Raw genomic sequence first — 42580 nt, 5'->3', positions numbered from 1 at the left:
AATTGAAGGAGTTCTTCTTGTTCGGTCGTACGGTTTTCCCGCTCACTAAAAGACTCACCTTGTTTGGATTGACGTACCCACTTATCTAATACAGAAGGCGACATTCCGTATTCCTTCAAAATCTCTTGACGGGGTTTTCCCGAAGCTCTCAATTGAACGATTTGTTCTTTAAAAGATTGAGAGAAGTGCTGTCTTTTTTGTCTGGACATGATATCCACTCCTTTATTACCTTACTTTAATCTTAGAGCAACTTATAATATCTGTCCAAATAAGTGTAACCGGTCCACTTCCGCTTGCACAGTGACGAGGACGGAGTGCGGCGTGAAGCGATAGTAGTGCCGTGTGCCGACATCTTAGTGCAGCGTGACGGTTTTCGAGTGCGGTTTCATGAGCATTACCTGCCGTGTCACCGCCAATGTGTGCGGCGTCGCAAACGAAAGCATCTAGTTTTCATATTTTCATAGGATGACTAAAGGGGCTGCCCTTTTGTTTGGGACAGCCCCTTTTGCGGGGTGAGGGTGAAATTGAGAGGTGTTACTTAGAACGCTTACGAGCAAGTAAGCAGACTGCTCTATTGGCACCAATACCCGTGGCGATAGATGTTAAACATAATATTTTTCTGAAAGCTGAACCGGCCATGTTTCTTGCTCGTATGCCATTGTCCAAAATTGGTGTTCCAATTGGCAGCTTTTGAGAAAATGATCACGCATGCGTTCGCGTTCGCTTTCTCCTGCAAGTTCTGCAGAACGGTCAATCTTTTCTTTGAAGTTGTTTACGATGTCTTTAACTTCCTCGGTTGCATAAAATCGGATCCATTCATTAAAAGGGTGGTTCTCATCTGGCTTTACTTCTTCCATTAAGCGCAACCCAATTTCATAATACGTCCATGGGCAGGGTGCAAGTGCGGTTAGTGTCTCTCCTAAGCTGCCATTATGCGCGGCTTCTAACATATGGCGCGTATAATGATGAGCGGTTGGCGCCAGGGGAGAAGCTTGCAGGTCTTTATAGGTGACGCCGGCTACTTCGCAGAAATTATTGTGAGGGTGGACTTCATCATTTAACACAAATGCAATTTGTTCCTGGAAAAAAGCCATGTCTTCGCGCTGGTCACATTTTGAAATAGCTAGTCCGTAAATGCGGCAGAAGGTACTCAAGTATTCATAGTCTTGCTTCACATAATGAATGAGAGACTCCTTTGGCACCGTGCCTTCAGCTATGCCCTGGACAAACGGGTGGGCGAATATGGCTTCAAAGATCGGGTCGCTTTCCTTCCGCAGTTGTTCGCTAAACGTCAAAAACATCGCCTCCTCAATGTGTTTACGACCAGAAAGAGAGGACACCTACATAGAAGAATGAAAAAAGCCTGCAGCTTAAAGAGGAAGCTGCAGGCTTTAGCTTATCAATCAAGGAAACAGTTTTACTATGGATGTTTCCAAGCTAGATGCTGTTAGTGTGCCTGTGTCCACTTTCCTCCGCTGGTATGAACCAGATCAGGTTCTAAGGGTCCAAGGTAACTTGTCTCAGCCAATATGGCTCCCCTAGTGGTCGTTTATAAGAATTTACAATTTAAGTATATCGAATGCCATCCCAGTTAGCAAGCAAAAATAAAACTATTCAAAAAATTATAGCTGAAATAGCAAGTTTACTTAGTATCATCGGATGGGAAATGAATCAGTAACCAATCAAGGCATGTTCATTATAAAGGAGGTTGTACGAGATGAGTTTATCACATCAGGAGTTTTATAATGATGAAGAAGTCATTGCCAAAGTGCAAAACTTACTAGACAACGGAGTCAATGAGAAAGATGTGTACATTTTAACGCATGACAGCGACCGCACGGACCGTTTGGCTAAACAGGCGGAGTCCAATGTTGTCTCTGCAGAAGATGAAAATGTCTCTACGGCTATGAAGAATGTGTTCCGTAAACGTGGTGATGAATTACGAGCACAATTTGAAAGCTTAGGGTATGGCGAAGAAAAAGCCGAACAGCTAGAAGGTAAATTAGATGAAGGGAAAGTTATCGTAGTGCTTACAGATGAGCATGCTTCGATCGAATAGATTACTAGTCTCGTTAGAAAAAGATAAAACGGGATGTGAGTGAGCTCGAACGATGTTTATTGAGGGGTGAAAGAAGGTATTTTATTTATATCCCTGGTTCACTTCCTATAAGGAGGGGAGCGTTTATGAGTGAGAATGTAAGTTTACCTTATCAAGAGTTTTATCATGATGACGATGTGATTGCAAAAGTAAAAGAGCTTAAAGAACATGGGGTAAATGAAGAAGATATTTTTATATTATCGCATGACCCTGAACGCACTGAAGCGCTTGCCGTCAACGCTCAAGCCAACCACATGTTTGAAGGGCAGCAGCCATTTTGGACAACCTTTAAAAATATTTTTCGCAACCGACGAGATGAATTGCAAGGCAAGCTCGAAACGTTAGGTTTTGATGGCGGTGAAGCAGACCAACTTGAAGAAAAGCTGAATGAAGGCAATGTCCTGATTGTAATTAGTGACAAAGAAGCGAATGTATCAATGTCTGGAAATATTACGTAAGCTGGCCTAGTCCGGCTTACGTTTTCTGTATTGTATACGGGCTGAACTGCTCCCAACTTGTCTAGCCCTACTCTACCATCTACTTATATTATCCCCTTTATAACGAATGAGGTAGTCACTATGATCGTAGCTGAATGTGATATTCATAGGAGGTCATTTTTCCAGATAAGATGGGAGAAGAGACGATTATAAGGAGGGCGATTATGAAACGGTATGTGCTGACTGGCATCGTTCTAGCTGTGGCGGGCAGCTTAGTGGTGACGCAGGCAAAGGCTGAAGGTGGACCGACACTTGTGTATGTGAACGACCAAGAGCCGGTGATGACAAATGAGCCCCAGATTGAGGATGGACGGACACTGGTGGAATATCGGGCTGTTATGGAAGCTCTTGACGTGGAAGTGAGATGGGACCAAGAAACACAGACGATTGAAACGACCTCGCCTGAAGGGGATCAAATTGAATTAACGATTGGGGAGACAGAAGCTACGGTTAATGGTAAAACGCATGAGCTTGATATAGCGCCACGGGTGGAAAATGAACGGGCCATCATTCCGCTCCGCTTCATTAGCGAAGCAAGCGGCTATCAGGTGGACTGGGGCCAAGAGGTGAACATGATTCACGTCAATGACGGCACAGCCTCTTCTCATGACTTTGCGCTTCCCCCGCTAGGTGAAGAAACGTTACAGGATGCGGAAGCTGGGCAAGTGGGACCGTTTCCGTATGACCTTGAAGAATGGAGCGTAGCCGAGGTAATTAATGAGTACGGTCTTCCGGACGGGAGATCAGATGGAACGCCGGATAGTGGAGATGTACCTTATCTAACCTATGGCGATTATGCGGTCACCTTTTTAGGGGCAGATAACGGTGAAAGTGCTCAGGAAGAGTGGTATGAACGAGACATTGTCTCTCAAGGAGAAGTGACGGAGATTCAAGCCCTTTTGGATGGCAATACAGTGCAGGATGTCGTGGATGCGTTCGGAGAGCCTGATTATACAGAAGAAGGCATGTATACGACACTTGCCTATGACACAGGAGACTATCGGTTGGCGGTGCGGACAGAAGCAGATCGTTCTACGGCTGCTGCTTATTACTATAATGTCTTACCTCGCTAGATAGATGATTGTTATAAAAAATGAGGCCGGGACAAACGTTTAGAAGGCGGTTTAATAGTCGAACCATAAAGTTGGTTTACTAAGTAGGGAGGCAAAATGCTACGACCCTGTGGTAACAGCACGAGCTGAAAATCACCTAAAACGAACGAGAGTGAGTTGAAGGAATTTGAAACCGTGGCTGCAGAAAGAAAAACTTTATGACTGGGCATAGTACACACCCCGTCCTATGATTTTAAAAATGGTAATCATAGGACGGGGTTTACTTATTTTAAAAGGTTATGTCCCAGCCTCTATCCTTTGGTTTCTCACTAGCATTGCAAATGTACCCCCAAGACAAAGTACTGGGGACCATGCGCGGTTGCTTAGCGGCTTGGTGGACTTATCCACCTCTTCGTACAGCTTACAGTATAGCAACCTAAACAAGTTAATTCCCCCACTGCACACGGATGGTAAGGGTACAGCAATGTAATGAATGGGGAGCATCCGCCACTAGTTTGAACGTGACAGAACTAGGGTTGTAGGTAGTTTCCACATCGGTTGGTATGCCAATGGATTCAATGATTTCGTTTACTTCCTCTTTATCATCAGCCTGGGCGGCAGTCATCAAATCGTCCATCAATTCTGGAGATGCTTCTAAGCTTTGGATCAACTGACTTGCTTCGTTAAGTAGCTGCTGTGATGCGGAAAGGGATTGTTCAAAATAGGTAATATCCACGGGTCCATAAGGATTGCGCTGACGTACAACCGGAGCTTTAGGAACGTGTTGGTACCGCAACGATTTCACCCTCCTTGTTCAGCTTTTATCCTATACTATGCCCTTTCACCTAAAACGGTGACATAGCACCTATTTGCCTCGGTTCATTTCTAGTCTCTGGGTACGCTAAAGCGATTTCTAGGTCAGCTTTCCTTTCAATATGTTATTGTTTAATGGAAGAAAAGCTCTACAACAGTAAGGAAAAGAGGTCCTCGTTTTGTCTGCACGTCATTTTCCTGTTATCGAAAAAGATAAGCTTGTTCTTACCATGTTGTTTATGAATTTCGTCATTATGGTCATGAACACCTCCATGTTTACGGTTGCTATTCCTGAGATTGCATTGGATTTCAATTTGTCGCCTGCACTGGCTGCCTGGATGGTAACTAGTTATTCGGTTTTCTTTGCGCTTGGCACCTTGCTGTACGGAAGATTGACAGCTTTTATAACCATGCCCGTACTACTTAGTGTGGGGCTTAGTCTTTTGGGGATGGGTTCATTACTCGGTTTTCTTGCAGATAATTATTTGCTTCTCGTCTTAGCACGGGTCGTTCAAGCAGCAGGGACTTCTGTTTGTGCCGCGCTTGGGGTCGTAATGATATCCAGGTATTTTCCACCAGCCTCAAAAAGCAAGGCCCTGGCCATGATTGCAGCAGCTTCGGCGCTAGGTTTTGGCCTTGGGCCGCTCGCAGGCGGATTGTTAAGTGAATACTTAGGCTGGCGCTATTTGTTTGCCATTAGCCTTTTAGGGGTAGCTACCATCCCCATCTATGTGAAATGGGTACCGCGCGCAAAAACGGGTACGAAGAGTTTTGATGTGATTGGCTTTTTGTTATTTAGCACATCGATTTTATCTGTTTTAATCGCGGTTTCGACAGGGATTCTTTCATTTTTAATTGGCTTGGTATGTCTTCCTGTTTTTCTTTATTATATTCAACGAGTGCAAGAGCCGTTTCTTGCTCCCGCTTTACTTAAAGATTCTTTTTATCAAAAAGCACTCTTTTTAGTGTTTGCGGTCTTTTTTATCCATTTTACGATTTTATTTGTAACTCCTTTGCTTTTATCAGAACTATATGGGCTGGGCGTGGCTGCCATTGGCTGGTTGATTTTTATAGGTGCTTTAGCGTCGACTGTGGTGATGCGTGTGCTGGGCCGATATGTTGAACAGGTAGGGATTATTCGGATTGCTGGTATCAGTATTTCGTGCATGATTTTGGCCAGTTTCTTCTATGCCGGATTTGCTGATCGCAGCATTTATTGGATTTCGTTGTTTTTCTTTTTATCTAGCGTAGGTTTTTCCACAATATCAATGAGCATGTCAAACTTAATGACTAGGTACCTGCCGGCTGATGGCTTTACAGCTGGTTATGGTGCACTGCAGCTGATTCAATTTTTTGGTGGAGCGCTAGGGGTAGCTTTGGCTGGGGCTATTCTTGAAGTGAGCAGCCAGGGAGCGTTTCATCCTCTCTGGCTGGCAGAGGCCGGAGCTTACAGTAATGCTTATAGTGTAGGTTTCTGCCTTTCATTGCTTGCTTGTTTCATATATCTATTCTTTTTCCGCCAAGCCAAACAACATGTGTCAGACTAGTAGCTGCTAGCTTCTTTCCTAAAATGAGGAACCCCCCACCTGCAGGTAAAACATGGTGGGGGGTTATAATTATGAATGGTTTTTTTCTTCGGGTTCTGGCGCAGGAACCTTCTCGTTGTTGGGCTTGCCGGTTGCTTTTATAACAATAAAGGAAATACCAGCGCTAAACAGAAAAGCAAGAGCCATCGCAGCTAAGGTCTCAAGCAAGTTGAAATTGTTTAGTAAAGAGAAAACGAGGCCAAATAGAGCCCAGGTCGTTGCCAGCATAAGCACGTGTTTTCGATTGGACATTCATGCAACATCCTTTTTACGTATAGTAAGTATATTTCTCTTAAACCGTACGAGATGGAAGCGAAGAAGTCAACCTCATGATGCGGCCGAGGAGTAAACGTTGAAGCAAAGATGAGTGCAGTGAACTTATTGAGTAAATATTCCTTTTTTTGGTGATGATTGAAATGTACACATTATCACTAGGAGGGGTAGAATGGGGAACAACGATGAACATAATGAATCAACGGGCACAAACGCAACGGGCGCGGGTGATTCACTGGACGGACGTATGAGCACGCAAGAAAACGAAGAAACATTAACCAATCGTCAAGGTCACCCGGTAACTGATAACCAAAATGTGCGCACGGTTGGAAATCGCGGGGCTACAACGCTTGAGAATTATGATTTTCTCGAAAAGATCAGCCACTTTGATCGCGAACGAATTCCGGAACGGGTCGTTCACGCGCGTGGAGCAGGGGCACACGGTTATTTCGAGTCGTATGGTACGTATGGAGACGAGCCGATTTCAAAATACACCCGTGCAAAAGTATTTCAAGAAAAAGGGAAACAGACACCGGTTTTTGTCCGATTTTCCTCGGTTATTCATGGCAATCATTCGCCGGAGACGCTTAGGGACCCGCGGGGCTTTGCGATTAAGTTTTACACAGAAGACGGGAATTGGGACCTGGTCGGCAACAACTTGAAAATTTTTTTTATTCGTGATCCATTAAAGTTCCCGGATCTCATTCATGCGTTTAAGCCTGACCCGGTAACAAACGTCCAAGACAGTGAGCGTATTTTTGACTTCGTATCTCAATCACCGGAAGCGACTCATATGGTGACCTTTTTGTTTTCTCCGTGGGGAATTCCAGCTAATTATCGGATGATGCAGGGTTCGGGAGTAAACACGTATAAGTGGGTGAATGCCGACGGAGAGTCGTTTTTGGTGAAGTATCACTGGGAGCCACTGCAGGGCATACGCAATTTAACCCAGGCGGAAGCGGATGAAATACAAGCGAAAAACTTTAATCACGCGACGCAGGATTTATATGAAGCGATTGAGCGGGAAGAGTATCCAGAATGGGAACTGTACGTGCAAATTTTAAGCGATGATCCTCATCCGGCGCTGGATTACGACCCGTTAGATCCAACTAAACTGTGGTATAAAGAAGATGTTCCGTGGCAGCCAGTCGGCAAAATGGTACTTAACAAAAACCCTGACAATTATTTTGCCGAAGTTGAACAAGCGGCCTTTGGAACCGGGGTGCTTGTAGATGGGCTGGATTTTTCCGATGATAAACTGCTTCAAGGTCGTACTTTTTCTTATTCTGACACGCAGCGCTACCGCGTCGGCTCCAATTACTTACAGCTGCCAATCAACGCGCCAAAAAAGCGGATGGCGACCAATCAGGAAGGCGGACAGATGCAATATCAGGTGGACCGAGGGGTAAGGCAAAACCCTCACATTAACTATGAACCTTCGCTGAGGGGCGGCTTACATGAAGCAGAGCAAGAAGGAAAAGAACATACCCCTTATGCGGAGGGTGAAATTAAACGAGAAGCAATCGAGCGGCAAAACAACTTTAAACAAGCAGGCGAAACATATCGTCGCTTTACTGAATTTGAACAAAACGAGCTCATTGCCAATCTGGTCGACAATTTAAAATCATGCCGTCAAGACATTCAAAACCAAATGATTGAAAACTTCACTGCGGCTGACCCAGATTACGGGCGCCGGGTCGAAGAAGGGCTTAAAAAAGCTAATACTGAAGGTGCTGGTAAGGAAGCAGAAAAAGAACAAGCGGTACAAAAAGCGACAGAAGAAAGTCACCCGTCTGATCCGTATTAATTCGGTGCAAGAAGCGGCCGACGCAAACAGCTGAGAAAGTGGGAGTGGATGAGCCACTCCTTTTTTGTTTGTCTGTTGCTCGTAAATGCTATCGTAGCTAGAAAGCTTTGCGGCGGTAGAGATGAAGGTCTTTGCTGTTTGTCAATATCGAACAGAACAATCCATAAACGAAAAGACTCTACCTTACTCTAACCCTTTAAATTTCACACACCGTATTAAAGTTAATTTTCCAATTGATGTTAAATATATGCCTCAAATAGGGAAAGACAATATTAAAACAATCGAAAGGAGAAGCGACAAATGGATGTCACATTTGAATATATTAAAACAAATGGCGTAACGCTTCATACAGCATTAGCTGGATCGCAAGACGGCGAACTAGTTGTCTTATTGCATGGATTTCCCGAGTTTTGGTACGGGTGGAAACACCAAATCGAGGCGTTAGCTGCTGAAGGGTATTGGGTAGTAGCTCCAGACCAACGGGGCTACCATTTAAGTTCGAAACCAGAGGGTGTGGCAGCTTATGAGATGAACGAGCTGCGCGATGATATTTTAGGACTCATTACGCAACTCGGCCGCAAGCAAGCGGTGATCATCGGTCATGATTGGGGCGGAGCTATCGGTTGGCATCTCGCCGCCACTAGACCCGAAGTGGTGAGATATTTTATTCCGATTAATATCCCCCATCCTGGTGTGATGCCAAAAGTGATGGGCACTCACCCCGTTCAAATTCTACAAAGCTCGTACATGCTATTCTTTCAATTGCCTACGTTTCCAGAAAGAACGATGCAAGCGAAACAATTTGATAGTTTAAAACAGGCTCTTTTAAAAACAAGTAAAAATGAGACATTTTCCGAGACAGACTTACAATGGTATGAAAAAGCTTGGTCCCAGCCTGGTGCGTTAACAGGCATGCTTAATTGGTACAGAGCTATGAATGCTGAGACAATCACTGAACTTATGCGTAGAAACGTTCACGTTCCCGTGCACATGCTATGGGGAATAGGTGACCAATTTTTATCTACTGCGTTGGCCAAAGAAAGCATGACACGCTGCACAAATGGAGAGTTAACATTTATCGGGGAAGCTACTCACTGGGTCCAGCACGAACAACCAGAGGTGATAAATCATTTAATTAAAAAATCTTTGCAAGCAGCAAATCAAACGAACGTCTAAGCTGCTGCCTGTAATCATTCTCGTGTAAGGTGAGTTTCAATGTTGATATACTAGGTTCTGTTTCACTCATTCCTAGAAAAGAACATGATTTCTTAATCAATAACTGAAGGCTAGATTAAGGAGATAAAAACAAGGGTTCGATGGACTTCCACTTATATGGGGGTCCATTTTTGTTTATTGCAGTAAAAGATATGACATTCTAGCGTGAATAAAGAGTACTGCAACTTCAACACGTGGGGGTTCCCTAGAATGAATGCTGTGCCCGCAGCGAAGCCAACAACGAGGAGAGCAGACGATGTGAAGAGAAAGCCGATGTCGCACACGTGCCTGTGGTGAAGTGGTGAGAGCGCCCGCCTGGAGAGAAGGATTGAATCCATACATAACGAGCGCAAAACATGTGGGCAGTTTTGTGCGGCTAGGGTGGGCTGTATCCGCACTCATAACTTGGGAAAAGTGGAGGGTTGGCGGTAGGAAATGAAAAATTTAATTATTGTGCTAATCGTTTATTTGCAAATTCAGAAATTATTTTTGGTTTTGGAATCAAAAATAAAATCTTTTATTCAAAAACAAAATCCAATATGGTACGATTATTTTATAAATAATCAAAAGTGTTTACAACATACATGGAGGTATTAAATGGTTACTAATCTATGGGATAACAGCACGGCAACAACAAAGTCTACCGGTATTGAGCAGCTTGTTTATCGTTCAAATCTGTTAGGGTCAGACCGCTCAGTCGCTAACTTTGGCGGAGGCAACACATCTGTGAAAACCACGGAAACCGACTTTAGAGGACGCGAAGTTGAAGTGATGTGGGTGAAGGGCAGCGGCTCAGACCTTGCCACGATGGGAGCACAGCATTTTACCAGCCTCAAACTTGATGACATCTACCCGCTTATGGAGCGCGAAGATATGAGCGATGAAGAAATGGTAGAATACTTGGGGCATTGCATGATGGACAGCAAACAGCCGCGCTCTTCGATTGAAACGTTGCTGCATGCGTTTTTACCTTTTGCACACGTTGACCATACGCATCCTGATTCTATTATCAGCATCTGTTGTGCAGATAATGGCTATGAAATTGCTAAAGAGATATTTGGCGACCGTTTTGTCTGGGTTCCATACGTACGCCCCGGTTTCAAGCTTTCCAAGATGATTGCTGAAGGGGTAAAAGACAACCCGAACGCTGAACTTGTTTTAATGGAAAAACACGGTCTGGTGACGTGGGGGGAGACGTCTCATGAAACGTATGAGCGTACCATCTCGGTGATTCAGGAAGCTTCGAATTACATTGAAAGTAAACAAACTGACCAGCCGTTTGGCGGCTCAAAATATGAAGCGCTTTCACCTGAGAAAAGACGTGAAGTACTTGGACAAATTTTGCCGCTCTTGCGTGGTGAAGTGAGTGACGAGAAAAAAATGATTCTGACGGTAAATGATGACGATCATGTTCTAAACTTTGTCAACAGTCAGGATGCCCGCGAACTGTCACAAGTAGGGGCGGCCTGCCCGGATCATTTGGTGCACACGAAACGCACGCCTTTATTTATTGACTGGGATCCGCAAACTGAAGACGTAGAAGCTTTGAAACAAAAAATCAGCGAGGAAGTCCCTGCTTACAAAGAAGAATACAAACAATATTTTGAACGAAACAACAATGAAGACGATGAAATGTTTGAGCCTGCTCCGCGCGTGATTTTAATTCCCGGGCTTGGCATGGTAAATACCGGAAAAAATATTAAAATGGCCAACGTAAGCGGCGACCTTTATTACCGGGCGATTGCGGTTATGAAAGGGAGTACTGCGCTAGGAAACTTTGTATCTCTCAATGAAAATGAATCATACAACATTGAATATTGGCCGCTCGAACTCTATAAACTTTCCCTGGCTCCGCCTGAAGCTGAACTTTCCCGTGAAGTAGCGTTGGTAACCGGCGGCGCCGGCGGCATTGGCGGTGAAGCCGGCAGAGATATGCTTGAAAAAGGAGCTCATGTCGTCCTCGCAGATTTAAACGTGGAAGGCGCTGAAGCCAAGGCAGCATCATTAAATGAAGAATTCGGGGCAGGCCGGGCGACAGCTGTCGGCATGAATGTAACCTCTGAAGAGCAGGTGAAAGAGGCTTATGTAGACGCTGCCCTGCGCTATGGTGGTGTTGATATTATTGTAAACAACGCTGGTCTTGCCACTTCAAGTCCGCTTGAAGAAACCACCTTAAAAGAATGGCAGACGAATATGGACGTGCTTGGAACCGGTTACTTTCTCGTGGCCAGAGAAGCTTTCAAACAGATGAAAGAGCAAAATCTGGGCGGCAGCATGATTTTCGTCGGCTCGAAAAATTCAGTCTATGCTGGGAAAAATGCTTCAGCTTATAGTTCAGCAAAAGCGCTGGAAACCCATTTAGCGCGCTGTGTTGCAGCTGAAGGCGGCGAATACGGCATACGTGTTAATGCCGTACTTCCAGATGCGGTCCTGCAAGGTTCGCAGATTTGGAATTCCGAGTGGCGCAATGAACGCGCGGCAGCGTACGGTATCGACCCGGATGAGCTCGAAGAACATTACCGCCAGCGCACCACCTTAAAAGTGAATGTCTTGCCAAAAGACATAGCCGAAGCGATCTCCTTTTTCGCCTCAGAGCGTTCAGCCAAAACCACAGGCTGCATGCTGACAGTAGATGGCGGAGTACCAGCGGCGTTTACACGATAACGAAGGAGGCCATCGAGATGACGACAAAATACAAAGGAGAAACGCAGTGGATTATTCCTGATGGTTATATCCCCCCGAAAAGCCGGGGGAAGCTGACCAGTCATGAAGCCATCTGTGCTTTAAACCTAACCGATAAGAAAGCAACATTAACGATTACGGCATATTTTGAAGACCGTGACCCTCTAACGAATATTCAAGTTGATGTAGGAGGGAAACGCACCAATCACATCCAAACAAATACGCTCAAAAATGAAAACGGCAGCATTCCTGCCGGGGTCCCATATGCTCTGGAAGTGGAAAGCGACGTGCCGATATTTGTTCAATACAGCAGACTTGACGCCACCCAGCCGGAGCTCGCTCTCATGAGCACGATGGCCGTGTCTCCTGCGGCTAAATAGATGAAAGGAGAGACATATATGACTGATAAACATTACGCCTTATTTGAAGAACAGCAAAAAGACAGAGGGATTGACCTGGAAGCTGTAAAACAACAGCTTAAAGCATTAACTATTGAAACACCATCCTGGGGATTTGGCGACTCAGGGACCCGCTTTAAAGTGTTTGAGCAGGAAGGCGTGCCGAGAGATCCATTTGAAAAAATTGAAGATGCTGCCAAAGTCCATGAAATGACAGGCATCAGCGGTTCGGTCGCCATTCACATTCCTTGGGATAAAGTCGACGATTACGGCCAATTAAAACAACATGCCGCAGACCACGGCGTCCGGATTGGCGCGGTTAACCCGAATCTCTTTCAAGATGATGATTATAAGTTTGGCAGCGTAACAAACGTCGATCCGGCCGTACGCAAAAAAGCGACCGAGCATTTGCTGGAGTGCGTCGATATTGCCAGGGAAGTGGATTCAAAGGTTCTTAGCCTATGGTTTGCCGATGGAACCAACTACCCGGGGCAGGCGGACTTTAGAAAGCGCAAGCAATGGATGCGGGAATGCTTGGCCGAAATGTACAACGCATTAGATGAGGATATGCGGATGCTGATTGAGTACAAGTTTTTTGAGCCAGCTTTTTATCACACCGACCTGGCCGACTGGGGCATGGCTTACAATTTAGCTAACAAACTCGGGCCAAAAGCTGAAGTCTTAGTAGATACCGGGCATCATCCGCAAGCGGCAAACATTGAACATATCGTCGCTTATTTATTAGATGAACGGCGCCTGGGCGGCTTCCATTTTAATAGCCGCAAATACGCAGACGATGATTTGATTGTGGCCGCTCACAACCCGTATGAAATCTATTTAATTTTGCAGCAAATTGTGGCAGCCAAATACGACTCAGATTCCGGCGTCGCGCTGAATGCAGAAAACATCTCTTATATGTTGGACCAATGCCACAATATTGAACCGAAAATACCAGCAATGATCCGTTCGATTACAAATGTACAAAGCTTGTACGCAAAGTCGTTGTTGGTAAATCATGAAGTGTTGCAGAAAGCGCAAGAAGAAAACGACGTGCTGGCCGCAGAAGAAGCGATTCGCGAAGGTTACGAATTTGATGTTACGCCTCTTCTCCACGTGGTCCGGGAAGAAATGGGCGTGCCGGTACAGCCTCTAAAGGCCTATAAAGAAAGCGGTTACGGAGAAGAGATCCTAAAACGCGGAAAAGGCGGTGCCAGCTGGTGAGTGTCTTAGCGTTTGATATTGGGGCAGGCAGCGGACGTGCTGTAATAGGCGATACCTCTGATAATAAAATGGCTATAAAAGAAGTCCATCGTTTTTCCAATGATCCGGTCCAAGCAAACGGTCATTTGCATTGGGATATTCTGCGGCTTTTCTTTGAAATCAAAGAAGGGATCCGCAAAGCTCATCACGGCGGTCATCAGATTGAAGCGGTCTCCATTGATACGTGGGCGGTGGATTTCGGGTTGTTAAGTAAAAATGGTGAACTCTTGGGCAACCCATATCATTACAGAGACCATCACACGGACGGAGTTATGGAACACGTGCATGAGAGCATCATCAGCCGCGAAGATATTTTCTACCGTACCGGCATTCAGTTTCTGCCATTTAACACGATCTATCAGCTGCGGGCGTTAAAAGAAGCCGATTCGATTTTGCTGCAAGAAGCAGACACCCTGCTTTTAATCCCCGATCTCATCCGGTATTTTTTAACCGGGAACAAAGTAAGTGAATTCACGAATGCCACCACCACCCAACTCTTTAATCCGAAAACAATGACTTGGGATGAGGAATTATTGAATAAAATTGGCGTCTCCATAGACCTGTTCCCTGAAGTCGTGCAGCCAGGCACAAAGGTAGGAACGCTGACGGATGAAATATGTGAAGAGCTCGATGTGCCGCCGCTGCCAGTAATGACAACAGGTGAACATGATACGGCTTCTGCCGTGGCCGGCGTGCCGGCGCTTGACCCTCAGTTTGCTTATTTAAGCTGCGGCACCTGGTCGTTAATTGGTACTGAAACGAAAGAAGCGGTCATTAATGAAGCAACGCTTGCGCAAAACTTTACCAACGAAGGCGGCGTGGAAAACACCTTTCGTTTGTTAAAAAACATTATGGGCCTCTGGATTTTGGAAGAGTGCCGAAGTGAGTGGAAAACGGAAGAAGACGTTAGCCACAACATATTACTGGCTGAAGCTGCACAGGCAGAAGCTTTTCGGTCGCTAATCGACCCAGACGATCGGGTATTTTTGAATCCAGTTTCGATGCTGGAGCAAATTAAAGAATTTTGTCAAGAGACGGGGCAGCCTGTACCCCGAACCAAAGGAGAATTTGTGCGCTGTATTTTGGAAAGCTTAGCGCTTAAATACCGCTTCGTCTTCGAGCGGACGGAAGAATTAGCGCAGCACGAAATGCACGGCCTTCATATGGTCGGAGGCGGCATCAAAAATGAAATGCTGTGCCAATTTACCGCAAATGCTTTAGGAAAGCCGGTATGGGCAGGCCCGACTGAAGGAAGCGCACTTGGCAATTTGTCAGTTTCCTTGATGGGGATGGGGAAAATTGAAAGTCTATCGGAAGCGAGGCTGCGCATTTTAAAATCGACCGACATGAAGTATTATTTTCCGGAAGATGAAAAGAGCTGGCAAAAAGCATATGAATGGTTTTGCTACGATGCACCATTTGCCTTATTAAGCACCACCCCAAAATAGTTTCCCCCTTACACTTTTATATAAAGGAGCCGCGATCGCTAAGGTCGCGGCTCGATTTATGCTGAGTATACATCGAGGAGACATTTGTATTCCAATGTAGTTCTAGAGTAATTTGTAAAATTAAGGGTAATGTAAACACCCTATCAATAATAGATTTTTTATCCTATAATGGCAAAAAAATAATGCAAAGGGGATGCACAATGAAGGACTTAACAATGTATATAACTTGCATTTTCTTATTATTAGGGTGTTCTCCAGCTTCACCAGAAAGTGAGCCTGATGTATCAGGTGAAGTTTTGGAAATTGATGTTGAAGAATCTAAGTTCTTGGTTGAAGGGCATGGCCCATTAGTCGGGCAGGGAGAGGAGACTTTTCAAGTATGGTTCTCAGTTGGAAATTATAGTGAGCAAAATCCTAAGTATAATCTTATGTATGATGAAGATGGAAATGAGATTAATATTGAAAAACTGAGAGAGGGTTATAACGTAAATGTTTGGGCACAAAATGGAATTACATTAGATTCAGCCCCGCCACAATCGATCGTGGAACATTTGAGAGTTCTTAATAAAAACTAGAGCTGCTAAAGAACTTTAAGGTTTAATTAAAGAGAAGGCTGTATCCGAAGAGAATAAGCACAAACAGTGTTGCGTTTAGTTAGTCAATAAATGTCGGCAAAAAAGTCATGAATGAGGCTGATTTTTTCTCGGGATTTGTCGACTTGGACAGCTGCTTGGGTTCGTGGGGGGTTCTGCTTGGCGGCTGAAAAAAAGCTTGGTAATGTAAGCAGCCATAAGCTCAGGTTCCAACGAACCCATCGCTTCTCTCAGGATCCGGGCGGTGGGGCCCCGTCCCCATCCACCGGATCCCGGATTTACGCTGTAGCGGTGCATTCCCCGGCGCACATTTGATAGAACTAACCGAACGGCAAGATCAGAATAGGTAACTACATTTTACAACCGTTTTATAATCAATAAATAAAACCACCAGCTGTGCTGTTTGAGCGGCATGGCTGGTGGTTTTTTACACCGTAAGAATGTATAAATCGTTGCAGGAAACGGTATATGCGCAACTAAGGCCAAGCCTACGCCGTAGGCTTGGCCTTACCAAGTTTACTGTATGGATCGCTCATGAAAGGTCCTATAAAAAACGTCACTATTATCCATATTTATTTTTATTCAGATGCAAGTTTGAAATTGTTCACCTGTTTTTTAAATAGTGCAGCTGCTTCTGGGTCAAGCTTATGATCGGTGATGATGGTATCAATACGATTTAAAGGCAGTAAATGAACGAGGGATTTTCGCTGAAATTTACTGTTATCGGCCAGGAGTATCAATCGATCGGAGATTTGGCTCATGCGCTTTTTAGTATTCGTTTGCATTTCGTGGCTCTCACTTAAGCCCCAGCTTGTATCTACTGCGCTGCAGGAAAGAAAAAACTTATTGATATGATAGTCATCAATGATCTTATCGGAAGAAAAACCGACGAGAGACATCGACTCTCTGCGCAAATAGCCGCCCGTTAAAATCACTTGAATGTGTGGTGATTTATTGGCCAGCTCAGCAGTGACAGAAATTGAATTTGTAATGACTGTAAGAGTTTCATGAGTTAAAGCTTTAGCTAAATGGGTACAGGTGGTGCTTGCGTCAAGCGCAATGATGTCACCTTCTTCAATCATGGCCGCCGCTTCTTGAGCAATCATTTCTTTCTCTTTAAAGTTCTTTTCTTCCCGTTCCATCATCGGTAATTCAAAACCTTCTTGTTGCGGTTTCATAGCCCCGCCATGAACGCGTATTAACAAGTTGTTTTGTTCCAATGTTTCAAGGTCTCGTCGAATTGTTTCATCTGTTACGTTAAACTGTTTGCTTAATTCAGTGACTTTTACTTTATGTTGTTGATCCAAATATTCCAAAATAGATCGCTGTCGATCATTTCGAATATGAATTGTCGGGCTGTTACCATTACGAAGCATGGGCATCCTCCTGTAGTACAGTTCTTTATAGCTTTATCCTACCGTATTTTTTCATAAACAACAATTAGATTAGTGAAATTGTTGAGATAAATATATTTGAAACAAAGAAAAACATTTTGTTTATTTTTGAATAATTGATTGAAATCAACATATAAATCCAATATAATGTACCTAACACACGATACTTCATGGTCATTTGAAAGCGGATACAACATGCGTTCAATGAATCTATGAAGCTCTTGTACTATTAATTTTTTCAGGGGGTTGTCAGATGAAACGTAAACATTCACTGATTTCGACAACAGTTGGATTGTTGTTTGTCGCCGGGTTAACAGCTTGTGGCGCTGAACAAGATGCAGGGGGAGATCCAGAAGATGTAGACACCGGGGGAGAGACAGAGGAAGCCGAAGGAGAAACAGAAGAGGTAGGAGATGCTGACGCCGACATCCGAATCGGAATGAGTGTGTTGGATTTAGGAAATCCATTTTTTGTTTCCCTAACGGAAGATGTGGAAGCCATTGCTGAAGAAGATGGGTATGAAGTGATTATTAATGACCCGCAGGATGATGTGAATCAACAAATTGACGCGATTCAAAATTTTGTTTCCCAAGGCGTTGACGCAATTATTGTAACTGCTACTGACCAAAACGCCATTGATGATGCAGTGACCGAAGCGACAGAAGCAGACATACCAGTAATTGCCCATACCACCATGCTTGAGAACGCAGATGCATGGGTTGGAGCAGATGAATATGACATGGGCACAGCTCTCGGTGAACAGGCTGGAGACTGGATTAATGAAGTACATGATGGAGCTGGCGAAGTCGGCATTATTAATTTTGATCAAATTGAACAAGTAATTGACCGTAAAGAAGGTATCATTGATGGGATAAAAGAGCAAGCAGATGGTGCTGAAGTAGTAGGGGACCAGCAGGCCGGTGACCCGAACGCAGCTTATGAAGTATCTGAAGGCTTTATCCAGGCTAATCCTGATCTTGTCGGGATTTTCAGCTTTAATGATGCGGGTGCACTTGGAGCGGCAAACGCTGCCGAAGCTGCGGGCTTAGATGATGAGGAGTTCGCCGTGGGTGGAATTGATGCAGTTCCTGAAGCAATTGAAGCGATTCGCGATGGCGGCCATCTCAAATTTACTGTCGATCAGCAGCCTGACTTAACAGCTGAAACATTGATGGATGTTACAAATGCCATCTTAAATGATGAAGATTACGAAGAAGAAAATGAAATCGAAGTGCAGCCCGTTAGTGAAGATAACATTGACGATTTCTAAGTAGAGGGCTTTTTTAAGCCCTCTTTATAGGAGGTGGAACAAGGTGAATCCAATTATTGAAGTTGAAAATGTCTCCAAAATCTATCCAGGTACGAGAGCGCTTGATCAAGTAAATGTAGAGATCTACCCCGGCGAAGTTCATACTATTGCCGGTGAAAACGGAGCAGGGAAATCAACTCTTATGAAAACATTGTCGGGAGCGATCGAACCGAGTGAAGGTCATGTCAAAATTAATGGCGAATTCTTAACCGAGTTTTCCCCTAAAGTATCAGCGGAGAAAAAAATCAGCATTATTTATCAAGAATTTAATCTCGTTCCTTATTTAACTGTCTATGAAAATATCATGCTGGGCAAGGAAATTAAAAAAGGCCCGTTTGTGGATATAAAGCAAAACAAAAAAGCAGCTCAGAGTATTCTTGACCGGATGAAAGTGAACATAAAACCCGAAGATCTCGTAAAAGATTTATCCGTGGCTCAACAGCAGCTCGTGGAAATTGCAAAGGCGTTGTCGCAAGAAACCGATGTGTTGATTATGGATGAACCGACAGCCGCTTTAACAGAAGAAGAAGTGAAAATTTTATTTGAATTGATTGAATCTCTCAAGCAAGAAAATACCGCTATTATTTATATATCTCATAAATTTGAAGAGATTTTTGCGATTTCAGATTATGTAACCGTTTTAAGAGATGGGCAGTACATTGCGACTGAGCCCATTCACGAGTTAGACCATGATAAGTTAATCAAATTGATGGTTGGCCGTGAATTAAAGCTTACGGAAAGAACGTCAAAATACACGGATGAAGTCGTACTATCTCTTAAAAATGTTACGAGCTACGGAAAAGTGAAGAATGTATCACTGGACCTGAGAAAAGGAGAAATTGTCGGTTTGGCGGGACTATTGGGCTCGGGACGCACTGAGCTTGCCAAAACATTGTACGGTGTTTATCCAATCGATGAAGGCGAAGTGGAAATAGTAGGTGAAACCTTCACCGAGATTACTTCGCCGAACAAAGCGATTCAGATCGGCCTCGGACTTGTACCGGAGGATCGTAAATATGAAGGGCTCGTGTTATCACAATCTTGTGAAAACAATATTGTGTTAGCGTCATTGGACAAAATCTGCAAGAATTCTGTCGTGCAGGCTTCCAAAGAAAAAGACGTAGCCAATTATTATAAAGAACAACTGCAAATCAAGTACAACGCCGGGCAAAATGCGCAGGAGCTGAGTGGGGGGAATCAACAGAAATTAGTCATTGCTAAGACGCTTGCTACCGATGCGGACATCTTAGTGATTGACGAACCAACCCGCGGGGTCGACATAGGTGCGAAACAAGAAATCTATAAATTAATGGACGAACTTTTAGAGCGAGGGAAATCGATCTTGATGATTTCTTCGGAGATGACCGAGATTATGAATCTATCTGACCGTATTGCTGTCATGAATGAAGGAGAGCTGGCCGGCATCCTTGAGCGGGATGAAGCCAGTCAGGAGAAAATTCTTCATTATGCAACGTTAAACAAATCCAATGTAGGAGGCGTATCATGAGCAAGAACACTTCTTCACTAACACAAAAACTTCCTTTTAAGATAAACCAAGAAATCATCTTGCTTCTCGTACTGATCGCCCTTATCGCCTTCTTTGCTTTAATGTCTGACAACTTTTTAACGGGTTCCAATTTTATTAATATTATCCGTCAGGCTGCTATGCTAGGGATTATAGCGGCAGGCATGACAATGGTGTTGTTAATCGGCGGCATTGATTTGTCGGTAGCTTCCAACGTGGCATTAACCAGTGTTATAGCCGCCCTTTCCATGGCTGCCGGGATTGATCCGATTTTAGCAGTGCTGATTGGTGTCGCTGTTGGTACCACAGTTGGGATGGTAAATGGTTTAATCGTTACTAAAATCGGAATTCCAGCGTTAATCACAACGCTTGGCATGATGACGATCGTGCGCGGAGCTGCTTTCGTTTCCACAGATGGCTATCCGGTCTTCGACTTTCCGGATACGATGAGATGGATTGGTACCGGCCATGTGCTGCAAATTCCAGTACCAGCCATCATCATGGCGATCGTCTTTATTGTCGTATGGTTTATTCTCTATCGGACCAAGCTAGGACGCCATATTTACGCCTTAGGCGGCAACCAAGAAGCGGCCCATTTGTCCGGGATCAACATTTTTAAAGTGAAGATGTTTGTATATATGACCTCTGGTTTCTGTAGTGGTATTGCTGGAATAATTTTGTTGGGACGCTTAAACTCCGGCCAGCCCAACGCGCTGCAGGCGTTTGAACTAGAAGTTGTAACCGCAGTTGTATTAGGCGGTGTCAGCATCTTTGGTGGCCAGGGTAAACTGCTTGGTGTCTTTCTAGGAGTCCTTATTTTAGGGGTGCTTGCCAACGGTCTTGTCATTCTAAATGTCGGCGAGTTCTATCAAATGGTGATTACAGGTCTCGTACTTTTAATTGCTGTCGGGATGGACCGGATTTACAATAAGAAGAAAGATTAATGGGTCCAATTCAATTCATTTAAGAAGTAAGGGAAATGCAAGGGCTGGATCAGCTCTTGCTTTTGTTTAAAGAGAGAAAGGATGAAATTTCTGCCATAGAACAATGTTCTGTGGTATTTTTTTATTTCGTGCTTGGAAAATTATTAGCTTAGAGTTTAGAAACGTCCAAATATATGGCGAAACGTAACAGAAATTTGTCGAAGTGTAACAAAGTTTTGTCGAAACGTCCAAATTGAAGCTCATTTCGTCCATTTTTTCGAAAAAACGTCCAAATTGCCTCCCATGCCCCCTCCTTAGAACTATAAATTCGACATCGAAGGTTTGTGCTCCGTGTTCGCTCAACACCATCATATCGACATTAATGTTTTGCGACCAGCGCGTTAAACTCCTCTGCAAAGACGTGCGTATCATTTTGAAGGGCAAGGCGTTCGATTTTACTTACATTATCATCATAAGCCGCGCCGCTGATGACCATTGTTTGTTTATGAAAGCAGGCTAAGCGGAGGATTCCATCATCGTTTTACTTCACGGAGGTAATGCCAGCATGTTACGCTCCTAGCGACAAGCCGTTTTGCACAATATGAAACTTGGTTAAGGGAGCAAGGTATGAATAGGAAGTTTAATAGTGTTGTTATTGTTATATTGCTGTTGTTGTTAGGTACTGCATTTATTGGAACGGATGACCTGGCTGGATTTTTGTTTACGGCTGTTGTCCTACTGGCTGCCGCTGTTACGGTGATCTTGCTGCGCCAATTTGTTGTCAAACAGAAAGTGAAGCGTGCTGATATTACAACGATTGATCAGATGAGTCATGATCAATTTGTGCAGCACTTAGAATTGGTTTATATAAAAGAAGGATACCGCGTGACCCGGCCCAAAGAAAAAGAGGATTTCGGGGCTGATTTAATTTTGTATGAACGCGGCCATAAAATCGTCGTGTTAGCTGAAAAAGCCGAAGAAGAAGTGGACTTGCGTCCGCTGCAGGAAGTGTATGCAGCCAAGGCGTATTACGAAGCAGAAGAAGCCTGCGTCATCACAAATCAAGGCTTCACAACAGCTGCAAATAAATTAAGTCAAGCGACCGAGGTTGAATTGGTCGACCGCGAGCAATTGATCGAATGGTTAGCAGAAGTTCATTTAGCCTAAGGAGCTGTTCCAACATTGGAGCAGCTTCTATTTATGTAGAACAGCCTGTTTTCCGGTGGCTAAACTTTGCTTCTTTTTTCTTATCTTGGTCTGGTAAACTGTAGATAGATGGAAATAACGGGGTGAAACAGATGAAGCGCGAGGATGAGCTGTTTTTAACGAAGCGGATTGCGGAGTTATTAAACCGTGAAACTCATATGGAGTCCATGCTACAAAAAGTATTGGAAGCGATGCTAGAATTAACGGATTTACAAACAGGCTGGATGTTTCTTCTCGGTGAAAACAAAGCCTATACATTAGCGGCTCATGCTCGTTTGCCTGAAGCGCTGGCCTATGATCATTGCTATCATATGTGCGAAGGAGGATGTCGCTGTCTTGACTTGTGCGGGGAAGGGCGCTTAAAGAAAGCCATAAATATCATTGAGTGCCAGCGGATTGATGAAGCGATTCAACAGGGACGCGGGGATACAGAAGGAATCATTTATCATGCCTCCGTGCCTTTAAAAACAGGGGATCATTTATTTGGGCTGTTAAATGTGGCCTCGCCGCATAAACGCAAATTTTCCAAAGATGAGCTTCACTTGTTAGAAGCGATGGCACTGCAGATCGGCACTGCTTATGAACGGATCCGTTTGGCTGAGCGCGAGAGAGCGATGGAGATTATGGAAGAGCGGAACCGGCTCGCACGTGATTTGCATGATTCGGTCAATCAACACTTATTTTCCATTATGTACACGGCAAATGGAACAAAAGGTCTGACAGCCGAAGATAAGGTAAAGGCGCAGTTAGACCGTATCCACGAACTCTCCCGAGAGGCGCTTACGGAAATGAAAGCGCTAATCTGGCAGTTGCGTACGGAACATATAAGCGAAGGCCTGGAAGCACGGTTCAACTGGTATGCCCATAAACTGGAGCTTAGAGTGAGCTGTGCTATTACGAAAGAGCCACTTGGTGAATCAGTAGAAGCTGTGCTATGGAAAATTGCCCAGGAAGCGATGAATAATATAAAAAAACATGCCAGCTCCACTCAGACTACGATCATCGTTGAGAAAAAAGAGAAGAACATCATCTTAGAGGTTATTGATAATGGCACAGGCTTCTCCGTCGAAGAAGTTGACCAAACCGGGTTTGGTCTTACCAGTATGAAAGAAAGAGCCCGCCTGCTTGATGGAAGCTTTGCTATCGTAAGCGCACCTGGTGTTGGTACCCAAGTGAAAGTGACTGTTCCAGTGAAAGGAGAAGAATAAGGTTGGATGTGATTACCCTCATGGTTGTAGATGACCATCATATCGTTCGAAAAGGGTTGGTCTTTTATTTTGAACATGAAGAGCAGTATGATGTCAAAGCTGAAGCTAGTAATGGAAAAGAAGCGTTAACATTATTAGAATCGTATCAAGTGGACGTAATCTTGCTTGATTTATCAATGCCTGAGTTGGACGGGGTGGAAACGACCAAACACATTAAAGCGCGTAATGCGGACCAGAAGATTCTCGTGCTCACCAGCTTTGAAGACCAGGACCATGTTATTGCTGCAATTCAAGCTGGAGCTGATGGCTATTGTTTAAAAGATACGGAGCCGGATGATTTACTGGAGGCGATTCGGCAAGTAGCGCACGGACATAAAAACATTGATCCAAAAGTGGCTCCGCACTTACTTCAGCACGTTCATCAGGAAAAGAGCGAGGAGACGCTCAGGCTGCAGTCGCTGACGAAGCGAGAACGCGAGGTGTTGCGCGAAATTACAAAAGGAAACAATAATGGGGAAATTGCGCTTGCTCTCCACATTACTGAAAAGACCGTGAAAACCCATATTACCAACCTCTTCTCCAAGCTTGATGTATGCGACCGCACCCAGGCAGCCCTTCTAGCTGTAAAGCATAAACTTTAGCCAGGCTCAGTTCTTTCATTCGATAATCCCAGTTGTTCTCATGAGAGAGCAACTTTTTTTAATGGATGAGGAAACAGTAAGCTAAGACTGAGGTCTTACGTTTTTTCTGCATAATTGTGTAGAGATAGTTCGTCTTCTTGCTGGAGGCGTAGCAGGCCGCTTCTTCCTATACTAACCGTAAGAAACATCAAAGCATAAGTGAAACAAACGGTAGAATGAAAGGAGCGGTTTCCTATGTACATTCATTTCTTCCTATTTACAATTCTAGTTACGAAGCGTGAATACGAGGCTGAAGATATCGTGAAAGCGTATCAAAACCAGCAAGCAGAACATGCATATGAACAGGCAAAAGAATCAATTTGGAAAGCGTATCCACCTTTTTAAATTTAAGATATGCTTAAAGAAAGGTCCAGAGTGGAAGGGGGTTTGCAAGGTGAATCGGTATTTTTATTGGTTTGTGTTCTCTAGAAGTACGCTTGTTTTAGGAAATATTATGTATGTGATGGTGTTTACGTTTGTTATTTTCGAACAGTCCGGATCTGCTGTTTATGCAGCCTTATTTCCTTTCATACGTACGATGGGTAACGTGATGGCCAGCTTTTTTTCACCATATCTTGTGGCGGTGACGAGCTTGCGCAAGGTAATGTGCACAGTTCCTTTGGTCAAAGCGGGGCTGTTAACCTTCTTTTTATTTACGTTTGAAATGAGTGGCACGTGGATTGGTGTGCTATTGCTGTTTACAGCTGGGGCGTCGTTACTTGAAGGGGTTATACAACCTTTGTATCAAGCGACCACCCCCATGTTAGTGAAGGAAAAAGAACTTGTTCAGGCTAACAGTGTGATGTCGTTTAGCTTCCAAACCTTACAAGTTGCAGGTTATACAGTAACAGGGGTTCTTGTGGCAGCTATGGGTTCATTCTTTACTTTTATCATTTGTTTAGGACTGCTCTGGTTGGGATGGCTGAGCTTGCTGATGGTTTTACCGGGGCTTTTTGATATAAGTAATACGCTGAACGAACAGGCCAAAGAAAAATGGGGCTCCGTCAAAGCGGGCTGGAGCTTGGTGTGGAAAAACAAAACGGTACGCTGGGTAACATTTATGGATGTCACTGAAAGCGCGGCTGGTGCCGTATGGGTAGGAGCTGTCACCCTCATATTTGTAACGGAAGCGCTTAACGTTTCCACGGATTGGTGGGGGTATATTAATTCAAGTTATTATAGTGGTGCTATTCTGGGCGGGCTGCTGGCATTTTTCTTGGCACGTGTGATTCGAGAACATTTATTTGTTTCGATGGCTGTCGGTTCTTTTCTGTACGGTTTGGTCGTTGTGGTGTATGGTTTTACTACGGAGCCATTATTCGCCCTTGCCCTCGTCTTATTGATCGGGCCCCTCTATCAAATACGAGACATAGCTCAGCGCACGTTGTTGCAAAAAAGCGTGAAGGTCGAAGATATATCGCAGGTGTACGCCGCACACTCTGTGCTATTATCGGCAGCTGTCGGCTTCTCTGTTCTAGTCGTAGGAGCCATTGCTGAAATTCTCGGGATTCGTGTTGTTTACGTAGCCAGCGGCGTGATTGTAACAGCGATGTCAGCTTTAGCATTAACTGTGCTTCGGTTCAACTTGCGGAAAGAAACGAATGATGTACGAATGAGAGATGACGTGATGCAAGAACGAGAAAGGAGCCATTTATGAGAATAGTGAAAGTGGTAGGATATGATGAAAACTGGCCGATCCAATTTGAGCAAGAGAAAAAGCAGCTGCAGGCGGTGCTCGGGGCAAATGTCATAGAAGTTTATCATATTGGCAGTACAGCCGTACCAGGTATGAAGGCTAAACCTATTATCGATATGATGGGCGTGGTGTTTGATATACAACAAATCGATTTACATACTGAAAAAATGAACAGGTTAGGTTATGAAGCCTTCGGGGAGCACGGAATTACGGGCAGGCGCTATTTCCAAAAAGGAGGAGAAGCCCGCAGCCACCATGCTCACATTTACGAAAGCGGCCACCCTGCGATTAAACGCCATCTTCACTTTATCAATTATTTAAAGGAACATCCTGAGGCGAGAGAAGAATATGAACGACTTAAACTGCAATTGGCTGAAAAGTATTCGACCGAGCCTCGGGCTTATAACGAGGGGAAAGCAAGGTGGATCCAAGGGATTGACCGTATCGGTGAAGACTGATTTTAGGGTACACGCCTAACCTATCTGCGGGTTTAGGAAGAAGAGCTGTTATCTGAGTTATTACTGCTTCTTGCTGCTTTCATAAAATAAGCCACAGGTAAAAGCAGTCCCAGGCCTGATTGAATGATAGAGAAAAAGCGGGCGCTCCCAACAGGCACTAAGTCGCCGTATCCGATTGAAAGCATAGTTACACCGCTAAAATAAAGAAAATTTAAAAAGGTTTCGTCCGCTTCTTCACCTAGCGGGTCGTTGATACGCAGGACCGTTTCGTAATACGAGATAAAATAATAAAGAAACGTAAAGGCTATTGTTAGCATGGTAATGATGATAAACAGTTTAAAAAAAAGCGCAAAGCTGAATTGGCTTTCTTTGTATGATTTATTAGTAAAAAAATAAATGATATTTGCGATAATAAATAATAGAGTAATGCCTACTAAAATGGCTGGTATCATCGTATTCCTCCTTGTCTTTATCAGTGTTTCCCATCTCTGTTTAGCTGAAACCTGTTTCATTTCTTCACGAGGCAGAAGAGGAGATCATCACCACCCTGTCGAAAGGCGGGTAGTGGTAAAAGCGAAAAACGTCTATAAATAAACAAAGCTATGTGAACGAATGCATTTCCCACATCAGCTGACTTTTATCAGGATCCTAAAAAGAATGGTCTTTTGCGGCTAGTTAAAACCCCCTACCCTGATTACTCCTCAATAGCCTGGGCGTAGAGTAGATAGAGAAGAAACAGGGAAAGAGGGGGGTACGAGTTATGAGTGGAAAGACGGGGGATGACTATATGCAGGCAACCGATGTGTTGATTGTAGGCGCCGGTCCGACCGGCCTGACTCTAGCAAATGAACTGAAGCGGCAAGGTATAGATGCGCTTGTGATTGAAAAAAAGCCTAGCCTTTCGTCAACGAGCAAAGCCCTCGGCATGATGGCTCGTTCCCTCGAGCTTTTTCAAAAGCTGGGCATTTCTGCTGAATTAATAACTACAGGTCTTAAGGCCAAAGGAGCTCATGCTTATAGTGAAGGGAAAAAACTTGCTCATATAACGTTTGGGGACGAACTAGAGACACCTTTTCCATATGTGTTAATGATCCCACAGCAAGATACAGAGCGTGTCTTATATCATCACTTTCAGCAACAAGCTGGCAAAGTTTGTTGGGAACATACATTACTTGCCCTTCAACAGCATGAGGGTCACGTCGATGCTGTTATCCAAAATGCAGAGGGACAAGAAGAAACATGGCAGGTTAAGTGGCTGATCGCTTGCGACGGTGCCCACAGCACGGTGAGAAAGCAGATGGACATATCGTTTGCTGGGACAGCTTTTAAGCAGACCTTTGCGTTGGCAGATGTGAAGCTGCAAGGAGAGGTCCCTCAAGATGAAATTATGGCGCATGTGAATCGAGGAAACGTTATCGCTTTTTTCCCGATGCCTACTAAAGAGCATCGCATTATGATGTCCCGGGAAGGTTTGAAGGAAGAGGGAGATGTAAGTGAAACAGAGCTTCAGCAAATGATAGAGGAGATAGGTATTCAAGCAAGACTGGCGGCAGCTCCGAGCTGGACGTCTCGTTTTCATGTGCATCAGCGGAAAGTAGACAAAAGTGTCCACCAGCGCGTGATATTAGCTGGAGATGCGGCCCATATCCATTCTCCACTCGGAGCCCAGGGGATGAACACAGGCATTCAAGATGCGTTTAACCTGGGCTGGAAGCTTAGCCTTGTGGTAAAGGGGGATGCAGAGACTGGATTACTCGATAGCTACGAAGCGGAGCGTCAGCCCATTTGGGAAGAGCTGTTGTCACTGACTGAGCGTGCAACGCAAATGGTGTTAACACGGCGCTCGGCTCTTGTTGGCTTACGTCGCGTGGCAGGGCCGATCCTCGCTAAAAATTCTCGGGTGCGCACGCGGGCGCTACGTACACTAGCGCAAATTGGGATTCATTATCCGAACAGTCCGATACATACACAGCAAACTAAACATAGCAACTCTCCAGCTTCCGGCGCACGCGCACCTGACGCCAAATTATACACTCACACGGGCGAGAAGATCCCCTTGTTTGAGCAACTGCGAGACCCCCGCCATACGTTAATCGTGTATACGAAGGATGAGGAAAGGATCGGGAAGGTCACAGAACGGCTTCGGGACTACCAGGATACCTTTTACCTTTTGCCTGTTCTGGCAGCCAATAAAGTTGGTGAAACGAATGCAGCTCTGTATGATATAGAAGAGGATTTTGCCCGTTCCTATCAAGTGAAGGGGGAAGCGCTGTTTGTAGTGAGGCCGGATGGCTATTTATCAGTACGGGAAGATTCACTTCACCCTGTTTACTTGCTTGACTATTTCCGAGGAATATACAATACGTGAGTTTGTGAACGAAAAGTGGTAACTAGGGTTAAAGACTAGCGAAGAGAGGAATGTGCCGATGGAAAAACGCTTGCAGCACCTATTTCATTTTTTAAAAGTGATTGATCGTTTCAAAACGGTGGAACGACAAACCATCAATTCTATAGATGGCCGGCACGAAAACGATGCTGAACATACATGGCATATGTGCATGTATGCGTTTATTTTGCGTGATGAAGTAGAAGAAGAACTAGATATGGAGCGCGTATTTTATTTAATTTTAACGCATGATCTTGTGGAAATTCTCGCCGGCGACACACTTGCTTATAACGAAGAAGCAAAGAAAGGACAAAAAGAACGGGAGGAAAAAGCGGCGAAAGAGTTATTTGCCAACTTGCCAGCAGACTTAGAAGCCGAGTTTCATGCATGCTTCGAAGAATTTGAAAAGAACGAAACTCCCGAAGCGCAATTTGTAAAAGCCCTCGACCGGATGCAGGCGTATGCCCAAAATGTATTCAGCGGCGGCTGGGTCTGGAAGCATCATCAGGTGGCCAAAGAAGACATTCGCGCGCGCAGTGCAGCGTGGAATGAAAACAACCAAGCTTTTCAAACTATATTTCAGATGTTATGGAACGAGGCCGAAGAAAAGAGTTTGTTTTATAACGATGAGAAAAAAAGTACGTAAGAAGGGATGATCACCGCGTCGTCATGTCGCTTTCGTTCATCGGTGCTAAAGTGCCAGGAATAGTTGGTACTGACCCAGGCTGCATCTCAAAAACATGCCCAAACTATTTTGATGTAATTAAACAAGCAGGTATGCAAGTTCAATTCACGTAAAGGCCTATCTAAGAGAAGCCAGTTCACCTAAGAAGAGTGGACTGGCTTTTTTGATATGAAGACTCCTGTCATCAAAAAATGAATAAAGCTAGAGATTGACTTAAGTTTTGACTAAAAAAAGGCCATACTACATAAAAGAAATGAAGAACGTTCTAGCAAAAGGACTACGACGAAACATTACTTCAGTAGATAGAAACGAGTGTTTGGTGAATGTTGCAAAAATGGCTTCCAGGACTTCAACCTATAGTACGTCAAAACAAGCACGGCATGAAACAAGACATTAACGCAGGTTTGATCGTAGCCATTATGCTCGTCCCCCAGGGCATGGCTTATGCTCAGCTTGCAGGAATGCCTGCCGTGACTGGGCTTTATGCAGCCACATTTCCTTTACTGGTTTACGCTATATTTGGAACATCACGGCAATTGTCAGTCGGTCCTGTAGCTATGATTGCTTTACTTACCTTTAGCGGTGTCTCCCCGCTGGCAGAAACGGGGTCAGCAACATATATCCAACTAGTATGGCTGCTTGCATTAATGATCGCTGTGCTGCAAGTGTTAATGGGCATATTAAAAATGGGGATCATCACTCGCTTTATATCGGATGCGGTTATCAGTGGTTTCACCTCTGCGGCTGCGGTGTTGATCGCTCTAAGTCAATCCAAACATCTCTTAGGCATTTCCGTGGAAACGGGCGATACAATTTATAAACTAGCAAACGGTGTGATAGAAAATGTCGAGGAGACGCATATTCCGACCCTCATCCTTGGTCTTTCGTTGATTGTCGTGCTGTTTTTAAGTAAAAAAATCCCAAAGCTTCCGGGCCAGCTAGCTGTTGTCGTTATCGGGATCATCGTTGTGGCGACAATGGATTTGGAGGGAGAGGGAGTAGCGATTGTAGGTGCCGTGCCAGAAGGCCTTCCACCATTGAGCATGCCGCCCGTGGAAGCGGAACTCCTTTGGCAGTTGCTGCCGACAGCTCTTACCATTGCAGTGATCGGCTATGCTGAATCATTTGCGATGGGAAAAATCCTTGCGATGCGTGGAGATTATCGAATTGCACCGAACCATGAATTAAAAGGGCTGGGGCTTGCGAATGGGGCTGCAGCTTTTACGTCAGGCATGCCGGTTACAGGCGCTTTTTCACGTTCAGCCGTCAATTATGAGGCTGGGGCGAAGACGAACCTTGCCTCGATTGTGACCGCACTATTGATTATGTTAACGCTGCTATTTTTTATGCCGTTATTTTACCACTTGCCGCAAGCAGCTTTAGCTGCAATTATTATCGCAGCCGTCTTTAAGTTAATTGATATTAAAAAAGTGTTGCATTTATGGAACGTGAAACGAAGCGATGCGGCTACATTGCTGTTAACTTTTGTGGCTACACTTAGCTTTGGGATTAAACTTGGATTAGTGGCAGGAATTATATTTTCGCTGGCCCTTTATATTTGGCAAAGTGCTTATCCTCATATAACGGAACTTCACTATATTAAAACAGACAATAAGAAAAACAACCATACTGGGCTTGGTGAAGGGGTTGAAGATTCCCACGTATTAATTTATCGAATTGAAGCTTCTTTATATTTTGCGAATTTAACCAGTATAGAAGAACAAATCAATAAAACGTTACAAAAAGAGCCTAATACAAAATGGCTTGTGTTCGATTTTAGCAGTGTGAACGGGATGGACGGGGTCGCAGCTGATACGCTGATGGAATGGATGGAAGAGTGGAATGACCAAGGGTTGCGAGCGATAATCGTGAGTGCAAAAAAACCTGTACGTGAGGTAATGAACCGAGCTGGATTTTATGACACCTTCAGAGCTGAAGTGACGTGGCATGATGTAGAAGAAGCGGTGGAGTGGATTGAAGCTCAACCTGTTAAAGTGATTGAGCCTGATAATGATAAGTAAAAAGGGCGGAGAAAAGGGAATGAGCGTACCTATGAAAAGAGAGAAGTTTCCCGCTAAAGTTCGTTCTTATTAAAAAAACGTCCAACTTTAACGGGAAACCGTCCGAGAAATTTGTCGAAGTGTCCAAGAATCTTGTCGAAACGTCCAAATTACCGCGACTTTAGACACCATTCCTAGCGGTCGCTCACACGTAAACGATTAGTCACAAGCCCTATGCCAGGGCCAAAGAATCATATGTTCCCCGGCCTCCTGCTTGACCTCCTGCAACCACGGAGCTTCTGCTTGAGCTCGCGCTTGTAGAACCGGAGCCGTCGTGCCCGCTTTGGTGAAGCTTTGGTTCACGAGCCACCACTTTGTCGATAGACCTGCTCGTTTTAAGTCTGCAGCTAACCGTTTGCTTTCAAATACAGGTGTTGGTTCCGGCAGGGTGACTAGCAGCACCGACGTTTCCTTTGAATTACGCAGCCGTGGTAGCAGCTGATTCACCGCCTCCGGCACGTTTCCTGTCGCCCGGGCGCTTTCCACATGATACGCTTTTGCAGCATCAAGCAGCAGCAGCGTATGGCCGGTTGGGGCGGTATCGATGATGACGAATTCGTCCTCCGCTTTCTGAACCACCTCACTAAAGGCGTGGAAGACAGCAATTTCTTCAGTGCATGGTGAAGCCAAATCTTCTTTTATATAAGCTAATCCATTTTCATCTAACGTCTCACTAACTTGTGCCAACACTTTTTCTTTATAATTTTCGGTTTCCACTTTCGGATCAATTGCTTCAACCGTCAATTGCTCGAGGCCGCTAGAGGTTGTTTCTTTAATATGAGCAGCTGGGTCCGTCGTGGTCAAATGCACCTTGTGGCCTCGTTCTGCAATTTTTTTAGCTATTTGTTCAGCCGCGGTAGTTTTGCCGACGCCTCCTTTCCCCATGGTTAGCACAACTTGCTGTTTAGTTGCGATAACCTCCTCTACATAAGCGTCAATGGCCTGGTGCAAAACCGCCTCAACAGGGGCGTCCTGTTCGTGGCCAAAGAGCTTAGCAGGTTCAAAAAACGTGAGCAGTGCTTGCGCTGAATCAATGTTTTGATATTTTAGATCAATTGCGCTGGCAGGGAGAGAGCGAAGTTTGGTTGGCATCTTCTGCAACGATTCCTGCTGAGTATCGTAAAAGTCTTGAGCCACTTGATCCAGCTCATTCTGCTGAGCGGGCTGGTAGATTCCATTAACGATCAATTGCTGATTGTTTATACCTAACCCATTTAGTTCTTCAGCTGAGCGGGCCGCTTCTTGTAAGGTCGATTCTTCAGGGCGAGCAACAAGATAGATCGTCGTCTCTTCAGGATTGGATAAGCGCACAACTGCTTGTTCATATAGCTCAGCTTTTCCTTTTAGCCCTGATAATGGCCCGAGACAAGAGGTGCCAGTTGTATTTTCTTCCAAAAACTCAGACCAGGCGGCGGGAAGCTGCAACAAACGCAGGGTATGACCGGTAGGAGCGGTATCAAAAATGACATAATCATACGGGCTGCGAGCAGATGGGCTTGCGATCCATTCTGCAAATTGGTCAAACGCCGCTACTTCTACCGTACAAGCTCCTGACAACTGTTCTTCCATCTGCTCAACAGCAGACGTTGGCAGCACACCGCGGTAAGGTCCGATTATTTTTTCTCTGTAAGACTCTGCAGCTTCTTCTGGATTCAAATTGATGGCCCAGAGGGTATCAAATCCAGGTACAGCCTGGAGAGAAGGACTAAGTGCCACCTTGAAAATGTCTTGTAAATTCGACGCGGGGTCGGTACTAATCAGTAACACCTTATAGCCTTCTTCGGCCAACACAGCAGCTGTGGCACTGGCTGTCGAGGTTTTGCCTACGCCTCCTTTGCCAGTGAAAAAGAGATGTTTCGTTAATGGTTCGTTCTGAAGCGGATGAAACGGTTCATGCATGTGGTATTCCCTCATTTCTTTCTTACCGAACCAGCCTAATTAATTGAAATATCAATAGAGCTCGTCGGCTTTGCTTTTAAATCAGCCTCTGCTAACCCTGTCCATTCAGCTAATTGGGCCCGGCTTGGGTATTGATTTTGCAGGACAATTTTGTCATTAACTACTGTGATAGGAAGAACCTCAGCGCCTTTCGTGTTTAAGGCCTGTTGAACCGCTTCATTCTCTACGAATGCTGCTGGGTCATTACCTAAATTATAACGTGTAACGGCAAATCCTTTCGTCTCTAAAAGATGCATATCCGCAGCGATGCGGGTGAGTTCTGGGTCTACATCCGGGCCACACACGCCGGTGGGGCAGCACATAGCGGGATCAAATACTTGAATGGTGATCGACATCATACGTCCTCCTTGTTTATGGTGCATGTATGCACGAAAAATGTAATTGACATATAATCATATAATTATATAATAGGTTATAGCTTTCTAATTTGCAAGTCGTCAACAAACAAGTGGGGAAAGGAACGATTTCATTGACTGTTGATGTGTTGCTCGCTGTTATCATCTTTTTATTAACGTTAACATTTGTGATTTGGCAGCCGAAAGGATTATCGATTGGCTGGTCAGCATCGGTCGGGGCGGTCCTTGCATTGCTTGCCGGTGTCGTAAGTATTGCTGATGTGTTTGAAGTAACGGGCATTGTCTGGAATGCCACCTTAACGTTTGTAGCTATTATTATTATTTCGCTTATTCTTGATGAGATTGGTTTTTTTGAATGGTCCGCTCTTCATATGGCTCGGATTGCCAAAGGTAGCGGCATTCGCATGTTTGTTTACATTTCCTTGCTCGGTTCCGTTGTGGCTGCCTTTTTTGCCAATGATGGGGCAGCGCTGATTCTTACACCGATTGTGCTGGCGATGGTTCGTGCTCTCAATTTTAAAGAGGCGATGATTCTGCCCTTTATTATGGCAAGCGGCTTTATTGCTGACAGTACCAGTTTGCCATTAATTGTGAGCAATCTGGTGAATATCGTTTCGGCTGACTTTTTTGGCATTGGGTTTATTGAATATGCCTCACGCATGATTGTGCCGAACTTCTTTTCGATTGCTGCAAGTATTCTTGTGTTGTTTGTTGTCTTCCGTAAGGACATTCCACGGACATATGATTTTAGTAATTTGAAACGACCGGTCGATGCCATTCAAGATACGCGCATGTTTCGACTTTCTTGGATTGTGCTGGCCGTTTTGCTTATTGGCTATCTTGTCGTGGAGTTCATTCATTTGCCGGTGTCGATGGTGGCGGGTGCAGTAGCGATCTTATTTCTGCTAATGGCGCGCCGCAGTCCTGCGGTCAATACGCGTGCTGTTATGAAAGGAGCTCCGTGGGCGATTGTCGTGTTTTCGATCGGAATGTATGTGGTCGTATACGGCCTGCAAAACGTCGGCTTAACCGATTTGCTCGCGCAAGGCATTGTCGCAGCAGCTGATGAAGGGTTTTTCGCTGGAACGATGTTTATGGGCTTTCTAGCTGCGATTTTGTCATCTCTTATGAATAACATGCCGACGGTGATGATTAATGCCCTGGCCATTGACTCCGCGAACCTGGATGGGTTGATGAAAGAACTAATGATTTATGCTAACGTAATCGGCTCAGACTTAGGGCCGAAAATCACCCCAATTGGGTCGTTGGCTACGTTGCTCTGGCTTCATGTTCTGTCTTTAAAAGGGGTAAAAATTACATGGGGCTATTATTTTAAAGTGGGTATCCTTCTCACGATCCCAACGCTTTTTATCACCCTTTGTGGCCTTTATATCTGGCTTCTTTTGATTTCTTAATGTTTACTATATAGAAGGAGTGAATCTTCAATGGCAACTAAACCAATCATTTATTTTCTCTGCACCGGCAATTCCTGCCGAAGTCAAATGGCGGAAGGGTTTGGGCACTACTATCTGAGCGACGAATATGACGTATATTCAGCCGGGATTGAAGCGCATGGGGTTAATCCAAACGCTGTAAAAGCCATGGCCGAAGTCGACATTGATATCTCTAGCCAAACATCAGACACGATTGACAATGAGTTGTTAAACAACGCTGACCTGGTGGTAACCTTGTGCGGCCATGCCAATGATGTCTGTCCAATGACACCTGCTCATGTCCGGCGTGAACATTGGGGCTTTGATGATCCTGCTAAAGCAGAAGGGACAGAAGCGGAACAATGGGCATTTTTCCAGCGGGTGCGTGACGAAATCGGCGAGCGGATCCGCCGCTTTGCTGAAACAGGTGAATAGTTGAACACTCTCTAAACGGCGATAACTCAGCAATCGCCGTTTGCTTAAATTTTAGCTGAAGTGGAAGATAGGATGAGAAATTGATAAACTGAAGAGAAAGGAAAGCGAAAAGTGCGCAGCTTTACAGGAGGGAACGTTATGCAATCAACTGATCCGTCGATTAAAATTGATGAAACCGCTACGTTGCTAAAGCTTCTAGGTGATAAAACCCGCTTGCGGATGATGGCGCTCTTATACGAAAGTGACTGCTGTGTGTGTGAACTGGTTGAAGTCTTCAGCATGAGTCAGCCCTCCATCAGTCAGCATCTTCGTAAACTTCGCGACAAAGATATTGTAAAAGAAGAACAACGCGGGCGCTGGGTGTTTTATAAGTTGAACCGGGAGCACTCCTTGTATCCCATTATTGAAGGCGTCATCGAGCAGCTGCCTTCGGAGAAACAAACGTGGAAGCAACTAGAAAACAAAGGCCTGCGGGTTGACTGGTGTTAACGTGAATAGAAGTCTCTATATAATGAATGGGGAGCTGGTCAAGGACCGGCTCTTTATTTTTTACTATAAAAGAACGTTGGTTTACGGAGACAAAACCAAGCTAATGAATAAGTTTAAATAAACCGATCAGGATAAACAGGACTCCCGGCAGGACTTGACCTAACTGGAGAAGATAAGGGTTATGCCTTAATTTTTCTCCCAGTAAGATGCCTGAGACAAGGGCCGCAAACAAACAACAACCTACCCAAAATGTAAACGCGTAGGAACGATCCATCATCCCAGCCTGCAAGCCGAAAGCTAACACATCAATATTAACTAGAATAGCAATACTTATTATCAAGTTTCGTTGATACAAAGGAACCTCTCCCACCCACTGATAGACACCAATTGCGATAAACAATAGTCCGTCCAATAGTTCAATAAATCCAATCGGGAAAACCACGCTGAATAGGCTGCCAAAAAACATGGCTAGTCCCATGATGAGGACTGCAAGGCAGGAGATAGCGGTGATGTCGAGCACGTGAATGGGGATACGTTTCGAAGCAAAGATAAACCCGGTAACCGCACCGTCTAGACTTAAGACGATTGAAAGAAAAATCATGGCGAGCGTTTCGGCCATACCGTGTGTCCTCCCTTCAAGTAAAAGGTATGAAGGAGGATGGACAAATATCTCCTGCTTACAACTCGTCATAAAGGTTACCGCCTGCAGCAATAGCGGATGAACCATAAACTTGCCGGCCTATTGAAAACTAGTGGGAAAGATAAAAGGAAAAACGTATCTTACATAGAATGGAGATTCTCTGAACTTTTAAGTCTACATTCAGAGGAGCTTACGTGTAGGAACTTCAGAAGGAAAAAGAAGAGCCATTCAAAGTCCAGCTAGAGGGAGAGGTAGGCTCAGTGGTAGGAAATGAGAGATAGTTTTCCGGGGAAGAAGTAACACGTAAACATAAGCTGGAGGAAGATTCATGGATTCAGATGCTAAAAAAGGAATGATTCAACTCGTGGAATACGACGAACAGTTGGCAGACAAGCTGATCGACTTTCACTTAACCGATGAACAATTACAGTTCACCAGCCATCCCTGGGAACATATTCAAGCTTCCCCGATGCTAGCAACTAACCATATCCTCATTGTATCAGGCGAGCTTCCTGTCGGGTACTTTGCGTTACAAGCAGGGGATAAGCTGGGTGAATACTCCAAAAATCGTAACGCCCGCCTCTTATCGGCGTTTTCTATTGACTCAAGATATGTGGGCCAAGTTTTTGCTAAAAAAGGTCTGGAATTACTAGCTCCCTTTATTCATACTACCTTACCGCAAATTAATGAAGTTGTGCTTGGCGTGAATAAACGAAACCAAGCAGCCATTCAATTGAATCAATTTCATAATGACGTTTTACGAGCAATAAAACGAATACTATCTATTTATCTTTTATTTACTATACGGCATTTCAAAAGTGACTGAAACGTAAGACAGTGACTCCCAGAGGATAAAGCGCAGTCTGAAGATCCACTTTTTCGAGGGTTTTACCTTCGAGAAAGTTAGCTGAAGACAAGCCCTCGGGAAAGCGTCCGTCTGAAGTGAAGGTCACATTCATTATTTGGATGTGAAGACCTTATTTTGAATTTTGAAATTGATTCAATTATATAAAAAGTCGGTTTTGTCGATCGACATGAAATCTATAAAGGTCCAAAAGAGGACCAACACATTTTGCACCTTCGCGTATAAATAGTCATGTTGCGAGTAGCCGCATCTACTTCTTCTCTGGAAATTCTATCCCCTTCTTCCCCGTAAAATCAGACTTATGGAAAAAGAAATGAAAACGGTAAGGCTAACTTCTTAAACGGGTTAGCCTTTTTTCTGGATACATAGTTGGAATCCTTAAGCTTTTCTATCAGCGTGAAGATTTTCCAGTTAATTTGCGAAGACGTTCGGGTAACAGCCAACTACAACGCTACTTACCACAAAGGAGGCTTTGCTTAATGGCACAACAAGCTGTGCAAAAATCAAATGATGGCTCGAGTCTGGTTGAAATATTAGACCGCGTGTTGGATAAAGGAATCGTTATTGATGTGACCGCAACGATTTCTCTTGTCGGAATTGAAGTCATAAAAATTGAAGCTCGTGTCGTTATCGCCAGTGTTGAAACGTGGCTCAGGTATGCAGATGCGACAGGCTTATTAGAAGCGGAACGCCGTAAAAACATTAAAGAAGCTGAATCAGACGACGGATTAGGACAGCTCGGTGAACAGCTCGGCCAAGTGACAGATTCAGTTACAAATTCCGTTTCAAAAGCAACCAACGAAGTGGCCGACTCAGCCGGGCAAGTGACGAGCCAAGTTGGTGAAGTCGCAGACCAGGCAACGGAAACGGCAGGCAAAGCGACAGAGCAAGTGACTGACACCGTTGACCAGGCCGCTGACACTGCATCTCAAACGGCAGAAAAAGCAGCAGACACCGCAGGTAAGGCGACAGAACAAGTTACCGACCAAGCTACAAAAGCAGCCGGGCAGGCGACAGAACAAGCGGCTGACACCGCTGGCCAAGCTACAGAGCAAGCAACAGACACAGCGGAACAAGTTACAGAACAGGCCGCTGACACGGCAGGTCAAGCAGCAGACCAAGCGACAGAAACAGCTGAAGAAGGAACGGACCAAGCGACTGAAACAACTGAAGACGTAACCGAAGCTGAAGAAGAAGGCGGCAGCAACAATCGCCAATCCAAGCAAAAGTCGAATGCTTCTACTAACTCAAACAAGAAATCCAACTCATCTTCAAAATCTAATTCCAACTCTAATTCGAAGTCGAACAATTAAGAGAGAGGAGGTCAAGCCGTGAAAATGCAAACGATCATGAAAAATGTTCATGACTTCTTTCTTCATCACGTCGCTCCACCGTATCGCACGATTGGTATTCAAAAACGAGAAGATGGCGAGAAAGGTTGGATTGTCCAGCTTGAAGTGATTGAAGAAAAGGAACGGATGAAAGCAGTAGCAAAAGATGAAATGGTAGGAACGTATGAAGTGATTGTAGACGGTGACGGTGATGTTGAAGAGTTTGAAAGACTCTACCATCGCTACCGCACGCAATTATTTGAACGAGAAGATGAAGAAACGTATTAAATAAGATTGATTATTGAAGAAAGAGGGAAGACACTATGAATAGAGGTTATCCTTATATTTTTGGCATGGTACCTTCAGCAGAAGAACATGATTACAAAACGGTGCAAATGGAAGGCACACCTGTCCAACTGCGCAAGATTCCTAAAGAAGAAGTGAGTTTAATAGTCGGGGATGTGCCGGCGATGGCGCTGGCACCTACCGAAGAAAATGCGAGAGCGCATAAAGAAGCGCTTGAAATGGTGATGGAAGAAGAAACAGTCGCGCCGATGAATTTTGGCACAGTACTTGCGGATGACCAAGAAGCAGAACGCTTGCTAGAAGCGGTTTATGAGACTGTACGCGATACGTTTCCTAAAATTGAAAATAAAATTGAAGTCGCTGTGCAGATTTCTTTAACCGACGACGCATTTAAACAATTATTTGCTGGAAAGTCGCGGAAAGGACGCAGACATTACAAAGCGCAGCTAGAGCTCGGAGAAAAGGTGAAAGCGATGGTAGACCGCTACCGACAAGAACAGCAGCCTGCCATAGCCCGGAAATTGGCGCCACTCAGTGAAAGTTCGATGATGAAAGAGCCAGTCACAGAAAAAATGATCTTTCATGGTGTATTTTTAGTAGACAAAGAGAATGAAGCGGCATTTGATGAAGCGGTTAATGAGCTTTATGAAAGCTGGCAAGGCGCAGCTACGTTTAATTACAGCGGACCATGGCCTGCATATCACTTTATCGAAATGAGGTTTGCCGCCAAAGGCTAGAGGTGATTAATGTGTTTAAGCTGTTTACATGGCCTGCTCATTCCTTGAAGTTTGTCGGTGAGAAAATAAAAGAAGAAGTCGACAAAGAAATGTATGACCTTGATACGATCAAACAGCGGATGATCACAATTCGATTGGAATATGAAGAAGGAACGCTCAGCCAGGAAGACTTCACGGAAGAACAAGCTCGCCTGGCTGAGCGTTACCGGGTTGCAAAAGAAGAGGAACTCGGGCAATTACGAGAAGCTATTCAGCAAGATCAGACAGAAAGAAGTCGGACTAGAACGCGCAGAAAGGGTAGGGGAGCTAGAAGATGAAGGAGTTAGTGTATGTGTATGGGTTCGTTTCGGTAGAAAGTATCGCGAATGAAGATTGTTCTATCTTTGATCTTTACGAAGAACAACCTATCCAATTTTTCAGTGGAGAAAACGTCGCCGCAGCGTTTTCGTATGTGCGGACAGAAGACTTTGCGCAAGAGAATTTTGAAGAAAACGTTCAGGACATGAAGTGGCTCGAACAAAAAGCCAAACGACATCATTCCATATTAAATCAGTTGCATGAAACGTATCATGTCATCCCTCTTAATTTTGGGACGATATACCAGGGGACAGCTAAACTAAATGACGTTCTGCATGAAAACAATGAAACGTTCCAATCTCAGCTCGAAGCCATGAAAGATAAGGAAGAATGGAGCCTGAAAGTATATGCGGAAACGCAGCAGTTAAAAGCAGAAGCAACATTCAGCACCGAAGCGATCGAAGCAAAGAAACAAGAAATCGAAAAGCTTTCAAAAGGAAGACAATATATTGAACGAAAACGATTGGACCGAACGATCGAAGCTGAAGCAGAACGCTATATTAATCAATTTTGCCAACAAGTTCATGATGTGGCTAAAAAATTCAGCGAAGCTCATGAAGAAAAAGAACAATGGAGTAAGCAAATGACAGGGATGAATACAGACATGAAATGGAATGCCGTCTATTTGGTCCATAAAAAGAATCGCGACGACATGCTTGCCGAGTTACAAACCATGCAAAGCGAGCTCCCAACTACGATGACCGTTCAGCTGACAGGGCCGTGGCCGGGCTATCATTTTGCTTCTAAAGTAAAACGTGGTGAAGTCTATGGAACATAACCACGAGGTACTAGATAATCAGGAAGTGACATTGGTGGACGTCTTAGACACGGTATTGGACAAAGGTGTGGTGTTGCAGGGGAATTTGCTGCTTACTGTAGCTGATATTGACCTTGTTTATATTGATCTTAAAGTGTTAATTTCCAGTGTTGAATCGTTGCTGGAAGCTGGTGAAAAGTATGACCGAAAGGAGGCAGTTGAATGAGCAGTCACGATGCATCTTCACTGGTGAAATCTCTTGAGACGGGAAAAATGCCTGAAGGAAATATAAAGTTCAATGAAAAGGAAAATAGTGAAGACGGTCTCGCCCAGCTGGTCATTACTGTCATTGAACTGCTGCGGGAGCTGGTAGAAAGGCAGGCGATGCGCCGGGTTGACAGCGGCAGGCTGACAGAAGAAGAAATTGAAAGACTCGGGGAAGCGTTAATGCATCTGGAAGAACAAATGGAAATGTTAAAAGACTTTTTTGGCTTAACAGACGAAGATTTAAACATTGACCTGGGGCCATTGGGCAACCTGCGCTAAAGTCGAAAAAGGAGATGAATAGAATGAACCAAAACCCAATTGAACCAGCCGGAAGCACCCTGGTGGAAGTACTGGAGACGGTGTTGGACAAAGGCGTGGTGATCGCGGGTGACATTCGCGTCGATGTGGCCGGAGTGGAACTGTTGACGATTAAAATCCGGCTGATGGTCGCTTCTGTTGACAAAGCAAAAGAACTTGGCATGGATTGGTGGGAAAACGACCCCTTCTACAGCTCCAAAGCGATTGAACAACAGGAGGACCAACAACCGTACGATAAAAAACAATTGGAAGACCGGCTCCAGCAGCTAGAAAGCGCGCTGGAAGAAGAGCGAAAACAAAACAACCGGAACGATTAAATAAACTTACACGATATCTAACGGCTGTTTTGAGGAAGGTGGTGGAAAGGCTTCATCAAGACGTTTGATGTCTTCAGCGTCCAGTTGAAGTGAAGCTGTTTTCGCGTTTTGCAGGACATGGTCTGCTTGGCTCGCTTTAGGAATGGCAAGGATCTGCCGTTTACGAAGCACCCATGCGAGCAGAACTTGGTACGAGCTGACTTGGTAAGTGTCAGCAATGGCTTGAACTTCCGCTGAGTTTACCAACTTTTTTCGCAGCCTCCCCGCTTGTGCTAACGGGCAATACGCCATAATCGGCATGTCTTGGGTTTGCTGCCAAGGCAATAAATCATATTCAATGCCGCGGGAGCCCAAGTGATAGAGGACCTGGTTGGTCATGCATTCATCAGCTTTGTCTGCTTCTTGAAGTTCTTTCATGTCAGAAAGGTCCAAGTTCGAAACGCCCCATCTGGCAATTTTTCCTTCTTGTTTTAGCTGTTCCATTCCTTCAACCGTCTCTTCCAAAGGCACGCCCCCGCGCCAGTGCAATAAGTACATATCAAGCTGCTCGATGCCCAGACGCTGAAGGCTATTTTCACAGGCACGTTTTATGTTGGTGAGACCTGCGTTGTGCGGAAAGACTTTCGAAACTAGAAAAGCGTTCTCGCGCCTGCCTTTAATCGCTTCGCCGACAACCTGTTCTGCCGCGCCGTTCCCATACATTTCAGCTGTATCAACGACACGCATACCTACTTCCAAACCGAGTTGCAGGGCTTGGACTT

Annotated in this window: 44 protein-coding genes, 1 pseudogene and 1 riboswitch (1 of these 46 running past the window's edge); of the genes and pseudogenes, 35 read left to right on the top strand and 10 right to left on the bottom strand. The window is 44.7% G+C overall.

Features of this window, described 5'->3' with window-relative positions:
* The coding region (locus D469_RS0116625) for a transposase (RefSeq protein ID WP_018924519.1) at positions 1–209 on the bottom strand (209 nt) is incomplete at its 3' end.
* Between the two features lie 393 nt (positions 210–602).
* Positions 603–1295, bottom strand: coding sequence for a thiaminase II (tenA, locus tag D469_RS0116620; RefSeq protein ID WP_018924518.1), 693 nt, complete (start codon positions 1293–1295; stop codon positions 603–605).
* Between the two features lie 155 nt (positions 1296–1450).
* Positions 1451–1550: riboswitch (TPP riboswitch) on the bottom strand.
* 167 nt (positions 1551–1717) lie between these two features.
* On the opposite strand from tenA, the gene D469_RS0116615 reads away from it, so the two are divergent.
* From D469_RS0116615 to D469_RS21330, 3 genes are all read left to right on the top strand, one after another.
* Positions 1718–2059, top strand: coding sequence for a YflT domain-containing protein (locus D469_RS0116615; protein ID WP_018924517.1), 342 nt, complete (start codon positions 1718–1720; stop codon positions 2057–2059).
* Positions 2060–2184: 125 nt separating this feature from the next.
* Entirely contained in the window at positions 2185–2556 is a 372-nt protein-coding gene (locus tag D469_RS0116610; protein WP_018924516.1) for a YflT domain-containing protein, read from the top strand.
* A gap of 203 nt (positions 2557–2759) precedes the next feature.
* Positions 2760–3668 carry a stalk domain-containing protein gene (locus D469_RS21330; RefSeq protein ID WP_018924515.1) on the top strand — a complete coding sequence of 303 codons (909 nt, stop codon included), beginning with the start codon at positions 2760–2762 and terminating at the stop codon, positions 3666–3668.
* A 424-nt stretch (positions 3669–4092) separates the two neighbouring features.
* On the opposite strand, the gene D469_RS0116600 is transcribed toward D469_RS21330, so the two are convergent.
* Positions 4093–4443 carry a YuzC family spore coat inner layer protein gene (locus tag D469_RS0116600; RefSeq protein ID WP_018924514.1) on the bottom strand — a complete coding sequence of 117 codons (351 nt, stop codon included), beginning with the start codon at positions 4441–4443 and terminating at the stop codon, positions 4093–4095.
* A gap of 196 nt (positions 4444–4639) precedes the next feature.
* On the opposite strand from D469_RS0116600, the gene D469_RS0116595 reads away from it, so the two are divergent.
* Complete coding sequence (locus tag D469_RS0116595) at positions 4640–6007, top strand: MFS transporter (protein ID WP_018924513.1); 1368 nt, start codon at positions 4640–4642, stop codon at positions 6005–6007.
* A gap of 69 nt (positions 6008–6076) precedes the next feature.
* On the opposite strand, the gene D469_RS0116590 is transcribed toward D469_RS0116595, so the two are convergent.
* On the bottom strand, positions 6077–6298 hold the full coding sequence (locus D469_RS0116590; RefSeq protein WP_018924512.1) for a hypothetical protein: 222 nt from the start codon (positions 6296–6298) through the stop codon (positions 6077–6079).
* Between the two features lie 193 nt (positions 6299–6491).
* Between D469_RS0116590 and D469_RS0116585 the strand changes: the two genes are divergently transcribed.
* The 7 genes from D469_RS0116585 (at position 6492) to D469_RS0116550 (ending at position 15704) form a co-directional block, all read left to right on the top strand.
* The gene (locus D469_RS0116585; RefSeq protein ID WP_018924511.1) at positions 6492–8126 is read left to right on the top strand and encodes a catalase; all 1635 of its coding nucleotides are present in this window, start codon (positions 6492–6494) and stop codon (positions 8124–8126) included.
* Positions 8127–8426: 300 nt separating this feature from the next.
* Positions 8427–9302 (top strand): alpha/beta fold hydrolase, encoded by an 876-nt coding sequence (locus D469_RS0116580; RefSeq protein ID WP_018924510.1) that lies wholly within the window; start codon positions 8427–8429, stop codon positions 9300–9302.
* Between the two features lie 636 nt (positions 9303–9938).
* On the top strand, positions 9939–12005 hold the full coding sequence (locus D469_RS0116570) for a bifunctional rhamnulose-1-phosphate aldolase/short-chain dehydrogenase (protein ID WP_018924508.1): 2067 nt from the start codon (positions 9939–9941) through the stop codon (positions 12003–12005).
* Between the two features lie 17 nt (positions 12006–12022).
* On the top strand, positions 12023–12403 hold the full coding sequence (locus D469_RS0116565; protein ID WP_018924507.1) for a sensory rhodopsin transducer: 381 nt from the start codon (positions 12023–12025) through the stop codon (positions 12401–12403).
* Between the two features lie 18 nt (positions 12404–12421).
* Positions 12422–13642: an L-rhamnose isomerase gene (rhaI, locus tag D469_RS0116560; protein WP_018924506.1), complete on the top strand. Its 1221-nt coding sequence runs from the start codon at positions 12422–12424 to the stop codon at positions 13640–13642.
* Positions 13639–15129, top strand: coding sequence for a rhamnulokinase (locus tag D469_RS0116555; RefSeq protein ID WP_018924505.1), 1491 nt, complete (start codon positions 13639–13641; stop codon positions 15127–15129). The genes rhaI and D469_RS0116555 overlap by 4 nt, the downstream gene beginning before the upstream one ends.
* A 200-nt stretch (positions 15130–15329) precedes the next feature.
* On the top strand, positions 15330–15704 hold the full coding sequence (locus tag D469_RS0116550) for a hypothetical protein (RefSeq protein WP_018924504.1): 375 nt from the start codon (positions 15330–15332) through the stop codon (positions 15702–15704).
* A 596-nt stretch (positions 15705–16300) separates the two neighbouring features.
* Here D469_RS0116550 and D469_RS20680 read toward each other — a convergent pair.
* Complete coding sequence (locus D469_RS20680) at positions 16301–17098, bottom strand: DeoR/GlpR family DNA-binding transcription regulator (RefSeq protein ID WP_018924503.1); 798 nt, start codon at positions 17096–17098, stop codon at positions 16301–16303.
* Between the two features lie 271 nt (positions 17099–17369).
* Between D469_RS20680 and D469_RS0116540 the strand changes: the two genes are divergently transcribed.
* The 9 genes from D469_RS0116540 to D469_RS0116490 all read left to right on the top strand — a co-directional run bounded on the left by D469_RS0116540 (position 17370) and on the right by D469_RS0116490 (position 26121).
* Positions 17370–18386: a sugar ABC transporter substrate-binding protein gene (locus tag D469_RS0116540; RefSeq protein ID WP_018924502.1), complete on the top strand. Its 1017-nt coding sequence runs from the start codon at positions 17370–17372 to the stop codon at positions 18384–18386.
* A gap of 43 nt (positions 18387–18429) precedes the next feature.
* The gene (locus D469_RS0116535) at positions 18430–19932 is read left to right on the top strand and encodes a sugar ABC transporter ATP-binding protein (protein WP_018924501.1); all 1503 of its coding nucleotides are present in this window, start codon (positions 18430–18432) and stop codon (positions 19930–19932) included.
* Positions 19929–20894 (top strand): ABC transporter permease, encoded by a 966-nt coding sequence (locus D469_RS0116530; RefSeq protein ID WP_018924500.1) that lies wholly within the window; start codon positions 19929–19931, stop codon positions 20892–20894. Before D469_RS0116535 ends, D469_RS0116530 begins: the two co-directional genes overlap by 4 nt.
* Before the next feature lie 606 nt (positions 20895–21500).
* Positions 21501–22040, top strand: coding sequence for a restriction endonuclease (locus tag D469_RS20675; RefSeq protein WP_018924498.1), 540 nt, complete (start codon positions 21501–21503; stop codon positions 22038–22040).
* 131 nt (positions 22041–22171) lie between these two features.
* Complete coding sequence (locus D469_RS0116515) at positions 22172–23287, top strand: GAF domain-containing sensor histidine kinase (protein ID WP_018924497.1); 1116 nt, start codon at positions 22172–22174, stop codon at positions 23285–23287.
* A 2-nt stretch (positions 23288–23289) separates the two neighbouring features.
* Positions 23290–23928, top strand: coding sequence for a response regulator (locus D469_RS0116510; protein ID WP_018924496.1), 639 nt, complete (start codon positions 23290–23292; stop codon positions 23926–23928).
* A gap of 234 nt (positions 23929–24162) precedes the next feature.
* Positions 24163–24312: a YrzI family small protein gene (locus D469_RS21815; RefSeq protein ID WP_018924494.1), complete on the top strand. Its 150-nt coding sequence runs from the start codon at positions 24163–24165 to the stop codon at positions 24310–24312.
* A gap of 49 nt (positions 24313–24361) precedes the next feature.
* Positions 24362–25624 (top strand): MFS transporter, encoded by a 1263-nt coding sequence (locus tag D469_RS20670; RefSeq protein WP_018924493.1) that lies wholly within the window; start codon positions 24362–24364, stop codon positions 25622–25624.
* Positions 25621–26121, top strand: a complete 501-nt coding sequence (locus tag D469_RS0116490) for a GrpB family protein (RefSeq protein ID WP_018924492.1) — start codon at positions 25621–25623, stop codon at positions 26119–26121. The genes D469_RS20670 and D469_RS0116490 overlap by 4 nt, the downstream gene beginning before the upstream one ends.
* Before the next feature lie 32 nt (positions 26122–26153).
* Here D469_RS0116490 and D469_RS0116485 read toward each other — a convergent pair whose 3' ends face one another.
* Positions 26154–26573, bottom strand: coding sequence for an ion channel (locus D469_RS0116485; RefSeq protein ID WP_018924491.1), 420 nt, complete (start codon positions 26571–26573; stop codon positions 26154–26156).
* 308 nt (positions 26574–26881) lie between these two features.
* Here D469_RS0116485 and D469_RS0116480 point away from each other — a divergent pair, with 308 nt between their 5' ends.
* The 3 genes from D469_RS0116480 to D469_RS20660 all read left to right on the top strand — a co-directional run bounded on the left by D469_RS0116480 (position 26882) and on the right by D469_RS20660 (position 31213).
* Positions 26882–28489: an FAD-dependent oxidoreductase gene (locus D469_RS0116480; protein ID WP_018924490.1), complete on the top strand. Its 1608-nt coding sequence runs from the start codon at positions 26882–26884 to the stop codon at positions 28487–28489.
* Positions 28490–28547: 58 nt separating this feature from the next.
* Positions 28548–29153, top strand: coding sequence for an HD domain-containing protein (locus tag D469_RS20665; protein WP_018924489.1), 606 nt, complete (start codon positions 28548–28550; stop codon positions 29151–29153).
* Positions 29154–29515: 362 nt separating this feature from the next.
* Positions 29516–31213 (top strand): SulP family inorganic anion transporter, encoded by a 1698-nt coding sequence (locus D469_RS20660; RefSeq protein ID WP_018924488.1) that lies wholly within the window; start codon positions 29516–29518, stop codon positions 31211–31213.
* A 198-nt stretch (positions 31214–31411) separates the two neighbouring features.
* Here the strand turns inward: D469_RS20660 and arsA are convergent, their stop codons facing one another.
* Both arsA and arsD read right to left on the bottom strand, forming a co-directional pair.
* On the bottom strand, positions 31412–33151 hold the full coding sequence (arsA, locus tag D469_RS0116465; protein ID WP_018924487.1) for an arsenical pump-driving ATPase: 1740 nt from the start codon (positions 33149–33151) through the stop codon (positions 31412–31414).
* 35 nt (positions 33152–33186) lie between these two features.
* Complete coding sequence (gene arsD / locus D469_RS0116460) at positions 33187–33549, bottom strand: arsenite efflux transporter metallochaperone ArsD (protein WP_240473353.1); 363 nt, start codon at positions 33547–33549, stop codon at positions 33187–33189.
* A 131-nt stretch (positions 33550–33680) separates the two neighbouring features.
* Here arsD and D469_RS0116455 point away from each other — a divergent pair, with 131 nt between their 5' ends.
* The 3 genes from D469_RS0116455 to D469_RS0116445 all read left to right on the top strand — a co-directional run bounded on the left by D469_RS0116455 (position 33681) and on the right by D469_RS0116445 (position 35924).
* Positions 33681–34982, top strand: a complete 1302-nt coding sequence (locus tag D469_RS0116455) for an arsenic transporter (RefSeq protein WP_018924485.1) — start codon at positions 33681–33683, stop codon at positions 34980–34982.
* Positions 34983–35012: 30 nt separating this feature from the next.
* Positions 35013–35435: an arsenate reductase (thioredoxin) gene (gene arsC / locus D469_RS0116450; protein WP_018924484.1), complete on the top strand. Its 423-nt coding sequence runs from the start codon at positions 35013–35015 to the stop codon at positions 35433–35435.
* 138 nt (positions 35436–35573) lie between these two features.
* Entirely contained in the window at positions 35574–35924 is a 351-nt protein-coding gene (locus D469_RS0116445; RefSeq protein ID WP_018924483.1) for an ArsR/SmtB family transcription factor, read from the top strand.
* Positions 35925–36024: 100 nt separating this feature from the next.
* Here D469_RS0116445 and D469_RS0116440 read toward each other — a convergent pair whose 3' ends face one another.
* On the bottom strand, positions 36025–36543 hold the full coding sequence (locus D469_RS0116440) for an MntP/YtaF family protein (protein WP_018924482.1): 519 nt from the start codon (positions 36541–36543) through the stop codon (positions 36025–36027).
* A 349-nt stretch (positions 36544–36892) separates the two neighbouring features.
* Between D469_RS0116440 and D469_RS20655 the strand changes: the two genes are divergently transcribed.
* The 9 genes and pseudogenes from D469_RS20655 (at position 36893) to D469_RS0116395 (ending at position 41819) form a co-directional block, all read left to right on the top strand.
* The gene (locus D469_RS20655; RefSeq protein ID WP_018924481.1) at positions 36893–37390 is read left to right on the top strand and encodes a hypothetical protein; all 498 of its coding nucleotides are present in this window, start codon (positions 36893–36895) and stop codon (positions 37388–37390) included.
* Between the two features lie 518 nt (positions 37391–37908).
* Positions 37909–38166: pseudogene (gene gvpA, locus D469_RS22630) on the top strand (gas vesicle structural protein GvpA); the annotation flags it as partial.
* 600 nt (positions 38167–38766) lie between these two features.
* Complete coding sequence (gene gvpO / locus D469_RS0116425; RefSeq protein WP_240473356.1) at positions 38767–39048, top strand: gas vesicle protein GvpO; 282 nt, start codon at positions 38767–38769, stop codon at positions 39046–39048.
* 35 nt (positions 39049–39083) lie between these two features.
* Complete coding sequence (locus tag D469_RS21325; RefSeq protein ID WP_018924478.1) at positions 39084–39803, top strand: GvpL/GvpF family gas vesicle protein; 720 nt, start codon at positions 39084–39086, stop codon at positions 39801–39803.
* 11 nt (positions 39804–39814) lie between these two features.
* Positions 39815–40120 (top strand): gas vesicle protein GvpG, encoded by a 306-nt coding sequence (locus D469_RS20640; RefSeq protein ID WP_018924477.1) that lies wholly within the window; start codon positions 39815–39817, stop codon positions 40118–40120.
* The gene (locus D469_RS0116410) at positions 40117–40938 is read left to right on the top strand and encodes a GvpL/GvpF family gas vesicle protein (protein WP_018924476.1); all 822 of its coding nucleotides are present in this window, start codon (positions 40117–40119) and stop codon (positions 40936–40938) included. The genes D469_RS20640 and D469_RS0116410 overlap by 4 nt, the downstream gene beginning before the upstream one ends.
* A complete protein-coding gene (locus D469_RS0116405; RefSeq protein WP_018924475.1) occupies positions 40928–41143 on the top strand; it encodes a gas vesicle protein in 216 nt (71 codons plus the stop codon). Before D469_RS0116410 ends, D469_RS0116405 begins: the two co-directional genes overlap by 11 nt.
* A gap of 47 nt (positions 41144–41190) precedes the next feature.
* Complete coding sequence (locus D469_RS0116400; RefSeq protein WP_026286282.1) at positions 41191–41463, top strand: gas vesicle protein K; 273 nt, start codon at positions 41191–41193, stop codon at positions 41461–41463.
* 23 nt (positions 41464–41486) lie between these two features.
* Positions 41487–41819 carry a gas vesicle protein gene (locus D469_RS0116395; RefSeq protein WP_018924473.1) on the top strand — a complete coding sequence of 111 codons (333 nt, stop codon included), beginning with the start codon at positions 41487–41489 and terminating at the stop codon, positions 41817–41819.
* A gap of 6 nt (positions 41820–41825) precedes the next feature.
* Here D469_RS0116395 and D469_RS0116390 read toward each other — a convergent pair whose 3' ends face one another.
* A protein-coding gene (locus D469_RS0116390; RefSeq protein ID WP_018924472.1) for an aldo/keto reductase crosses the window boundary here: on the bottom strand, positions 41826–42580 show its 3' portion. It continues 145 nt past the right edge of the window; 755 of the gene's 900 nt are visible here — the last part of the coding sequence; its start codon lies beyond the right edge, outside the window; its stop codon occupies positions 41826–41828.

Source organism: Salsuginibacillus kocurii DSM 18087, from assembly GCF_000377705.1.
In the GTDB taxonomy this organism is placed as follows: domain Bacteria; phylum Bacillota; class Bacilli; order Bacillales; family Marinococcaceae; genus Salsuginibacillus; species Salsuginibacillus kocurii.
This window is presented reverse-complemented; position numbering and strand designations above follow the sequence as displayed.

What these genes read in the sequence shown, in the direction of transcription:
- D469_RS21325 (WP_018924478.1), top strand. Translation starts at nt 39,084, where the DNA reads ATGAATAGAGGTTATCCTTATATTTTTGGCATGGTACCTTCAGCAGAA.
- D469_RS0116445 (WP_018924483.1), top strand. Translation starts at nt 35,574, where the DNA reads ATGCAATCAACTGATCCGTCGATTAAAATTGATGAAACCGCTACGTTG.
- D469_RS0116550 (WP_018924504.1), top strand. Translation starts at nt 15,330, where the DNA reads ATGAAGGACTTAACAATGTATATAACTTGCATTTTCTTATTATTAGGG.
- arsD (WP_240473353.1), bottom strand. Translation starts at nt 33,549, where the DNA reads ATGATGTCGATCACCATTCAAGTATTTGATCCCGCTATGTGCTGCCCC.
- arsA (WP_018924487.1), bottom strand. Translation starts at nt 33,151, where the DNA reads ATGCATGAACCGTTTCATCCGCTTCAGAACGAACCATTAACGAAACAT.
- D469_RS0116515 (WP_018924497.1), top strand. Translation starts at nt 22,172, where the DNA reads ATGAAGCGCGAGGATGAGCTGTTTTTAACGAAGCGGATTGCGGAGTTA.
- D469_RS0116610 (WP_018924516.1), top strand. Translation starts at nt 2,185, where the DNA reads ATGAGTGAGAATGTAAGTTTACCTTATCAAGAGTTTTATCATGATGAC.
- D469_RS0116585 (WP_018924511.1), top strand. Translation starts at nt 6,492, where the DNA reads ATGGGGAACAACGATGAACATAATGAATCAACGGGCACAAACGCAACG.
- D469_RS0116590 (WP_018924512.1), bottom strand. Translation starts at nt 6,298, where the DNA reads ATGTCCAATCGAAAACACGTGCTTATGCTGGCAACGACCTGGGCTCTA.
- D469_RS0116485 (WP_018924491.1), bottom strand. Translation starts at nt 26,573, where the DNA reads ATGATACCAGCCATTTTAGTAGGCATTACTCTATTATTTATTATCGCA.
- D469_RS20665 (WP_018924489.1), top strand. Translation starts at nt 28,548, where the DNA reads ATGGAAAAACGCTTGCAGCACCTATTTCATTTTTTAAAAGTGATTGAT.
- D469_RS20660 (WP_018924488.1), top strand. Translation starts at nt 29,516, where the DNA reads ATGTTGCAAAAATGGCTTCCAGGACTTCAACCTATAGTACGTCAAAAC.
- rhaI (WP_018924506.1), top strand. Translation starts at nt 12,422, where the DNA reads ATGACTGATAAACATTACGCCTTATTTGAAGAACAGCAAAAAGACAGA.
- arsC (WP_018924484.1), top strand. Translation starts at nt 35,013, where the DNA reads ATGGCAACTAAACCAATCATTTATTTTCTCTGCACCGGCAATTCCTGC.
- D469_RS0116410 (WP_018924476.1), top strand. Translation starts at nt 40,117, where the DNA reads ATGAAGGAGTTAGTGTATGTGTATGGGTTCGTTTCGGTAGAAAGTATC.
- D469_RS21330 (WP_018924515.1), top strand. Translation starts at nt 2,760, where the DNA reads ATGAAACGGTATGTGCTGACTGGCATCGTTCTAGCTGTGGCGGGCAGC.
- D469_RS0116540 (WP_018924502.1), top strand. Translation starts at nt 17,370, where the DNA reads ATGAAACGTAAACATTCACTGATTTCGACAACAGTTGGATTGTTGTTT.
- D469_RS21815 (WP_018924494.1), top strand. Translation starts at nt 24,163, where the DNA reads ATGTACATTCATTTCTTCCTATTTACAATTCTAGTTACGAAGCGTGAA.
- D469_RS0116440 (WP_018924482.1), bottom strand. Translation starts at nt 36,543, where the DNA reads ATGGCCGAAACGCTCGCCATGATTTTTCTTTCAATCGTCTTAAGTCTA.
- D469_RS0116615 (WP_018924517.1), top strand. Translation starts at nt 1,718, where the DNA reads ATGAGTTTATCACATCAGGAGTTTTATAATGATGAAGAAGTCATTGCC.
- D469_RS20675 (WP_018924498.1), top strand. Translation starts at nt 21,501, where the DNA reads ATGAATAGGAAGTTTAATAGTGTTGTTATTGTTATATTGCTGTTGTTG.
- gvpO (WP_240473356.1), top strand. Translation starts at nt 38,767, where the DNA reads ATGCAAACGATCATGAAAAATGTTCATGACTTCTTTCTTCATCACGTC.
- D469_RS0116580 (WP_018924510.1), top strand. Translation starts at nt 8,427, where the DNA reads ATGGATGTCACATTTGAATATATTAAAACAAATGGCGTAACGCTTCAT.
- D469_RS0116530 (WP_018924500.1), top strand. Translation starts at nt 19,929, where the DNA reads ATGAGCAAGAACACTTCTTCACTAACACAAAAACTTCCTTTTAAGATA.
- D469_RS20680 (WP_018924503.1), bottom strand. Translation starts at nt 17,098, where the DNA reads ATGCTTCGTAATGGTAACAGCCCGACAATTCATATTCGAAATGATCGA.
- D469_RS0116400 (WP_026286282.1), top strand. Translation starts at nt 41,191, where the DNA reads ATGCCTGAAGGAAATATAAAGTTCAATGAAAAGGAAAATAGTGAAGAC.
- D469_RS0116565 (WP_018924507.1), top strand. Translation starts at nt 12,023, where the DNA reads ATGACGACAAAATACAAAGGAGAAACGCAGTGGATTATTCCTGATGGT.
- D469_RS0116480 (WP_018924490.1), top strand. Translation starts at nt 26,882, where the DNA reads ATGAGTGGAAAGACGGGGGATGACTATATGCAGGCAACCGATGTGTTG.
- D469_RS0116395 (WP_018924473.1), top strand. Translation starts at nt 41,487, where the DNA reads ATGAACCAAAACCCAATTGAACCAGCCGGAAGCACCCTGGTGGAAGTA.
- D469_RS20655 (WP_018924481.1), top strand. Translation starts at nt 36,893, where the DNA reads ATGGATTCAGATGCTAAAAAAGGAATGATTCAACTCGTGGAATACGAC.
- D469_RS0116405 (WP_018924475.1), top strand. Translation starts at nt 40,928, where the DNA reads ATGGAACATAACCACGAGGTACTAGATAATCAGGAAGTGACATTGGTG.
- D469_RS0116570 (WP_018924508.1), top strand. Translation starts at nt 9,939, where the DNA reads ATGGTTACTAATCTATGGGATAACAGCACGGCAACAACAAAGTCTACC.
- D469_RS0116490 (WP_018924492.1), top strand. Translation starts at nt 25,621, where the DNA reads ATGAGAATAGTGAAAGTGGTAGGATATGATGAAAACTGGCCGATCCAA.